General features: G+C 59.7%; 50 protein-coding genes and 1 pseudogene (1 of these 51 only partly in view). 34 read left to right on the forward strand and 17 right to left on the reverse strand.

Annotated elements, in window-relative coordinates:
* The 6 genes from DTP52_RS10660 to DTP52_RS10685 all read right to left on the reverse strand — a co-directional run.
* Positions 1 to 463, reverse strand: the beginning of a protein-coding gene (locus tag DTP52_RS10660; protein ID WP_109753325.1) for an OprD family porin. Its footprint begins 818 nt before the window's first position; 463 of the gene's 1,281 nt are visible here — the first part of the coding sequence; its start codon is at positions 461 to 463; its stop codon lies off the left edge, out of view.
* A 285-nt stretch (positions 464 to 748) separates the two neighbouring features.
* Positions 749 to 1,444 (reverse strand): DUF4286 family protein, encoded by a 696-nt coding sequence (locus DTP52_RS10665; protein WP_109753326.1) that lies wholly within the window; start codon positions 1,442 to 1,444, stop codon positions 749 to 751.
* A 21-nt stretch (positions 1,445 to 1,465) separates the two neighbouring features.
* On the reverse strand, positions 1,466 to 2,359 hold the full coding sequence (locus tag DTP52_RS10670; RefSeq protein WP_109753327.1) for a fumarylacetoacetate hydrolase family protein: 894 nt from the start codon (positions 2,357 to 2,359) through the stop codon (positions 1,466 to 1,468).
* A 3-nt stretch (positions 2,360 to 2,362) separates the two neighbouring features.
* Positions 2,363 to 3,163, reverse strand: a complete 801-nt coding sequence (locus tag DTP52_RS10675) for a 2-keto-4-pentenoate hydratase (RefSeq protein WP_109753328.1) — start codon at positions 3,161 to 3,163, stop codon at positions 2,363 to 2,365.
* Positions 3,160 to 3,966, reverse strand: a complete 807-nt coding sequence (locus tag DTP52_RS10680) for an IclR family transcriptional regulator (protein WP_109753329.1) — start codon at positions 3,964 to 3,966, stop codon at positions 3,160 to 3,162. The genes DTP52_RS10675 and DTP52_RS10680 overlap by 4 nt, the downstream gene beginning before the upstream one ends.
* Before the next feature lie 278 nt (positions 3,967 to 4,244).
* On the reverse strand, positions 4,245 to 5,423 hold the full coding sequence (locus DTP52_RS10685; RefSeq protein WP_109753330.1) for a fumarylacetoacetate hydrolase family protein: 1,179 nt from the start codon (positions 5,421 to 5,423) through the stop codon (positions 4,245 to 4,247).
* Positions 5,424 to 5,543: 120 nt separating this feature from the next.
* Here DTP52_RS10685 and DTP52_RS10690 point away from each other — a divergent pair, with 120 nt between their 5' ends.
* From DTP52_RS10690 to DTP52_RS10715, 6 genes are all read left to right on the forward strand, one after another.
* Positions 5,544 to 6,530, forward strand: a complete 987-nt coding sequence (locus DTP52_RS10690) for a LysR family transcriptional regulator (RefSeq protein WP_109753331.1) — start codon at positions 5,544 to 5,546, stop codon at positions 6,528 to 6,530.
* Between the two features lie 123 nt (positions 6,531 to 6,653).
* On the forward strand, positions 6,654 to 8,201 hold the full coding sequence (locus DTP52_RS10695) for a UxaA family hydrolase (protein WP_109753332.1): 1,548 nt from the start codon (positions 6,654 to 6,656) through the stop codon (positions 8,199 to 8,201).
* A gap of 60 nt (positions 8,202 to 8,261) precedes the next feature.
* Positions 8,262 to 9,842 carry an aldehyde dehydrogenase (NADP(+)) gene (locus tag DTP52_RS10700; protein WP_109753333.1) on the forward strand — a complete coding sequence of 527 codons (1,581 nt, stop codon included), beginning with the start codon at positions 8,262 to 8,264 and terminating at the stop codon, positions 9,840 to 9,842.
* A 412-nt stretch (positions 9,843 to 10,254) separates the two neighbouring features.
* On the forward strand, positions 10,255 to 11,691 hold the full coding sequence (locus tag DTP52_RS10705; protein WP_109753334.1) for an MFS transporter: 1,437 nt from the start codon (positions 10,255 to 10,257) through the stop codon (positions 11,689 to 11,691).
* A 73-nt stretch (positions 11,692 to 11,764) separates the two neighbouring features.
* Positions 11,765 to 12,694, forward strand: a complete 930-nt coding sequence (locus tag DTP52_RS10710; protein ID WP_256594252.1) for a shikimate dehydrogenase — start codon at positions 11,765 to 11,767, stop codon at positions 12,692 to 12,694.
* A gap of 6 nt (positions 12,695 to 12,700) precedes the next feature.
* On the forward strand, positions 12,701 to 13,720 hold the full coding sequence (locus tag DTP52_RS10715) for a Gfo/Idh/MocA family protein (protein WP_109753335.1): 1,020 nt from the start codon (positions 12,701 to 12,703) through the stop codon (positions 13,718 to 13,720).
* A 92-nt stretch (positions 13,721 to 13,812) separates the two neighbouring features.
* Here DTP52_RS10715 and DTP52_RS10720 read toward each other — a convergent pair whose 3' ends face one another.
* A complete protein-coding gene (locus DTP52_RS10720) occupies positions 13,813 to 14,793 on the reverse strand; it encodes an AraC family transcriptional regulator (protein ID WP_178082475.1) in 981 nt (326 codons plus the stop codon).
* A 190-nt stretch (positions 14,794 to 14,983) separates the two neighbouring features.
* Between DTP52_RS10720 and DTP52_RS10725 the strand changes: the two genes are divergently transcribed.
* The 7 genes and pseudogenes from DTP52_RS10725 to DTP52_RS10755 form a co-directional block, all read left to right on the forward strand.
* The gene (locus DTP52_RS10725) at positions 14,984 to 16,168 is read left to right on the forward strand and encodes an aldo/keto reductase (protein WP_109753336.1); all 1,185 of its coding nucleotides are present in this window, start codon (positions 14,984 to 14,986) and stop codon (positions 16,166 to 16,168) included.
* A 58-nt stretch (positions 16,169 to 16,226) separates the two neighbouring features.
* Positions 16,227 to 16,937, forward strand: a complete 711-nt coding sequence (locus DTP52_RS10730) for a hypothetical protein (RefSeq protein ID WP_178082476.1) — start codon at positions 16,227 to 16,229, stop codon at positions 16,935 to 16,937.
* A gap of 93 nt (positions 16,938 to 17,030) precedes the next feature.
* Positions 17,031 to 18,047 carry an AraC family transcriptional regulator gene (locus DTP52_RS10735; RefSeq protein WP_109753337.1) on the forward strand — a complete coding sequence of 339 codons (1,017 nt, stop codon included), beginning with the start codon at positions 17,031 to 17,033 and terminating at the stop codon, positions 18,045 to 18,047.
* Positions 18,048 to 18,222: 175 nt separating this feature from the next.
* Positions 18,223 to 19,569 (forward strand): MFS transporter, encoded by a 1,347-nt coding sequence (locus DTP52_RS10740; protein WP_109753338.1) that lies wholly within the window; start codon positions 18,223 to 18,225, stop codon positions 19,567 to 19,569.
* 31 nt (positions 19,570 to 19,600) lie between these two features.
* Positions 19,601 to 20,350, forward strand: coding sequence for a nitroreductase (locus DTP52_RS10745; protein WP_178082477.1), 750 nt, complete (start codon positions 19,601 to 19,603; stop codon positions 20,348 to 20,350).
* Positions 20,347 to 21,999, forward strand: a complete 1,653-nt coding sequence (locus DTP52_RS10750; protein WP_109753339.1) for an AMP-binding protein — start codon at positions 20,347 to 20,349, stop codon at positions 21,997 to 21,999. The genes DTP52_RS10745 and DTP52_RS10750 overlap by 4 nt, the downstream gene beginning before the upstream one ends.
* 118 nt (positions 22,000 to 22,117) lie before the next feature.
* Positions 22,118 to 22,339 (forward strand): annotated as a pseudogene (locus DTP52_RS10755) (OprD family outer membrane porin); the annotation flags it as partial.
* A 238-nt stretch (positions 22,340 to 22,577) separates the two neighbouring features.
* On the opposite strand, the gene DTP52_RS10760 reads toward DTP52_RS10755, so the two are convergent.
* The 6 genes from DTP52_RS10760 to DTP52_RS10785 all read right to left on the reverse strand — a co-directional run bounded on the left by DTP52_RS10760 (position 22,578) and on the right by DTP52_RS10785 (position 27,404).
* A complete protein-coding gene (locus DTP52_RS10760; protein ID WP_046061820.1) occupies positions 22,578 to 22,979 on the reverse strand; it encodes a biopolymer transporter ExbD in 402 nt (133 codons plus the stop codon).
* A gap of 1 nt (position 22,980) precedes the next feature.
* Positions 22,981 to 23,706: a MotA/TolQ/ExbB proton channel family protein gene (locus tag DTP52_RS10765; RefSeq protein ID WP_109753340.1), complete on the reverse strand. Its 726-nt coding sequence runs from the start codon at positions 23,704 to 23,706 to the stop codon at positions 22,981 to 22,983.
* Between the two features lie 99 nt (positions 23,707 to 23,805).
* Entirely contained in the window at positions 23,806 to 24,609 is an 804-nt protein-coding gene (locus DTP52_RS10770; RefSeq protein WP_109753341.1) for an energy transducer TonB, read from the reverse strand.
* Positions 24,610 to 24,657: 48 nt separating this feature from the next.
* The gene (locus tag DTP52_RS10775; protein ID WP_109753395.1) at positions 24,658 to 25,683 is read right to left on the reverse strand and encodes an ABC transporter substrate-binding protein; all 1,026 of its coding nucleotides are present in this window, start codon (positions 25,681 to 25,683) and stop codon (positions 24,658 to 24,660) included.
* A 22-nt stretch (positions 25,684 to 25,705) separates the two neighbouring features.
* A complete protein-coding gene (locus DTP52_RS10780) occupies positions 25,706 to 26,518 on the reverse strand; it encodes an ABC transporter ATP-binding protein (protein ID WP_109753342.1) in 813 nt (270 codons plus the stop codon).
* A gap of 1 nt (position 26,519) precedes the next feature.
* On the reverse strand, positions 26,520 to 27,404 hold the full coding sequence (locus DTP52_RS10785; RefSeq protein ID WP_109753343.1) for an ABC transporter permease: 885 nt from the start codon (positions 27,402 to 27,404) through the stop codon (positions 26,520 to 26,522).
* Between the two features lie 385 nt (positions 27,405 to 27,789).
* Here DTP52_RS10785 and DTP52_RS10790 point away from each other — a divergent pair, with 385 nt between their 5' ends.
* Positions 27,790 to 28,878 (forward strand): LLM class flavin-dependent oxidoreductase, encoded by a 1,089-nt coding sequence (locus tag DTP52_RS10790; protein ID WP_109753344.1) that lies wholly within the window; start codon positions 27,790 to 27,792, stop codon positions 28,876 to 28,878.
* Positions 28,879 to 29,113: 235 nt separating this feature from the next.
* Here DTP52_RS10790 and DTP52_RS10795 read toward each other — a convergent pair whose 3' ends face one another.
* Both DTP52_RS10795 and DTP52_RS10800 read right to left on the reverse strand, forming a co-directional pair.
* Positions 29,114 to 29,908 (reverse strand): class II aldolase/adducin family protein, encoded by a 795-nt coding sequence (locus tag DTP52_RS10795; RefSeq protein ID WP_109753345.1) that lies wholly within the window; start codon positions 29,906 to 29,908, stop codon positions 29,114 to 29,116.
* A 126-nt stretch (positions 29,909 to 30,034) separates the two neighbouring features.
* On the reverse strand, positions 30,035 to 30,940 hold the full coding sequence (locus DTP52_RS10800; RefSeq protein ID WP_162893845.1) for a LysR family transcriptional regulator: 906 nt from the start codon (positions 30,938 to 30,940) through the stop codon (positions 30,035 to 30,037).
* Between the two features lie 241 nt (positions 30,941 to 31,181).
* Between DTP52_RS10800 and DTP52_RS10805 the strand changes: the two genes are divergently transcribed.
* The 12 genes from DTP52_RS10805 (at position 31,182) to DTP52_RS10865 (ending at position 47,308) form a co-directional block, all read left to right on the forward strand.
* Positions 31,182 to 31,790 carry a cysteine dioxygenase gene (locus DTP52_RS10805; protein ID WP_109753347.1) on the forward strand — a complete coding sequence of 203 codons (609 nt, stop codon included), beginning with the start codon at positions 31,182 to 31,184 and terminating at the stop codon, positions 31,788 to 31,790.
* Positions 31,787 to 33,370, forward strand: coding sequence for a rhodanese-related sulfurtransferase (locus DTP52_RS10810; RefSeq protein WP_109753348.1), 1,584 nt, complete (start codon positions 31,787 to 31,789; stop codon positions 33,368 to 33,370). The genes DTP52_RS10805 and DTP52_RS10810 overlap by 4 nt, the downstream gene beginning before the upstream one ends.
* 101 nt (positions 33,371 to 33,471) lie before the next feature.
* On the forward strand, positions 33,472 to 34,425 hold the full coding sequence (locus DTP52_RS10815; RefSeq protein WP_109753349.1) for an ABC transporter substrate-binding protein: 954 nt from the start codon (positions 33,472 to 33,474) through the stop codon (positions 34,423 to 34,425).
* A 12-nt stretch (positions 34,426 to 34,437) separates the two neighbouring features.
* Positions 34,438 to 35,790 (forward strand): LLM class flavin-dependent oxidoreductase, encoded by a 1,353-nt coding sequence (locus DTP52_RS10820; RefSeq protein WP_109753350.1) that lies wholly within the window; start codon positions 34,438 to 34,440, stop codon positions 35,788 to 35,790.
* Positions 35,787 to 36,779: an ABC transporter substrate-binding protein gene (locus DTP52_RS10825; protein WP_109753351.1), complete on the forward strand. Its 993-nt coding sequence runs from the start codon at positions 35,787 to 35,789 to the stop codon at positions 36,777 to 36,779. Before DTP52_RS10820 ends, DTP52_RS10825 begins: the two co-directional genes overlap by 4 nt.
* 58 nt (positions 36,780 to 36,837) lie before the next feature.
* On the forward strand, positions 36,838 to 38,025 hold the full coding sequence (locus tag DTP52_RS10830) for an acyl-CoA dehydrogenase family protein (RefSeq protein ID WP_109753352.1): 1,188 nt from the start codon (positions 36,838 to 36,840) through the stop codon (positions 38,023 to 38,025).
* Positions 38,022 to 38,981: a D-isomer specific 2-hydroxyacid dehydrogenase family protein gene (locus tag DTP52_RS10835; protein ID WP_109753353.1), complete on the forward strand. Its 960-nt coding sequence runs from the start codon at positions 38,022 to 38,024 to the stop codon at positions 38,979 to 38,981. The genes DTP52_RS10830 and DTP52_RS10835 overlap by 4 nt, the downstream gene beginning before the upstream one ends.
* Positions 38,982 to 39,439: 458 nt before the next feature.
* Positions 39,440 to 41,569, forward strand: coding sequence for a TonB-dependent receptor (locus DTP52_RS10845; protein WP_109753355.1), 2,130 nt, complete (start codon positions 39,440 to 39,442; stop codon positions 41,567 to 41,569).
* Positions 41,570 to 41,603: 34 nt separating this feature from the next.
* Positions 41,604 to 43,178, forward strand: coding sequence for an FAD-dependent oxidoreductase (locus DTP52_RS10850; RefSeq protein ID WP_109753356.1), 1,575 nt, complete (start codon positions 41,604 to 41,606; stop codon positions 43,176 to 43,178).
* A gap of 24 nt (positions 43,179 to 43,202) precedes the next feature.
* Positions 43,203 to 43,700, forward strand: coding sequence for a RidA family protein (locus DTP52_RS10855; RefSeq protein WP_109753357.1), 498 nt, complete (start codon positions 43,203 to 43,205; stop codon positions 43,698 to 43,700).
* Positions 43,701 to 43,736: 36 nt separating this feature from the next.
* Positions 43,737 to 46,220, forward strand: a complete 2,484-nt coding sequence (locus DTP52_RS10860; RefSeq protein WP_109753358.1) for a TonB-dependent siderophore receptor — start codon at positions 43,737 to 43,739, stop codon at positions 46,218 to 46,220.
* A gap of 110 nt (positions 46,221 to 46,330) precedes the next feature.
* Positions 46,331 to 47,308, forward strand: a complete 978-nt coding sequence (locus DTP52_RS10865) for an aliphatic sulfonate ABC transporter substrate-binding protein (RefSeq protein ID WP_109753359.1) — start codon at positions 46,331 to 46,333, stop codon at positions 47,306 to 47,308.
* Positions 47,309 to 47,317: 9 nt separating this feature from the next.
* On the opposite strand, the gene DTP52_RS10870 is transcribed toward DTP52_RS10865, so the two are convergent.
* Positions 47,318 to 49,309: a sigma-54-dependent Fis family transcriptional regulator gene (locus DTP52_RS10870; RefSeq protein ID WP_109753360.1), complete on the reverse strand. Its 1,992-nt coding sequence runs from the start codon at positions 49,307 to 49,309 to the stop codon at positions 47,318 to 47,320.
* Positions 49,310 to 49,506: 197 nt separating this feature from the next.
* Here DTP52_RS10870 and DTP52_RS10875 point away from each other — a divergent pair, with 197 nt between their 5' ends.
* From DTP52_RS10875 to DTP52_RS10885, 3 genes are all read left to right on the forward strand, one after another.
* Entirely contained in the window at positions 49,507 to 50,529 is a 1,023-nt protein-coding gene (locus tag DTP52_RS10875; protein WP_109753396.1) for a Gfo/Idh/MocA family oxidoreductase, read from the forward strand.
* Positions 50,526 to 51,317, forward strand: a complete 792-nt coding sequence (locus DTP52_RS10880) for a TIM barrel protein (RefSeq protein WP_109753361.1) — start codon at positions 50,526 to 50,528, stop codon at positions 51,315 to 51,317. Before DTP52_RS10875 ends, DTP52_RS10880 begins: the two co-directional genes overlap by 4 nt.
* Before the next feature lie 93 nt (positions 51,318 to 51,410).
* On the forward strand, positions 51,411 to 52,337 hold the full coding sequence (locus DTP52_RS10885) for a sugar ABC transporter substrate-binding protein (protein WP_109753362.1): 927 nt from the start codon (positions 51,411 to 51,413) through the stop codon (positions 52,335 to 52,337).
* A 93-nt stretch (positions 52,338 to 52,430) separates the two neighbouring features.
* Here DTP52_RS10885 and DTP52_RS10890 read toward each other — a convergent pair whose 3' ends face one another.
* A complete protein-coding gene (locus tag DTP52_RS10890; RefSeq protein WP_109753363.1) occupies positions 52,431 to 53,222 on the reverse strand; it encodes a GntR family transcriptional regulator in 792 nt (263 codons plus the stop codon).
* Positions 53,223 to 53,473: 251 nt separating this feature from the next.
* Here DTP52_RS10890 and DTP52_RS10895 point away from each other — a divergent pair, with 251 nt between their 5' ends.
* The 5 genes from DTP52_RS10895 (at position 53,474) to hisM (ending at position 57,590) form a co-directional block, all read left to right on the forward strand.
* The gene (locus DTP52_RS10895; RefSeq protein ID WP_109753364.1) at positions 53,474 to 54,487 is read left to right on the forward strand and encodes an SIS domain-containing protein; all 1,014 of its coding nucleotides are present in this window, start codon (positions 53,474 to 53,476) and stop codon (positions 54,485 to 54,487) included.
* A gap of 2 nt (positions 54,488 to 54,489) precedes the next feature.
* Complete coding sequence (locus tag DTP52_RS10900) at positions 54,490 to 55,344, forward strand: PfkB family carbohydrate kinase (RefSeq protein WP_109753365.1); 855 nt, start codon at positions 54,490 to 54,492, stop codon at positions 55,342 to 55,344.
* Positions 55,345 to 55,407: 63 nt separating this feature from the next.
* Complete coding sequence (locus DTP52_RS10905) at positions 55,408 to 56,178, forward strand: ABC transporter substrate-binding protein (RefSeq protein WP_109753366.1); 771 nt, start codon at positions 55,408 to 55,410, stop codon at positions 56,176 to 56,178.
* Positions 56,179 to 56,202: 24 nt separating this feature from the next.
* Positions 56,203 to 56,892 (forward strand): ABC transporter permease, encoded by a 690-nt coding sequence (locus DTP52_RS10910; protein ID WP_109753367.1) that lies wholly within the window; start codon positions 56,203 to 56,205, stop codon positions 56,890 to 56,892.
* Positions 56,889 to 57,590 (forward strand): histidine ABC transporter permease HisM, encoded by a 702-nt coding sequence (gene hisM, locus DTP52_RS10915; protein ID WP_109753368.1) that lies wholly within the window; start codon positions 56,889 to 56,891, stop codon positions 57,588 to 57,590. The genes DTP52_RS10910 and hisM overlap by 4 nt, the downstream gene beginning before the upstream one ends.
* The last annotated feature ends 81 nt before the right edge of the window (positions 57,591 to 57,671 follow it).

The following is a 57,671-nucleotide window of genomic DNA, read 5'->3' on the forward strand; positions in this document are numbered from 1 at the left end:
GCAGGATTGGCAGCACCGGCATCCATTCACCGACCTTCAGCTCGGTCTTCGACACCTTGGCCTTGAGGGCGACGCCGAGGCGACCGAAATCGTCGGCCGGACGACCGTCATCATGCACGGGCAGCAATTGTGTGCCCGCAGTGCCGCGGCCGCCGTCGAGCTTGACCGAGTACGTGCCCAGCACATCCACACCAAAACCGACCACGCCCTGGGTGAAACCGGACTTGGCGTCGAGAATGAAGTTCTGGGTCCATTCCTCGGCTTTACCTTGGGCAGCGTTCGGGTTGGTGAAGTTACGATTGATGTAAGCATTGCGCAAATTGAGGGTGGCCTTGGCGCCATCGACAAAACCGCTATTCTGATCGGCTTGAACAGCCGCTGACGAACCCGCGCAGACCGCAAGAGTTAGACGGATCAGAGAGTGATGTGCAGGCACGCCGCGGGAAATAACAGGGTAGCGCATGATAATTTCTCACAATGAATTATTATTGTTTTTGTTGCGATTTTTAGCTCTTCATTCAACCTATGCACAGGCCGCTCGAAGAACTACTTCCGAGCCACTGCTGGGAACACTATCTGTCTTGTACTAGCCCTTTATTGAGTAACTTGATAATGGGTTGATATTCACCTCAAACAAAATCCGAGCGTGCGCAGACGCGAGCCGAACTCAATGCCTGTAATGACACGCTCGTGGGAAACTGCCTGAGAATTACGACTGAAAGTTAAAACGTACTCGAGCGCTCGGCGATCAACCCGCACTTCCCGGCGTTTTGCAACGTGTGTATTCCAATTGATAAAGCGTGGTTTCCGGCCCCACTGATTGCCCTTCCAACAGCCGTTGCAACTCCGCCACAAAAGACTCGCCGGCGACACGAACATAGTCGGGCGCACAACCTTCGATCATGACGATCCAGGCCGGTATTTGCGTCCCCTCGGCGCGGGCCTTTTTCTCTGCGGTTTCAACCTTGCTCACGGCTTCATCAGCCACACACAAGTGCACGCCGGTAATTCCCTGTTTATCTGCGAGGGGAGGAAGTACGCGTTGGCGCAATGCGTCTGATACCGATTTATGTTGCCCTTCGACAACATCGAAACGGACCGTTAACAAATACGCGCCCTGCCCCACACCGCTGGTGTAAGTGACCTCGCAAATGGATCGCGCGACGTTGCGATAGGACTTCACCGACTGTTGGGTCCACGCCGTCGGACTGTTGAGACGCGATAGATAATCCTGCCCGCCCAGCACCTGCACCGTATCCGCCTCATAGAGGTTGAAGTAGGTAGGCCCTGCATCCAAAGCGATGTATCGACGCCCCCGCAAAAAACCCGGAATCCCGGCCCGCTCAGGCATGTGTTCACGGTTATGCCACTCATAGAACTCGTCCCGCGCTTCGGGCAAAAGATCGTGCCAGATCGCGACTACTCCTGTTCCTGCAAAGCTCATAGCGTTTTCCTCTAGCGATAGTCAGTCAACGTTGGGATGGCGACCGGCGACCCACGCAGCGCCCATTTCAGCAACGTAAGGAACCACGGTCTGAAATTGCTCACCCAGCCCTTGGCCGCCGACACGCATGGTGTCACCCGCCTTGAGAAATACCGGTGGTTTCTGCCCGAGCCCTACACCGGGTGGCGTACCGGTAATGATGACGTCACCCGGCATTAGCGGCATGAAGCGACTGAGGTACGCGACAATATGTGCAACGCTGAAAATCATCGTACGGGTATTGCCGGTCTGGAGACGTTTGCCATTCACATCGAGCCAGAGGTCAAGTGCCTGCGGATCGGCAATTTCGTCACGGGTGACCAACCAAGGTCCCAGAGGTGCGAAAGAAAAGCCGCTTTTCCCCTTGGTCCACTGGCCTTCGTACTCAAGCTGATAAGCCCGCTCGGAAACATCATTGGCCAGGCAATAACCGGCGATGTGTTCCAAAGCCCGCGACTCATCGATCTGCCAGGCGGGCGTACCGATGACGATGGCCAGCTCGACTTCCCAATCAAGCTTCTGGGCACCCGTCGGTAAAATCACCGGGTCGTTGGGTCCGCTGATGGATGCGGTGTGCTTGTTGAATACCACCGGTTGGCTCGGGATAGGCGTATCCGTTTCAGCTGCGTGATCGGAGTAGTTCAGACCGATGCAAATCAGGTTCGGTACGTTGCCTACGCATGGACCAAGACGTGTGCCAGGCGCCACCACCGGCAGCTTTTCAACGTCAACAGCACGCAGTTTTTCAAGCACTGTGGGGCTCAGGGCCGACGCATCGATGTCATCGACAATGCCCGAAAGGTCTCGAACGATCCCTTGCGAATCCAAAACTCCCGGCTGTTCCTGCCCCGGTAAACCAAAACGAACTAAGCGCATTTGTTACTCCTCCAGCGTTGAGAAATGGACAGACAATGAGCCTGCTTCGCCGAACCGAACATGCAGTGGCTGATTGACGGGCACATCGAGAACACCTGCATAGGACCCGGTGATAACCACCTGCCCTGCTTGCAGCCCTATCCCTTGTGTAGACAGAAAATTGGCCAGCCATACGATCGGCAACAGCGGATCCCCGTCCGGATGGCGGCCCTTGATATTCACAAGCTCTGCCGTTGCATCGCTCAGGGTGATATCCAGTTCAGAGGGCATGCTGGCAGCGTTCGACAGCGTGATTGGCGCCCCAAGTACCAGGCCGTGATTGAATAGACCATCGGCGAGCAGTTGCTCGAACGGCAATGAGTGTGGATCGGTGTAACGGCAGTCGATCACTTCCAGTGCCAAGTGCACGTCACTGATCGCAGCAGCAATCTCTCCAGCTGTATAAGGCTCGGCACGAGCCGGCAAATCATGGGCCAGGACGCACGCCAGTTCAGGCTCGATGCGCGCCTTATCGGCGTCGGCGGCCAGTGAGTAGCGTTCGCCTTTTACAATGCTGTCGCTGTAGATCGGGGCCACGATCCACTTGCCAGCCGGGGGTAATGCACACTTCCATCCCCCGACGGTTTTTCCAGCCAATGGCCCTACGTGCTGCTGAATGGCAAAACCTTGTGCCAGGCTGCCTGGCAGGTTCGGGCCTGGCAAGGATGCCAGCCGGACACCCTCCAGCCGTGCACGGACCAAAGCGGCAGCCGCGACTTCCAGCCCTGCCCCCGCCTCGGTCCATGCAGGTGCGAGCTGGCTCATACGCTCTCCGAATGCACGTTGCTCTGGCGCGGCCAAACCGTACCCAGCTTGTTGGCTGCATCTTCCAGCAGAGCATGCAATTCGTCATAACGTTCAGGCTGCATGCGCAAGACCGGGCCGGCGATACTCATCGTACCGACCACAGCGCCAGACGGAACCAGCTTGACCGGTACGGCAATCGCCCAGACACCCGCCTCGGCTTCTTCAATGACCAAGCCATACCCGCGCTTGCGGGTCAGCGCCAGTTCGGCCAACAAGCCTTCGATGCTGTTGATCGCTTTCGGTCCCTGCCCCATCCCGGCGTCAGCTTTCCCCAATCCGCTACGCAACGCATGCTCAATGGCCAGTTCATCGGGCATTGATGCCAACCAGGCTTTGCCATTGGCGGTGGCGTAGAGATTGATCGGTTTATCCATGGCCGGCGAATACATGAGCCCCGGCGCGGCGCCTTGGGCCGAAGACAGCCAGGACAAGGTGCCCTCGTTGACCACCGTCAGCCGCACCAACTCCTGGCACTGAACAGCCACTTGCTCAAGGATCGGCTGGACCAACTCAGGCAAACCAATTCCATGCAAATAGCGCTGCCCCAACAGCGCTAGCTTCAGCGTCAAGCGGTACTGCGAGGTGGCTTCATCCTGCTCTGCCCATCCTTGCTCGACCAACTGAGCAAGCACTCGATGAGCGGGCCCCTTTTCCAAGCCCAACTCAGCGGCGATATCGGACATCCGCATCCAGCGAGCTTCACGTGCCAGCAGCTCGATAGCCTCCAGGCAGCGGTCAACAGCACCTTTAACGACTCTCATATTTTTCTCGACTTATCTTTGACAATGAGGTGAATGTGAGCAACATTGTTCGTACTGGAACGACGTTCCAATAGTATGCAGGCGCCATCCGATAAGTCAAACCCGCTTGTATCTGGCTGGCCTTATCGAGACAGGGTGGGACCCGCAGGCGTCTCCAGGAAGCAGGGACGCCCGACCGATATGAAACGGGTTCGGCTCTTTTCATCAATAGAAGTGGGCCTGCGTATGTCCAATCTTTTGCGGAAGAACACCCAATGCATCTCCCCCTCCCGCCTTACCTACAGCAGTCCGCGGGCAGCAAGATTGTGCATCATTGCTCGCAAGCCGAAAGTCCAGGGCGCAGCCTCATGGCTGTAGGTGACTGCGTTGCGCAATGTACCCAGCAACGGGCTCCCGATGCTGACCTCATCACCCTGCTTATGCGTAAAGCCGCTTCCCGGCGCCTCACGATCCTGGGTAGGCGCAAACAATGTCCCGAGAAACAGCATGAAGCCATCAGGGTATTGGTGATCGCCGCCGATCGTCTGGGCCACGAGATCCAACGGGTCACGGCTGATCAGCGCCATGGAGCTGCTGCCTTTAAGGATGAAGCCGTCGTCGCCCTGAACCCGCAGATCCACGACGCAATTGCGCACGTCATCGAGCGTAAACGCTTCATCGAACAGACGAATAAATGGGCCGATCGCACAGGACGCATTGTTGTCCTTGGCCTTGCTCAACAGCAGTGCACTGCGGCCTTCGAAATCACGCAAGTTGACGTCATTGCCCAAGGTGACGCCATGCACTTGGCCTCGACTGTTCACCGCCAGCACAATTTCCGGTTCCGGGTTGTTCCATTCAGACTTGTGATGAATGCCGATTTCACTGCCGCTGCCCACTGCGGCCAGAACCGGTGCCTTAGTGAAGATCTCCGCGTCCGGGCCGATACCGACCTCCAGGTATTGCGACCACATGCCTTGCTTGATCAGCACCGCCTTGAGGCTCATCGCTTCTGGCGAGCCCGGCTTGATTGCCCGCAAGTTATCGCCGATTACCTCTTGCACCAAGCGGCGAACACTTTCCGCTTTGGCGGCATCGCCTCGGGCCTGCTCCTCGATGACCCGCTCGATCATGCTGGAGGCGAACGTTACCCCGGCCGCCTTGATGACTTGCAGATCTGCTGGGGGCAACAGCGATGCCTTGCCGGGATCGGCATGGCTGCCAGTGTTTCCAAGCAACGCCTCGACAGTCCCGATATACCTGCCAGACGCCTGACGAACCGCCAACAACGGCGAGGTGTGTTCCAGCAGTTCGCTTATTGTCGAAAAGGTTTCAGAAAGATCAAACACACCATCCTCGCGCAGCACTACCGGCGAGGGTCCTGCAATCGCACCCGGGATCCAGGCACGGCCGATCAGTGTTCCGGCCAAGCCATCCACTGGCAGGGTGTTTTCGCGCGTCAGTTTCAAGTTCGCCATAGAGCTTCCAGATCAGTCAGCCATCAGAGCCGCAAAGCTAATGGACCGCCCGTGCGAATCCCAATGAAAGAATCTCACTAATCAATGCTGTTTCGTTATCGACAGACAAGGCCTTATCCAATGGAAAACGATCAAATTACTTTTGGCAGTGTCACCCGATGGCTGAAGATCAAACATTTGGTACTGGTCAATAGCTTGGCCAAGACCCGCAATATGCACACGACCGCAGAACACATGAATGTTACGCAACCGGCCATCAGTAAATTGCTTCGCGATCTGGAAGTACTCTTGGGTTTCCCACTGTTCGAGCGCCAGACGCGCAACCTGGTGCTGACTGAACTAGGGGAGTTCGTGGCTCGTTATGCGCGTATTACCCTGGAAGACACCGAATCGTTCGTCGACCAAGTCAACAAGCTGCGAAGAGGCGGGCATGGTCATTTGAAAATCGGCACCATTTTCGCCGCGACATCAGTGGTGTTGCCTGAAGCCATCGCCAGCATAAAGCGGGAGCGCCCTCTGCTTTCTATCGAGGTGATCGAACAAACCAGCAACCATCTGCTGGAAATGCTCGAACAAAAAAAACTCGATTTGATCATCGCCCGCGTCACGGATGAGGATTGTCAGCCTTTCGAATTTACGCCGCTGGGGCCTGAACCCTTTTGTCTCGTCGCGAACAGCGCACATCCGCTGTGCCAACTTGAAGTGGTGCCCACTGAAGCACTCAGCGAATGGCCATGGGTCATGTATCCCTTCAATACGCCGATCCGACAACGCATGGAGCGTGCTTTCACGAAGTTCAAGATCGTTCCGCCCACCAACACGGTGGAGACAATTTCCATGCAAACCTTCCTGCAGTTGCTGCAGTCTGGACCAATGCTCGCCATGCTCCCCGAGTCCATGGTCCAGTCGCACCTGCAAAATGGCCAACTGCAAATCCTCGACACCCCCTTCAAAGTTGAATCTCAGGATTACGGGGTTATCACTCGCAAGGATGAACCCCTGTCAGAGCCGACGCGGACGTTTATTGCGACCTTATTGGAATTCGCCAGACAGCGGCAGACAGCGACAGAGAAGAAACACCGCAGCCATCCCAGACAAAGCCGATGAGGCAAAGTTATCGAGCAATCGAAAGCTCTCATTAGGCAGCCATTTCCATGAATCCTATAGTGCCGGCACAAAAGTGCGGCGCTACCAGCGACCGCGCACTACCCAGCAGCCCGTGAGGATGCGATGGAACTGATCATGAAAACCGGCGCAGCAGCTGTGCTGCGCTTGAACCCGCTGGACGATGTGCTTATCGCACGCCGACCGCTGCTTGCTGGCGAATTTCTTGAGCAAGAAGGCGTGACTGTCCGGCAAGCGATTGTACCGGGTCATAAAGTAGCCTCCCGGCGTATCGAAGCCGGTCAACCGGTGAGGCGCTATGGGCAAATCATTGGTTTTGCGGTTGTCGACATAGCAGCAGGCGAGCATATCCATGTGCACAATCTGGCCATGGGGGAATTCACTCGAGACTATGCCTTCAGCGTCGATGCGAAACCCAACGCCAAACCGAGTGAAGCCCCGTCGTTCATGGGTATCGTGCGCCCGGATGGACGCGTCGCGACACGCAACTACATCGGCATTCTCACGTCAGTGAATTGCTCTGCCACAGTCGCCCGGGCCATCGCAGACCATTTTCGTCGGGACATCAATCCGGCTGCACTGCAAGCGTATCCAAACGTCGACGGTGTTGTTGCTCTCACGCATTCCGCCGGCTGCGCCGTTGATCCCGCGGGCGACGGTTTGAGCATGTTGCGCCGGACATTGGCCGGGTATGCGACCCACGCCAACTTTGCGGCCGTGCTGGTCATCGGGTTGGGCTGCGAGACGAACCAAATCGACTCATTACTCACGACGCAAGGACTGACCCGTAGTAATACCCTGCGTACGTTCAACATCCAGGACAGTGGCGGTACGTCCAAGGCCATCGCCAGTGGCATTGACCACGTGAAGCAATTGCTTGGCGAGGCCAATCAGATCCAGCGTGAACCGGTCAGCGCTCGCCATCTGACCGTCGGGCTTCAGTGCGGTGGCTCGGATGGCTATTCCGGTATTACCGCCAACCCCGCACTGGGCAATGCGGTGGATCGCCTGGTCGCCTGCGGCGGTACCGCGATTCTTTCCGAAACCCCAGAAATCTACGGGGCCGAACACTTGCTGACGCGGCGGGCTGTCAGCCGTGAAGTCGGCGAAAAACTCATCGCTCGAATTCACTGGTGGGAACGCTACTGCGAGCGCATGGGGGCCGAGTTGAACAATAACCCCTCTGCCGGCAACAAGGCCGGTGGCTTGACCACCATTCTGGAAAAGTCCCTGGGCGCTGTGGCGAAGGCCGGCTCGAGCAACCTGATGGATGTCTACGAATATGCCCAGGCCGTCACTGCCAACGGGCTGGTTTTCATGGACACCCCTGGCTATGACCCGGTCTCGGCAACCGGTCAGGTCGCCGGTGGCGCCAACCTGATTGCGTTTACCACCGGTCGCGGATCGGCCTATGGCTGCGCCCCTGCCCCATCAATCAAGCTGGCGACTAATAGCGCCTTGTGGGCTCGTCAGCGAGAAGACATGGACATCAACTGCGGCGAAATAGCCGAAGACACTCTGACCATCGAAGAGTGCGGTGCCGCGATCTTTGAAACCATGCTGCGCATTGCCTCGGGCGAGCGCAGCATGAGCGAACAGCACGGATACGGACAAAATGAGTTCGTGCCTTGGCAGATCGGCGCCGTCACCTGATTTTCAGTCCTGGGAATGCCTTGCCCAGCTATCTCTTGCCCATTCAACCTGGAGACAACGATGCCCCTCATCACCGGCCAGAATTTTATCGGCGGTCAGCGCATCGCCGCCGGCAGTATCATCGTCAAGAGTGTCGATGCCAGCACGGGGGAGACCTTGCCCTATGCCTTCCACCAGGCGACCTTGCAAGAAGTCGAGGACGCGGCTCATGCAGCCAACAACGCCTTTTCCAGCTACCGCTGCCTGAGCGCGAGCAAACGGGCTGAATTTCTCGATGCCATTGCCCAAGAGCTGGAGGCTTTGGACGATGAGTTTATTGCCCTGGTTTGCCGTGAAACAGCATTGCCTGTAGCTCGCATCCAGGGCGAACGCGCGCGTACCAGCGGTCAGATGCGCCTGTTTGCAAACGTACTGCGCCGTGGTGACTTCTATGGCGCGCGCATCGACCAGGCGTTACCACTTCGCAAGCCGTTGCCGCGCCCTGACCTTCGCCAGTACCGCACCGCCATCGGTCCGGTTGCGGTGTTTGGCGCCAGTAATTTTCCGTTGGCCTTCTCCACGGCCGGCGGTGATACCGCCTCGGCGCTCGCGGCGGGTTGTCCGGTGGTATTCAAAGCCCACAGCGGCCACATGGCGACTGCAGAACAGGTCGCCAATGCGATTATCCGGGCGGCCGAGCGCAGCGGCATGCCCGCCGGTGTCTTCAACATGATTTATGGCAGTGGCGTAGGTGAAGCCTTGGTCAAACACCCGCTCATCAAGGGTGTTGGTTTTACCGGCTCGCTCAAAGGCGGTCGAGCATTGTGCGACATGGCCGCCGCTCGCCCCGAGCCCATTCCGGTCTTCGCCGAGATGTCGAGCATCAACCCGGTCGTGATCCTGCCTCAGGCGCTCTCGCGTCGAGCCGACAGTATCGCTCACGATCTTGTCGCCTCGGTGGTTCAAGGTTGTGGGCAGTTTTGCACCAATCCCGGGCTGGTGGTTGGCATTCGCTCGGATGCTTTCAGTGCTTTTCAGAATAGAGTGGCAGCGTTGATAAGCGACCAACCGGCACAGACAATGCTCAACGCAGGCACGCTGCGTAGCTATGCGGCTGGCTTGCAGAACCTGCACGCGCACCCCGGCATCGTGCACCTGGCCGGCAGCAATCAACAGGGTCACCAGGCCCAGCCACAGTTGTTCAAGGCCGACGTAGAGTTACTGCTTAACGGCGACAAGGTTCTTCAAGAAGAAGTCTTCGGCCCCACGTCCATCTTCATCGAGGTCACTGACCAGGCGCAACTCAACGCTGCCATCAATGCCCTTCACGGACAATTGACCGCAACCCTGATTGGCGAGCCAGAAGACCTGACGCAATTCGCAGAGTTGACTGCTCTGTTGGAGATGAAGGTTGGCCGCATCCTCATCAACGGCTACCCAACGGGTGTCGAGGTCTGCGATTCAATGGTGCACGGCGGCCCTTACCCTGCGACTTCCGATAGTCGTGGCACCTCGGTTGGCACCTTGTCCATCGACCGCTTTCTGAGACCCGTCTGCTTCCAAAACTACCCGGATGCATTGCTTCCCGATGCGCTCAAGAACGCGAATCCGTTGAACATTTCGAGGCTTGTCGACGGTTATCCCTCGCGAGATAGCTTGTAGGTTGGCAAACGTGCAAGGCGGCGCAGGTGTTCTCCCAAGGCGCACGGGGCTCGTGCGCCTTGGGGTCATCCTGCACCGCTGACACGTCCAATTTTGCAGAGAGCCACGCATCACAACGTTAAAACCTGTCGTTGGAGTCATTGCCCTCGGTAGGAAGCAACAGTGCTGGCAGCTGGCGCTAGGGAGCCTGTTCATCCGCTTACACCCTATTCGCTCAATTGCATGAGCGGGCTTTAGCGTGCGCGCTCGGCTCGGCGACGGTGCCTGGCGTATGCATTCAGCACCTCACGAATACCAGCGTCACGCCTTGATCACCAAGGAAAGACTTCCTTGACAATGCGGCGATTCCAGTAACAGAATTACTAATGGAACGCCGTTACAATAAAAACAATTGAAAAACCGGAGACACGTCATGAATCAGAGCATACCGATCGACGCTCATTCCAAAGGCCAGTCAAAGAAAGCCGCCGCCAGCGGTTGGATCGGCTCGGCATTGGAGTATTACGACTTCTTTATCTATGCGACCGCAGCGGCGTTGCTGTTCCCACAGCTCTTTTTCCCATCTGATAACCCAGCGGTCGGCATCATCGCCTCCCTGGCCAGCTTTGGTGTGGGTTACATCGCCCGGCCGATAGGCGCCGTCGTCCTGGGGCATTTAGGCGATCGTCATGGCCGTAAAACGGTTCTGGTCTACTGCATGTTCCTGATGGGCTTCTCGACGATGTGCATCGGACTTCTGCCAACGTACCAGCAGATCGGGATCTGGGCGCCGCTGCTGCTGGTGACGATGCGTCTGATTCAGGGTTTTGCGGTGGCCGGGGAGATCTCCTGCGCCAGTTCCATGATTCTCGAACACGCTCCGTCCGGTCGCCGTGGTTACTTCGCGAGTTTTACTCTCCAAGGGGTCCAGGCCGGACAGCTCCTCGCGGCAGCCGTTTTCCTGCCTCTGGCTCACTTCATGCCTGCGGATCAGTTCGCTTCCTGGGGCTGGCGGATTCCGTTCCTGCTCAGCGTCGTTGTCGTCATCATGGGCTATATCATTCGCCGCCAGGTCGATGAGACACCCGCATTTGCCGAGCAAAAAAAGCACGGCGAAGAAGCTACTGTTCTGCCAGTCGTCGAAGTCATCCGCCAGAGCTGGGGTGATCTCTTGCGCGTGATCTGCATGGCACTTGCCGCTGTGATCGCCATTGTCGCCTCGGTATTCGGCGCCACCTATGCGGTCCAACCGGCCTATGGAATCGGTTTCCCTGCTGGCGTCTATTTGTGGATTCCTTTGCTGGGTAACATGTGCGCGGTGATCCTGATCCCCTTCGTCGGCAACCTCTCAGACAAGATCGGCCGCAGGCCCCCAGTCATTGTTGGCGTGCTCTGCGCGGGACTGCTTTCGTACGCGTACCTGTACGCGATCAGCATCCACAATCTGTGGCTTTCGCTGATTCTCTCTGTACTCATGTGGGGCGTCGCCTACCAGGGTTTCAACGGCGTCTTCCCAAGCCTCTTTCCCGAACTGTTCCGCACGCGGGTGCGTGTGACCGGCATGGCCATCGGACAGAATATCGGGACCGCGATGACTGCGTTTCTACCGGCAATCTTCGTCACTGTCGCGCCGCCCGGCTCCGAGAATATCCCTCTGAAAATCGGTTCCCTTACATTAGGTATCTGTGTGGTCGCTGCGATCGCGGCGTTCACTACGCGTGAAACGTACCGGATTCGCCTTGAAGATCTCGGCAAGCGCAACGCGGTGCCTATCGCCAAAGGAGAATACGATCGTCTGCGGGCCGAAGCGATGCAGGGCACAGCCCGGACAGCCGTCCCAAACGACCTGGCTAGCCAACTGCGCTCGTAACCACCTTCGAATTACACTGGTGCGACCCTCAGGTTTTCGCGCCCCACACAGGCCCGACGGGCAGAGCAGCATCATGCGGTTGGCATTTGCCTATGCAGAGCCATCCACGCTGTTCATGCCCCCAAAGGCAATCAGGGCGCCTCTTCCCGTCAACATCGAATATCAGGCAACCATGGCCTCACATATCACAGGAACAACTCGGCTTTATGGATTGGTCGGCCATCCGCTGGCGGCCGCCAAGTCTCCACAATTATTCAATAGACTCTTTATAGAACAGCAGGCAGACGCGGTTTGTATTCCTTTGGAGGTCAAGGCCGATGACCTGTCCTCGTTCGTGGCGGGTGCCAGAGCGCTGAACAATCTCGCCGGCATCCTGGTCACCATGCCTCACAAACAAAGGATGCTGGCGGTTGTCGACGAACTTCATCCGACTGCGCGGCAAGTCGGCGCAATCAATGTCATTCGTTGCGAGACCGACGGACGCTGGGTCGGCGCCGTATTCGATGGCCTCGGCTGTGTCCTTGGCATGCAATGGGAAGGCTACTATCCCGCGGACAAAAACGTTCTTTTGGTCGGCGCTGGAGGCGCAGGCAGAGCGATCGCATTTGCCGTCGCGTCGGCGGGCGCTCGATCGCTGACTATTTCCGATGTCGACGAACAGCGAGCCGAGGAGCTGGCGAAAGCCGTTGCTGCCGAAACAGGTTGCATCACGCATCCCGGCCCTCCCGACCCACAGGGCCATGAAATCGTGATCAATGCAACGCCGCTTGGCATGAGCAAGAATGATCCTATGCCTGTGGACCCCGACCGGCTCGAGCCCGGCACCCTCGTCGTGGATATCATCAACTCGCCGGACCCGACACCGCTTTGCAGTGCTGCACGTAAACGAGGTTGTCCTACCCAGGACGGTGGCCCCATGCACAAAGGTCAGGCGTTGCTTGCACTGCGCTTCCTTGGGTTCGATTACCACCCCGATAACGTAACAGCACCGCGCCAGGAGTGAGTACACATGAAAGTTGCGTTACTGGAAGTCAGCCATTGGCATGTCCCGCTGTATCTGAATGCGCTTGAGACCCATGGGATCCAAGTGGTGGCCGTGTCGGATTCGGAGCACGTGAAGGGTGAGGCGATTGCCGAGCGATTCAAATGCGCTTTGTATAGCTCATCCTTCGAATTGCTTGAGCGCGAGGAGGTCGATTTTGCTTTCGTGTTCGGCAGGCACTCGCAAATGCCGTCGCTGGCAGAGGCCGTGATCGCACGAAACATCCCCTTTGCCCTGGAAAAGCCCTGCGGCATCAACATGGCACAAGTCACACGGCTACGTGAGCTGGCCGAGCAAGCCAATCTCTACTGTGCTGTACCGCTGATCTTCCGCATGAGTGAACTGCTCAGTGCCCTGCAAGATGCCGAGGGACACTTGGCCACGGACTTCAACTACATGTCTTTCCGTTTCATCGTAGGTCCGCCCTCTCGTTATGAAACGGCAGGCTCAGGCTGGGTCATCGATCCTGCTTTTTCAGGAGGCGGATCGACGATCAACGTGGCGACGCATTTCATAGATCTCTTCAGACTGCTGACCGGCAAGGAAGTCTCGCGAGTCTCAGCCGTCATGAATTCACTCACGCATCGGGGTAACGTCGAAGACTATTCGTTATTGACCCTGCAGACCGAAGATGGCGTGATCGGGGTTGTGGAAACGGGATACAGTTTCCCCAGTACCTTTGATGAGCAGCGCGAGTTCTCCTTCACCCTTTCATCCGATCGCATGTATGCCAAATCCGGTCCCGACCGCATCGAAATAAGGGATCGGCAGAACCTTGCGGCCGGCACTCGAAGCCGCCGACTGCAACTGGACACTGACGTCTATTACCCACTGTTCGTCAAACAAGTGCTTGCTGAATGCCGTAACGGGGCCAAGCCCATTGCATCATTACGCGACGCCGAGGCCATCATGCAGGTCATGGACGCGGCCTACGTTTCAGCTCGGCAAGGAGGTACGCTTCTGACACTTGCGCCGACGCCTGAATGATCCGAGCCGCCGAGCTGAATCCGACACCTGGACAGCTAACAATTGCGACTTGCACCGGTCTCCGTCTGGATTGAGGGGATTGGGTCGCTTAATCAGTCGAGCCGTCCACCATTCTCCCGTGCGTGCTTGATGTCTCTCGAGGGTGGGGCTCCGAAACGCCGGGCATATTCGCGACTGAATTGAGCGACGCTTTCATAGCCGACCCGCAACGCGGCGGTGTTCACATCGACCCTATCGGTCAACATCAGGCTGCGCGCGGCTTGCAGCCGTAACGATTTTTGATACTGGATGGGGCTGGTGCCTGTCAGCTTGCGAAACCGGTGATGCAGAGTAGAGCTGGCCATTCCTGATCGTTCGGCGAGGTCGGCTACGTGCAGCGGCTTGTCGTAGTGATATTTCAGCCATTCAATGGCTCTCACGATGCCCTTGTCTCGGTAACCCTCGCGAGTGACGCTGCGCAACAAATTCCCCGCTTCACTGAGCAGCAACCTACCGTATATTTCCCGCTTGATAAGGCCGGACATCAAGCCTGCTTCAAGCGGCCGGTCGATCAGCGTGGAGAGTCGAGCGAACGCATCGAGCATCTCACTCGTCGCCACACCGGATACGAAGCCCCGCGCCTCAGTAGCCATTTCCTGCTTTGGCGTTTCCAGGGTCAGGATCACCTCGTTGAGCATGGCAAAATCGAGCTTCAACACAATTGATAAATAAGGGATTTGCTCGGTAGCCGCGGTAACGCGAGCCAGTGTGGGTATATCGACCGAAGTGACAAAAAACGCCCCTTGCTCGAACTCACAGGCTTGCTCGCCGAACGCGATCTCCTTCGCGCCCTGCAGAATGATGGCCACGCAAGGCTCATAAATGCAGTACTTGGGCGTACCTAGTTCGGCCACTCGATAAAAGGCCAAGCCTGGAATCGACGTTGTGCAAACCTCGTTCAACCCAATCTGCAGAGTGACTTTTTCGATAAGCCGCCTGAGTGCCTGGAGGCGTTCGTTGGGCTGAGCGGGTTCGTGCACGCTCGGGGAATGCACATGGCTGAAACGGAACTGCGAGAAGGAACCGCTCGTCATCACATGCGCCCCTATATACGGAATGCTCGAGTTTGCTGAGAGTTCGTGACCAGCACAAGTGCATCGGCAGGATTGTGCAAAAGATATGGCGTATTAGGGTCACCCGACCAACCCTCGTTGCTCTAACTTCCAGTACGAATATCGGCTTCGATGAGCCCGTAAAACCTCAGTCGCGAAAGGAAAGTTTTGGATGGACAGACGAGATTTTCTTACCTATTCGGCGGCGGGTGCTGTTGCAGCCGCTTTGCTGCCAGCATCGAGTGTCGCAAGTTCGCTGGCTACAGCCCCAGCGCCCTCTTCGCTGACAGAACGCGGAAGCGTGATGCCTACGCAAGGGCGGCTCGTGCGCACAGACCTGCCCCTCAATTTGCCCTCGCTTGCCATGAGATACGTGACGCCTCAACGCTTTGGTATGGGCGGGACGCAGATTGGCAATATCTTTGCGCCAATCAGCGACGAGCAGGCGGCTTTGGTTCTGCAAGCTGCTTGGGGTGCCGGTGTAAGGCTTTACGACACGTCGCCGTTCTACGGGTTTGGCTTGAGTGAATATCGTCTGGGCCGCTTCCTGCACGACAAAAATCCAGACGATTATGTGGTCTCTACCAAGGTCGGCCGCGTATTGACGGCCGCTGGCGGCCTACGTGCGGACCATGCCATCTGGAAGTCGCCGGCGCCCTTCAACTATCGATATGACTACACCGCAGCAGGCACCCGTCGCTCCGTGGAAGACAGTCTGCAGCGCCTGGGGTTGCCCCGTATCGATATCGTTTTTATCCATGACCTCTCGCCAGATAACACCGAGCTGGAAGGTGGATGGGAAGCGGCGTATCGAATTGCCCGCACAGGGGCGATGGTTGAGCTTGAAAAGATGCGTAATGAAGGGCTCATCAAGGCATGGGGCTTCGGCGTCAATACACCGAACGCCGTGGTTCAGGCCCTGACCAGTAATGACCCGACGCCCGACATCGTGTTGCTTGCCTGCCAGTATTCCCTCCTCGACCACAGCGATGCGTTGCGCAATACCTTTCCGGCATTGAGCAGCAAGGGCACCAGTGTCGTGGTTGGAACACCCCTGAATGATGGATTTCTGGGAGGCCGCAGTCGATATAACTTCAGCCTGGATCTACCTGCCGGAGCGGTAGAAAAGCGCGGGCGAATCATGGCGGTTGCCAGCCGACATGGCATCGATATTCATACTGCCGCCCTGCAGTTCGCGGCGGCACATCCGCAAGTGTCCGCGATCATCCCGGGGGCGCGTTCGCCGGGGCAGGTAGTTTCCAATGTACAAGCGATGAAGGTCGGTATTCCGGCAGCCTTCTGGGAGGAGCTCAAGAGCCAGAGCTTGATCGATGCGCAAGCACCGGTTCCTTCCTGAGGAGGGGCCACGCCCGTGCTACCTGCTGAATAAGAACACTAGCCTAAGGTCGTAATAAATGAAGATGCGAACGTCTCTTACGTTTTTCGGCGGCCTGCTTGCGCTCTCCAGCAGTGGTCATTTACTCGCGGACACACCTGCGCTTAGCGTTCCATTGCCTGATCCACTCCCACAGTTGAACGTTCTGACACTCCTGGTAGGTATACACCTGCTCGGTATGTGCTTCGGTCTCGGCGGGGCGACGATGCTGGACCTCTGGATTTTGCGGTGGATGCGCAGAGGCAGCCTCCCCGTTGAAATCGGCCGCACCTTTCACTTCATCAGCGACGCGGTCACTGCCGGACTATGCCTCCTGTGGCTTTCAGGCCTTGGTTTCCTGACCCTTTACGCGATGGAGTCGCCGGAAAAGTTGGAAAATCCTAAACTCTGGGCCAAGGTAATCGTGGTGATCGTCCTGACCATCAATGGAATAATCATCCACGCGTTTGTGTTGCCAGCAGCCCTACGCGACTTGAGTCGTCCGCTGCTCTTTGGAGTCTCCCGCAGGAGAGCCGCCTTATTTCTCGCATCCGGTGCAGTTTCGGGTGTGTCTTGGTACACCGCTTTTGCCTTCGGCCTTTTTCGTGAGTTAAACAATAGCGTCACATTCAACGTGTTGGTCATCATGTGGCTCACGCTGATAGTAGCCGCCGCTCTCGCTGCCATTCTGCTCTGGTTAAACTCTGCAGCAGGCGCAAGAAAACTTCCTTCGCTCAGCCCTCCGACTTAAAAATAAAGCGTCGTCCGAGAAGCAGCTCGTCGCGCTGGCGGTGGATGTGCGTTAGCCCTACATTAGGGCCAACCACACCTGCGCGGAACAACCATGACGCCCCTCCAGGACAAAGGCACCACGTCAATTTCCTTGGTGCATGAGGCATTGTATAGCGCCAGACAGCGGAGCCTGGACCTGACGAGTGCGTTAGCCCATGCCGACATCGACCCTCAACTGCTCGATGCCCCAAAAGCCAGGGTCTCAGCGACCTCCTTTGCCCGACTTTGGGTGGAGATAGCCGACCTGCTGGACGACGAATTTTTTGGCATCGACAGCCATCCCATGCGTCGCGGCAGCTTCAAACTGATGTGTCATGCGCTCCTGGATTGCAGCACCTTGGGCCAGGCGTTGCAGCGAATGCTGTCATTCCTGCGGCTTGTACTGGATGACATTCATGGCGAGTTGCAGATCAAGGACGATCAGGCCTTTATCGTGGTCCAGGACCGAGGTGTCTTGCGTCGCCTGTTTGCCTATGGCACCTGGTTTATCCTCGTACACGGGCTGTCATGCTGGCTGGTCAATCAGCGTATCCCCTTGCACAAGCTCAGTTTTCGAGCGTCCAGGCCTGAGGATCAGAGCGACTACCGCATGCGCTTCTGTGAGGACATCGAGTACGACGCGCCCACGACCGAGATCAGTTTCGACAAAAAATTCCTCGACATGAAAATCGCGCAGTCGCCGGCCACGGTGGGTGCCTTTCTCAAGGAATCCCCCGGCAGCCTGCTGGTGAAATACCGCAATGACGACAGCCTTAGCGCGCAGATAAGACGTTACTTGCGAGGATCAAGCCCGGAACAATGGCCCGAACGTGATGACCTGGCTGTGGCACTGCACATGTCCAACTCGACGTTGCAACGCCGCTTGCAAGCAGAGGGCACGCATTATCAAAGCCTCAGGGACGACCTTCGCCGCGACATGGCGATTGACCTGCTGTCGCGCGGCGAGATGACCGTGACGCAAGTGGCCGCCGCCACCGGTTTCCAGGAGACCAGTGCGTTTCATCGGGCCTTCAAAAAATGGACCGGCGTCAGCCCCGGTGCCTATCGACGCGGGCACCTGGAAGAATAAGCCTCCCCCCCCCCCTACGCCCCCCCCCCCAACTCCGTTCAGTGCACTGCGTTGCACGCATGCCCAAACAGCTCACACAAATTGGTTCCACCCGACATGGGCGGCGCCTGATCGCCTTCCTAGAATGTCGCGAAGTGCACTTCACCAACAACAATAAGACTGAAGGAGACACGCCATGCAATCAGTGAACGTCTATACGCTCGCAGGCGAATCAACATTCAACCGGTTTCACCGGCTGATTCTGTTCTGGTGCGTGCTTATCCTTATCATCGACGGTTATGACCTTGCCGTGGTCGGCGCGGCCCTGCCCGCCATCATGCAAGACATGGGCATCGATGCAACAAGTGCTGGCGTGATGGCTGGGTCGGCCCTGCTGGGAACAATGCTCGGCGCCATTTTCCTCGGCACACTGGCCGACCGCATCGGCCGCCCGAAAATGATCGCGATCTGTGTTGCGCTGTTCAGCCTGTTTACTGCCGCTGCCGGGCTTACCAGTGATCCCATCAGCTTCAGCCTTTCGCGTTTTATCGCCGGCCTTGGAATCGGCGGCGTCTTGCCAATAGTCACTGCACAAATGGGTGAGTTCTCACCGGCCAAGCTGCGCACGCGGTTGGTCACCCTGGTATTTGCGGGCTACTCCGTGGGCGGCATTCTCGTTGCACTGACGGGAAAGCAACTGATCGAGAGCCATGGCTGGCAGTCGGTGTTCTTTGTCGCAGGGCTGCCTGTGCTGCTGATCCCCCTGATATTGAAAACCATGCCGGAGTCCATGGCGTATCTGCTCAAACAAGGCCGTCAGGATGAATTGCGCACCATCGTTCAGAGGATCAGCCCCAATCTCGAACTGGCCGATGACACGGTATTTGCGGGCAACCCAACCGAAACCAAAGCCGCACTCGACAGCCCGATCAAAGGTCTCTTCAGCGAAGGTCGGGGGTTCAGCACGGTGATGATTTGGGCGGCTTTTGTGACAGGGCTTTTCATGGTCTATGCGCTCAATTCCTGGCTGACCAAATTGATGGCGATGTCGGGTCATAGCCTCGGATCGGCCCTGAACTTTGTCATCGTGTTCAACGTGGGCGCGATTGTGGGTGCGATCGGTGGGGGATGGTTGAGCGATAAGCTCAATATCAAACATGTGCTGATTGCGTTCTACATCGTCGGTGCATTGGCGCTCACAGCGATGGCCTACACCCGCTCGACCGAGCTACTGTTTGTCGTGGTGTTCATCGTCGGCGCGTCGACCCTGGGTACTCAGTTGATCGCCTATGCCTATGCCGGGGATTTCTATCCCACGCCCATTCGCTCCACCGGTGTGGGGTTCGCGTCAGGCGTTGGTCGGATCGGCGCAATCATCGCACCGGTGCTGATCGGCTGGCTCGTTTCATTGGCTTTGCCTCTCGAACAAAACTTCATGGTGATCGCATTGGCGGGCCTGATCGGGGCGCTGGCGGTCACATTTGTCAATCAGTCTCGGGCAGATTCCCATCAGGTCAGCAAATTACCGGCCCTGTCCCGCTGACGACTCACCCTGAACGGAGCCCGCTAAAAGGATGCGTATCTTGAATCGCTTGTCACCACCGCCGCTGTCTGCGCAAGAAACCCAGCGCACTGTCGACTGGGCAATCATGTCACGGCGCAGCGTCAGGGCCTTTTTGCCGACAGCCGTGCCCCATGAGGAAGTCGAAGCGATTCTGGATGTCGCACGCTTCAGTGCCTCGGGCGTGAACATGCAGCCCTGGCAAGTGCACGTTGTAACCGGTGAAGCGAAAGAGCGTCTGTCGATGGCCATCAGCGCCATCGACAACGACCCACGGCTCAGCAGCGACATGCAGGATCCCTACACCTACTACCCGAACGAATGGGTCACGCCTTACATCGATCGCCGGCGCAAGGTGGGTTGGGACCTCTATGGATTGCTCGGCATCGCCAAAGGTGAAAAGCAGCAAATGCACGCGCAGCATGGGCGCAATTATCGTTTCTTCGATGCACCGGTGGGCCTGCTGTTCACCGTGGACAACGTCTTGGAACAGGGCAGCCTGCTGGACTACGGCATGTTTTTGCAAAGCATCATGCTCGCGGCACGCGGGCGGGGTTTGCACACCTGCCCGCAGGCCGCATTTCTCAAATACCACAACGTCATTTCAGAGATGTTGAGCATTCCCGCCGACCAGATGCTGGTGTGTGGCATGAGCCTTGGCTATGCCGACCCCAAGGCCATTGAAAACACTCTAGTGACAGCTCGGGAACCGGTCAGCGCTTTCGCCATTTTTCATCATAATAATAAGGAGACCTGCCCATGATCAGTGCAGCGTACGCAAGTGGACTTGATCAAACCCCAGCCAACCATGTTCCGTTAACGCCCTTGGGATTTCTGGACCGCGCCGCGTTGGTTCATCCTGAGCGTGTCGCGATTATTCACGGAGAACTGCAGCGTACTTGGGTACAAACACGTGAGCGCTGTTATAGCCTCGCCTCAGCGCTGGTGGGCCGGGGCGTGCAACCAGGGGAGACGGTTTCGATTATCTCCCCGAACACCCCGGCAATGATCGAAGCCCACTTCGGCATTCCTTTATCCGGCGCCATCCTCAATACCATCAACCATCGCCTGGATGCCGAAGGCATTGCATTTATCCTGCGGCACAGTGAGTGCAGCTTACTGCTGGTGGATTGCGAGTTCATGGCCGTAGCCTGTGCCGCGCTGCAGAAGCTCGAACGTCCCCCGGCAATCGTGATAATCCGAGATCACTTGGCCCTGGCAGTTGGCGAAATTGATGTTATCGACTATGAAGCCCTGCTTGCCGAAGGAGACCCGAATTTCCAGGGAGTATGGCCCGGCACGGAATGGCAGCCGATAGCCCTCAACTACACCTCCGGCACCACCGGCGATCCCAAAGGCGTCGTGGTCAGCCATAGGGGCACCTACCTGATGAGTTTGCTGCAGATGACCAATTGGCCGCTTGCCCAGGCGCCACGGTATTTATGGACGCTGCCCATGTTCCATGCCAACGGTTGGTGCTTCACATGGGCGATCACTGCTGCGGCAGGCACCCATATTTGCCTACGCAAAGTGACAGCGGACGCTGTCTTCGGCGCCATTGGCGAACATAAAGCCAATCACTTCTGTGCAGCACCGACGGTGATGGCCATGCTTGCCAATACCCCAACCCCCCTCAAGCTCCCGCACCCGGTGCGTGTATTGACGGCCGGTTCCCCTCCCCCGGCCACAGTCTTGGACGCGGTGGTTTCAATGGGCTTTCAGGTAGACCACGTGTACGGCATTACCGAAGTCGCGGGTACTCCGGTCAGTTGCGTCTGGCAGGACACTTGGGATGAATTCAGCCCCTCCGAAAAAGCCAGGATGCGCGTAAGACAGGGCGCGCGGGCGGCAGCTTTCGAAGGTTTGCTGGTTGCCGATGCACAAACACTCGAACCCGTCCCGCATGATGGCCAGACTACAGGTGAACTGTTGTTGCGCGGCAATACCGTCATGATGGGGTATCTGAAAAACCAGTCCGCGACGCAAAAAGCATTTGAAGGCGGCTGGTTCCATACCGGTGATGTCGCGGTGGTTCATCCCAACGGTTACGTGCAAATCACCGACCGCACCAAAGACGTCATCATCTCTGGCGGTGAAAACATTTCATCCGTAGAGATCGAAGACATTCTTCATGGCCACGCATCGGTGTTGCATGCCGCCGTGGTGGCACAGCCAGACAACAAATGGGGTGAAGTGCCCTGCGCCTTCATCGAGCTCAGAAGCCAGGTTCAGCCACCCACCGAAGCTGAACTGATCGCGTATTGCCAGGCGCGCCTAGCCCGCTACAAGTGCCCGAGCCGCGTGATATTCATGGAGCTGCCGAAAACCGCCACGGGGAAAATCCAGAAGTTCATCCTGCGCCAACAAGTCGGAAGCCAAGAGGCAATCGTACGGCTGGCCTCAACGGGCTGACGCCTCACCCTTTTTACTAGACCTCAAGACTGTCGGCATGCGGAGCGCGCAAGCGCCTCCCTCTGAGGGGGCGTGCACGCCGCAAACACCAAAAACAACAACAAAAGGTGCATTCGAGATGGCAATAAAACGTACGACGTCGGTGACGATCCTGCTGTTTTCCTCTGCGGCGCCAAACGCCTTTGCAGACTTTGTCGGTGACACACAGACAAGCCTGGAATTACGCAACTTCTACTACAATCGAGACTTTCGTAACGAAGGGGCCAGCCAATCCAAACGCGATGAGTGGGCTCAGGGCTTTATTTTGAATCTACAGTCCGGATTCACCGAGGGCCCAGTCGCGACTTGCCCCGGTCACCAGGCCAGATGGAGGTGATTGGGGCGCATATTTTTCCGTTCTCCACGTCGAGATGATGTCAAAGAACGTTGGACTCCCTCCACATCACCTAGCCAATACCAGGTGAGAGGACCGCATGCCCCTCGCCTGCCTGGACAGGAATCGGCATCCTGATGGCTGCCTTGATGCTGGTGTAGTGATCGCTACAAAACACAGCCCCGGAAATGCTCGCACCACACCTCTACTTCGCGGTAATCACCGACAGCTTGCTGATCCCCGCCCGCTCGATGGACGCCATGGCCCGGGCCACCTCGCCATAATTCACGCCGTTGTCCGCCTGCAGTTGCACCCGTACATCAGGGTTCTTCGCCTTGGCGGCTTGCAGGTTCGACTCCAGCAGATCCGCCTGGATCTCATCCTTGTTGATGAACACCTTGCCCTTGTCGTCGATGCTCACCACCAGCGGGTCTTTCTGTTCCACTGGCGCCACTGACTCGGTCTTTGGCAGGTTGATGGGAATGGCGTTGGTCAGCAGCGGCGCGGTGACGATAAACACCACGAGCAGCACCAACATGACATCCACCAGTGGCGTGACGTTGATCTCACTGAGCACTTCGTCGCTGTCTTGTGTGGAGAAGGCCATGTCAGGACGCCTCCTTCACTTTCTGTCCGGCGACGGTCGCACCAGGCTTGTTCAATACCGGGTGCAGCAACACGCGGAACGCATTCTTCTGGGCCAGGCTGTAGAAGTCATGGGCAAAGTCGTCGAGGTCGGCGGCGGTCAGCTTCAGGCGGCGCAGGAAGTAGTTGTAGACCAGCACCGCCGGCACCGCGACGGCGATACCGACGCCGGTGGCGACCAGCGCGGCACCGATCGGGCCGGCAACGGTTTCAAGGCTGGCCGAGCCCGCGGCACTGATACCTTTGAGAGCCGACATGATGCCCCAGACGGTGCCGAACAAACCGATAAAGGGCGACGTGCTGCCAATGCTCGCCAGGATTGCCAAGCCACTTTCCAATGACCGGCGTTCCCGCACGATCTGCTGGCGCAAGGCGCGCTCGAGCCGGTCCTGGTGATTGATCGACTGGCTCAGGTCGGTGGCTTGCAGGCCTTCCGGCACCTGGATCGCAGCATAGCCGGCCAGTGCCACTCGGGCTGCCGCACCCGGTTGGCTTTGGGCCAACTCGGCGGCGGAATCGAGACTGGAGGCGGCCCAGAAGCGCTTATGGAATTTGCGGTCCTGGGTCTTGAGACGAGTGAATTGCACGCCCTTGAGCAAGGCAAGGCCCCAGGTCGTGACGGAAAAAAGGATCAACAGCCAGATGACGGCGTGTTCGATGGATTCAAAAGGCGATGCAATCAGGTTCATGGTCAGGCTCTCCAACAAGGCGCTAAGTCAGTTGTAGCGGTATCGGTTGTAGCGATGCGCCTTTTGTCAGGTGGCCCGCGGTCTGTCGGTTGCGTTGAGTTACTTGATCTTGAAGTCAATGGGCACGCTGACCCACCCGTCCACGGCGACGTCCCCCTGCTTGGCCGGAACAAAACTCCAGCGCTTGACCGCCGCCAGCGCAGCGTCGTCGAGTTGATCGCGGCCGCTGCTTTTCTGGAGCTGGACCTCACCGGGTTTGCCGCTGGCCAGGACATGCACCCGCAACAGCACCGTGCCTTCCCAGCCGCGACGCATTGCCAGCGACGGATATTCCGGCGCCGGATTTTTCAGGTAACCGGCGCTGGCCGAAGGTGGCGTCACCGGTTTCGGCGCGGGCGGCGCCGGGGCCACGACCGGTTGCGGCGGTGCCGGAGCTACCGGTGGCTGCTCCACCGGCTTGGCTACGGGTTTTGGCACCGGCTTGACCACCGGTTTGGGTTTGGGAATCGGTTTAGGCGGCGGTGGCTTGATGGCCAATTCATCCTCAACCGGCGGCGGTGGCTCGACCACAGGTTGCGGAATCGGTGCGGGTGGTGGAGGCTCCACCACCGGCGGCGCGGGCTGGGAAAACTCGATGGTCATCGGCGGAATCTCCGGCGGTACCACGGGCAATACCGGCGCAGGCGCCTGGTTGACCCAGACAATCACCGCGCCATGCAGCACCAGGACGAATACCCCCAGCAAGAGCCCTTCGCGACGACTCGATACGCGTTTGGGCGTGGTGTGCAACCGCGACAGCGCCAAAGGTTCGCGGAACACCCGGCCAAGATCCAACAGCTCGCCACTCGGCAGCGGGCGTCGGAATACCTCCAGGGCACGGGTGGCGCTCTGAACATTGCCCATTGCTTGACTCCTATAAATGTCCAAATTGAACACGCACCAGTTCCTGGGCTAACGCGCCGATTCCGATTGCGTCAGCGTCAAAGGCGTCGGGGAAAACACCTGCTGATCCGTCAGCGCCTTAACGTCGACTCGATGGGGAAAAATCTTCTTTGCCACGAACAAATCGTCAACCTGTTGCAGGGCCTGGACGTCTTGCGCCTCGACCGGAACCAGCGACTCGTCGCCCCAACTGCGCAAGGTCTGCGAGACTTCAAGGGGAATGTCGTTAACCTTGGCAAAGACCCGGGCGTACTCGTCGCGATTGTCCTGCGCCCATTCGAAAGCCTTGGCAAAACGTCCGAGGACATCACTCAACGCCTTGCGCTTGAGCGGGTCATTCAGGACTTCATCTGAGGCCGTGATAAACGTCAGCCCCGAGTTGATGCCCTCGCCGCTGAGCAATACCCGGGCGCCCTTCTGCTCAGCGAAAGCCTGGTACACACCAAACGTCGCCCAGGCTTCGATTTTTCCGGCGTTGAACGCTGGCAACGCATCGGTCGGCAGGACAAACCCCACGTTGACGTCTTTCTCATCGACCCCGGCGTTGGCCAGTGCACGGATCAGCAGGTACTGGGAAATGCTGCCTCGGGCCGACGAAACCACGACGTTGCGGCCTTTCAGATCGGCGACGCTGCGGATCGTTGAATCCGGCGGGACCAGAATCGCGATGCCTCGTGACTGGCCGCGCCGCACCGCGACAATCCGTAACGGCGTGCCTCCCGTTGCCGCCGCAAGCACCGGCGTGTCACCCGCCGGCGCCAGGTCGACAGCGCCGGCCCGCAGGGCTTCGAACAACGGCGCGGCGCCCTGGAAGTTCGCCCACTGCACCTTGTACTCGATCCCTTCCAATGCGTTCGACGCTTCCACCACCGTACGCAAACCCTTGGCCTGATCGCCCAGCACCAGCGTCACGCTGGACAAGTCGGGAGCCTTGGCCGTAGGTGATTGGCTGTCGCTGTTATCTTTGCACCCTGCAAGCACGAATGCGGCACCGACCAATAGCACGGCCGTGGTCTTCCAGGTGCGCCTGGGCATGGCGAACGCCTTCATCGACAGATCATCCATGGGCAAAACGCCGGACGCTGCTGGCCGTAGCCTGACGTGCAGCGCCATTTGCCTGGGCCGCGGGTTCCAGCGTTTCAACACCCAACAGTTTCAGCAAGCGCGCACGGATATTCTGGAAGCCTTCCTGGCCGGTGTCCCGTGCCCTGGGCAGATCGATCGTCAATTGTTCAGCGATCTTGCCGTTGGCCAGCACGATGACCCGATCGGCCAGCAGGATCGCTTCGTCCACATCGTGGGTCACCAGCAACACAGCAGGTGTGTGTTTGCGCCATAAGTCGATGATCAGCCGATGCATGCGGATCCGGGTCAGCGCATCGAGCGCGGCGAACGGCTCGTCAAGCAGCAACAACTTTGGCTCGCGCACCAGCCCGCGAGCCAGCGCCACCCGCTGGGCTTCGCCACCAGACAGCGTCGCCGGGTAGGCCTCCAGCCGATGGGCCAGGCCCACCTCGGTCAGGGCTTCTACCGCACGAGTCTTGGCATCGGGAACGCGCAGACCAAGAATCACGTTCTTCCAGGCCCGTTTCCAGGGCATCAGCCGGGGTTCCTGGAACACTGCCGCCCGCGCCCTGGGCACGCGCAGTTGACCGCTGTCGATGCTGTCGAGTCCTGCCAGGCTGCGCAGCAAGGTGGTCTTGCCCGAACCGCTGGCGCCGAGCAGCGCGACGAACTCCCCCGGGGCGATGTCCAGGTCCAGGCCATCGATGACCCGTTGCTGGCCAAATTGACGCACCACATTGCGCAGTTGCACAGGCGCTACAGCATCCGTGGTTTTGGATGCCTCCACGAGATCAATGCTCGACATATCAGTTCCTCACAAAAGTTGGGCGCCAGGCCAGGGCAAATCGCTCCAGCGTGCGGATCAATCCGTCGATCAACAGGCCGAGGACGCTGTAGATCAGCAGGCAAATCACGATCACGTCGGTGCGCATGAAATCTCGCGCATCACTGGCCAGGTAGCCGATGCCGGCGGTGGTGTTGATTTGCTCGACGAAAACCAGGGCCAGCCAGGAAATTCCCAGGGAGTAGCGCAGGCCGACGAAAAACGAGGGCAAGGAACCGGGCAGGATCACGTGCCAGATCAGCTCTCGACGGCTCAGGCCCAAGGTGTTGGCGGCCTCGATCAGCTTGGGGTCGATATTGCGAATGCCGGCAAACAGATTCAGGTACACCGGGAAAGTGGTGCCGATGACGATCAGCGCGATCTTGGTGAACTCGCCAATGCCGAACCAGAGGATGAACAGCGGCACGAGGGCCAGCGAAGGGATGGTGCGCAGCATCTGCATCGGCGAATCGAGGACCACCTCGCCGCGTTTCGACAGGCCGCTGATCAGCGCCGCGATCACACCGATCGTTACGCCGATGCTCAGCCCCACGAGCGCCCGTTGCAGCGAAACCAGCAGATGCCTGCCAAGCTCACCCGAGACGATCATGGCCCATAGCGTTCCGCCGATCTGCGACGGCGCGGCAATGACCCGCGGCGGGATCAGGCCCCAGCGCGACGCCAGCTCCCACAGCAGCAGGAGCACAAGCGGACTGATCAAGCGCAACAACGCCTCTGGCGTGCGCCAATGACGCAACCAGTCGGGAGCCAGTCTCGACGCACCTTGCCGCGCTGCGTTGAGACGCACGGTCTTCTCGACGAAAAAAGAGCTGCTGGTGCCCCGTGTCTCGAAAATCTTGTCGCTCATCAGGCTTCCTTCCTCATATAGAACATGGCCAGAGGCGCCATGCATCAGCTTCGGACTCATGCTATTCGCATAAAAAAACCCAGTGAAATTCTTTTTAGGAATAACCTAATATGTTTAAAAATCAGATGTAGCAAACTCCAAATGAATTATTTGCATAATAATTCGCTACGGGCAGCGTCGATGGAGGGCACACGGACCATTCGCTATAAAATGCAAATATCTGATAACAAGATAAATAATTGATTAAAATATTTGATAATTACCATAGAACAAATCGGCATTTCACAGGCCTGCCCCTCTACGCCTACTTTGCTGTCACGGACCGACCCCTCGCCCGGTGGAGGCTCAATCACGCCAATTCAGTGAAAATGAAAAGGAATCCACCATGAGTGTTGAATTTATCGGTTTCATCGGCGGCCACCACGCCTCGGAGATCCATCCACGCAGTGGCCCAGTCCTGCAACCCGAGTACGTGGAGAAAGTGGCCCGGGCCCACGAGGAGGCCGGTTTCGACCGGGCGTTGGTCGCGTTTCATTCCAATAGCCCGGACAGCACACTGATCGCCTCACACGCCGCCAGCGTGACGAAAAACCTGAAGTTCCTCATCGCCCATCGACCGGGGTTCGTTGCACCGACCCTGGCCGCTCGCCAGTTCAATACGCTGGACGTATTCAATGGCGGGCGCACCGCCGTCCACATCATCACCGGTGGCGATGATCGCGAGCTGCGTGCCGACGGTAGCTACATCGGCAAGGACGAGCGCTATGCCCGCACGGATGAATACCTCGACGTGCTGCGCCAGGAATGGACCCGCGAAAAGCCTTTCGACTATCAAGGCAAGTATTACCAATTCGAAGGCGCACACTCGGACGTGAAATCGCCGCAGCAACCGCATATCCCGCTGTACTTCGGCGGGTCGTCAGCGGCCGCCATCGCGGTGGCGGGCAAGCATGCGGACGTCTATGCATTGTGGGGAGAAACCTACGAGCAAGTGCGCGAGGTGGTACATCAGGTGCGTGCCGAAGCCGCCAGGCATGGTCGTAGCATCCGCTTCAGCCTGTCGTTGCGACCGATTCTGGCAGACACCGAAGAGCAAGCCTGGGAGCGCGCCGAGCGCATCCTGCAACAGGCAAGCGCACTGGCCAGACAGAATGGATTCGTGCGCCGGGAACCACCGAACGAAGGCTCGCGACGCCTGCTGGCAGCGGCAGCCCAAGGCTCGCGCCTGGACAAGCGGCTGTGGACCGGCATTGCTGGCCTGCTCGGCGCACAGGGTAACTCGACATCCCTGGTGGGCACTCCGGAACAAGTGGCAGAAGCGCTGCTCGACTACTACGACCTGGGCATCACCACCTTCCTGATCCGCGGCTTCGACCCACTGGAGGACGCCATCGATTACGGCAAGCGCCTGATCCCCCTGACCCGGCAATTGGTTGCCGAACGCGAGCGCCAGGCGGCGGAAAAGGTGGCCTGAAAGCGCCATACAGGCATTGCGGGGAGCGAGCTTGCTCCCACAATGTTTCCGGCTGCCGCCGGATCAACATTCACACATCGATATTCTGTGGGAGCGAGCCTGCTCGCGATGGCGTCGGATCAGTCGGTATTGATGTTGACTGGTCCGCAGCCATCGCGAGCAGGCTCGCTCCCACAAAAAGCTCCCCACAATAGGAATGTGCCGGTTGCAACTTCCAGCACATTCGCCCATAGGCTCAGTTCTTGTAGTCCAGATCGGTCCTTTCCAACTGCCGGATCAGCGCATTCCAATGCCGCGCAACCCCCGGTCCATCGCCTCTCTTGAGCGCCTCGGCCTGGGTTTCGACCTTGGCTACGACGTCGGCCGGCGGGAAGACCAGCTCGGCGTTGCCAGCGGCCTGCGCCGCGATCTGGATGTTGCAGGCGCGCTCCAGGCCTTGCAGTTGCTGGAACGCATGTTCGACGCTGACGCCCGCGGTCAGTAGCCCATGGTTACGCAGGATCAGCACGCTCTTGTCCCCCAGGTCCGCCACCAGTCGCTCACGCTCGTCGAGGTCCAGCGCAATGCCTTCATATCCGTGGTAGGCCACCCGCCCGGAAAAGGCGATGGAATGCTGGGAGATCGGCAGTAAACCGTCCCGCTGGGCGGACACCGCGATGCCATCGCGGGTGTGGGTGTGCAGAACGGCTTGCAGATCAGGCCGTGCACCATGGATCGCGCTATGGATCACATAGCCGGCGTGGTTGATGCCAAGTCCTGTCGGGTCGTCGACGAGGGTACCGTCGACGTCGACCTTGACCAGGTTGGAAGCGGTAATTTCATCGAACAACAACCCGAACGCGTTGATCAGGAAATGCTCTTCAGGCCCGGGCACTCGCGCGGAAAAATGCGTGTAGATGTGATCGGTCCACTTGAACAAGGCCGCCAGCCGGTAGGCTGCGGCCAGCTTCACGCGCACTTCCCACTCTTCGGGAGTGACGCGTTGGCGGACATTTTTCGAGGCGCTGGATAGCGGGCTGACGCTGCTCATGACAAGACTTCCTGGATGGACTAGGGATCTCCAGCAAGCCTAGGGGAAGGTAAAAAATAATAAAAAGCACATTTTAATCTAAGCTAATTATTATTTTTTTTTATTATAGATCATCGTCCGTATTCCTTACGCAGCACTCTTGATCTTCTGCAATGATCCGGCCACCAGCTTGCCGAAGGCATCCACTGGCCCTTGCAGGTTGCCGAGGAAGTGCGGATAGATCAACCACAGGTCCATCACTGGCTTGAAGTCCTTGAGGGGCATCGCGGCCAGCTGATCACGGTGGGCGCTGCGCTCCAGCAACGGACGCGGCACCAGGCCAAGGCCCAGGCCATCGGCGACCAGGCCCAATTGCAATTCAGTGCCGAAGGTCTCCAGGTTGACCCGCAGGGCCAAGCCCTGGTCCGACAAGGTCCGCTGCAGCCCGGCGCGAAAACCGCAGCCGTCGGGATTGAGTACCCAGCCATTCTGATAGACATCAGCCAACTTGCAGGGGCGCTTGGGCAGTTGCGCCTTGGCACAGACCACGACCAACTCCATCTTGCCGATCGACTCGCCAACAATGTTGTCGGGAAAAATCTTGCCAGCGGGAAATAATGCAGCCGCCGCATCCAACTCGCCGCGCTCGATCTTGCCGACCAACTGACTGCCCCAGCCCGTGGCCACCTGGGCGCGCAGTTCGGGATACTCGACGCGCAAATGCTTGAGGGCATCGAGCAACACCACATCACCGATCGTTTGCGGAACGCCCAGGCGCAACAACCCGGTAGGCGGCGCGTCGGTGGCGACCAGTTCGCGCAGCGCATCCATCTCCCGCAGGATCAAACGACATTGCTCATAGACCCGCGTACCGATCAAGGTCGGCTTGAGCGGCTTGGTATTGCGGTCGAACAACTCCACCCCCAAGGCCTGCTCGAAGTTCTGCACGCGCCGCGTGATCGCCGGTTGCGTCAGTTGCAACGTCTCGGCGGCATGGCTGATGGACTGGCAACGAATCACTTCGACAAAGGCGTCAATATCGTCAATTTTCATTTGGCCCGCACATAGAGAACAGTCAATAAGATGTTTGAAAAGCATAAAGCCCTGCGAAAAAGCATAGTGCCATTGCGCCAATCTGGATAGCCCGGCCGACCTATCGATAACATCTAACACTAGTCAAACGGATTCTAAATTCTTTTCAGCTATAACCTAATCATAAAAAAATAGCATATTAAGAAAAATCATTATGCTTAAATCCTGATATCGAATTTTCACCACGACGATGGAATCCGCCATGACCCAGGCCCGACACCCGGAGAGACTCAGAGCATTCATAGGCGCCCTGGCAGAGCTGATCGACGGCAATCCCCGCGAGGGTGATCTGCTGCATCGCGGCGGCAAGTTGCTTGCACAACTGGTCAGCCATGACGACTGGCTGCCCGAAGCGTTCGCCAAGCCAGACCCAGAGCGCTATCAGCAATACCTGCTGCACGCCGATTCGCGGCAGCGTTTCAGTGTCGTCAGTTTTGTCTGGGGGCCAGGGCAACGCACGCCGATCCATGACCATCGGGTCTGGGGCCTGATCGGCATGTTGCGCGGTGCAGAGCATTCACAAGGCTTTGCTCGCCATCCCGATGGCAGCCTGGCACCCGAGGGTTCGCCGATTCATCTGCTGCCCGGCCAGGTCGAAGCCGTCTCTCCCCGGATCGGCGACATCCATCAGGTCAGCAACGCCTTCGACGACCAGGTTTCCATCAGCATCCATGTCTATGGTGCCAACATCGGCGCCGTACACCGCGCGGTGTACCAGCCCGACGGCAGCGAGAAACTGTTCATCTCCGGTTATTCCAACGCCTTCCTCCCCAATATCTGGGACCTGTCCAAAGAGAGCCAAGCCCTATGAGCACCGTACGTACCCGCTCCTACTCGCAGATTCGCCAGGCGTTGCTGAACCGTGAAGAGCTGGCCCTCATCGATGTGCGCGAAGAGGCCCCCTTCGCCCAGGGCCATCCATTGTTCGCAGCCAACATTACCCTGTCGAAGCTGGAACTCGAGGTCTACTCGCGCATCCCGAGGCGCGATACCCCGGTGACGGTCTATGACAATGGTGAAGGCCTGGCCGACATTGCGCGCCAACGCTTGCAAGGCCTGGGTTACGTCAATGTGAGCGTGCTCGAAGGCGGCCTGGAAGGCTGGCGCAAGGCCGGCGGCGAGCTGTTCATCGACGTCAATGTGCCGAGCAAGGCCTTTGGTGAACTGGTGGAAAACCAGCGCCATACACCGTCGCTGGCGGCGGAAGAGGTCAAGGCGCTGCTCGACAACGAGGCCGACGTGGTGGTGCTCGATGCCCGGCGCTTCGACGAATACCAGACCATGAGCATTCCCGGCGGCATCAGTGTACCGGGGGCGGAACTGGTGTTGCGTGCCCGGGCGCTGGCTCCGGATCCGTCAACCCGAATCATCGTCAACTGCGCCGGGCGCACCCGCAGCATCATCGGCACCCAGTCACTGATCAATGCGGGCATCGCCAACCCGGTGTCCGCCCTGCGCAACGGCACCATCGGCTGGACCCTGGCCGGCCAAACGCTGGAGCACGGCCAGTCACGTCGATTCGCCGACAGTGGCGAGGAACATCGAGACATTGCCGCCGGCGATGCTCGCCGCGTTGCCGACAAGGCGCTGGTGGGTCGTGCCAGCCTTGCCGACTTGCACCGCTGGCAACAGGAGCCGACACGCAGCACCTACCTGTTCGACGTACGCACCCCGGAGGAATTCGAGGCCGGTCACCTGCCCGCTTCCCGCTCCACCCCCGGCGGGCAACTGGTGCAGGAAACCGATCACTTCGCCAGTGTTCGCGGCGCGCGCCTGGTACTGGTCGATGACGACGGCGTACGGGCCAATATGACCGGCTCCTGGCTCGCGCAATTGGGTTGGGACGTGTACGTACTGGATGATTTGCAACCCGCGCACTTCAGTGAACAGGGCTCGTGGAAAGCTCCCGTTCCTGTGCCGCCACAGGCCGAGGAGATCAGCCCTGACACCCTTGCCCAGTGGCTGGCCGAGGGTGACACGGTGGTGCTGGATTTCACCAGCAGCGCCAACTACGTCAAGCGCCACATCCCGGGTGCCTGGTGGGTATTGCGCGCGCAACTGAGCGAAGCCTTGAGCAAGGTTTCGCCCGCTCAACGCTACGTCCTGACCTGCGGCAGCAGCCAGTTGGCACGACTGGCGGTCGCCGAGGTCGAGGCCATTACCGGCAAAGCCGTTTTCCTGCTGCGCGACGGCACCGCTGCCTGGATTGCTGCGCAATTGCCGCTGGAACATGGCGAAACCCGCCTCGCCTCGCCGCGCATCGACCGTTACCGCCGGCCTTACGAGGGCACCGACAGCCCACGGGAAGCCATGCAGGCGTACCTGGATTGGGAGTATGGCCTCGTCGACCAACTGGCCCGCGACGGCACTCATGGTTTTTACGTCATCTGAATGCACAGGGGGGGGCGCAATGATCGCCCCCTTCTACACCAGCCGACCCCTTCTCCAGGCGGAGGCGACTGAACGCAACACTTTTAGCCTGGAGCCCCGCGATGCGCCTGACCCTGCCCCTGCTGTTAATCACCCTTGCCTTTGGCTCGGTCCACGCCACCGACTTGCAACCGCTGCGAGTTGCCAATCAGAAGTCCACCATCAAGGCCCTGCTGGAAGTGTCCGGCGAGCTCAAGGACGTGCCTTACGATATCCAGTTTTCCGAGTTCCCCGCCGCCGCGCCACTGGGCGAGGCGCTGAATGCCGGTGCCGTGGATATCGGCGCCCTGGGCGATGCTCCCTACGTGTTCGCCCTGGGCGCCGGAGCGTCGCTCAAGGTCGTCAGCATCATCCACGCCGAAGGACGCAACACGACTGCCATTCTTGTTCCCAAGGACTCCCCTATCAAGGCTGTCGCCGATCTCAAGGGCAAGCGCATCGTCACCACACGAGGCTCCATCGGGCACTACTTGGCTATCAAGGCCCTGCGCAGCGCAGGCCTGAGTACCGCAGACGTGGAGTTCGTTTTCCTGCTGCCCAGCGAATCCCGGCTGGTGCTGGATAACGGCACCGCGGACGCCTGGTCGACCTGGGACCCCTTCACCACCGTCGTCACCGCGCAAAGCCAGGCCAAGGTCCTGGTCAGCGGCAGCAACCTGCTGAGCAATCATCTCTATCTCGCCGCCACCAGCCAGGCCATCGCCGATAAACGCCAGCAATTGGACGACTTTGTCGCCCGGGTCGACCGGGCCTATCGCTGGAGCAACGACCACCCCAACGAGTATGCCGCTGCGCAGGCCAAAATCACTGGCTTGCCCCTGGAGGTGCACCTGACGGTAGCCAACGCGACCCACATGCAGCCGGTGGTCATTGACGACGCGGTAGTCAGTGGCCTGCAGACAACCGCTGACATTTATCAGGAGGAAGGCCTGCTGACTCGACACATCGATGTCTCCCAGGGCTTCGACAAGAGCTTCAACACCCTGCGTGCCCCCCTCACCCAGGCTTCGCGCTAAAGGAGCAGAACCATGAGCAAACAACGCCCACTCAAACTCGGAGCAATGGTCCACGGCGTCGGCCACGGCTGGGGCGAATGGCGCCATCCGCAGGCACAACCCAACGCCAGTACCGACTTCGGTTTCTACAAGCAACAGACACTCCTGGCCGAAGGCGCCAAGTTCGATTTCGTGTTCATCGCCGACAGCCTGCACATCCATGAAAAATCCAGTCCGCACTACCTCAACCGCTTCGAGCCGCTGACCATCCTCTCGGCCCTGGCGGCGCTGACATCCAACATCGGCCTGGTGGCCACCGTCACCGTCAGCTACACGGAGCCCTACCAGGTGGCGCGCCAGTTCGCCTCGCTGGACCATATCAGCGGCGGGCGCGCCGGCTGGAACGTGGTGACGTCGTGGCTCAGCGGTACCGCTGATAATTTCGGCAAGAGCGAGCACCCGCCCCATGCCGTGCGCTACCGGATCGCCAAGGAACACGTGGCGGTGGTCAAGGGGCTGTGGGATTCCTGGGAAGACGACGCTTTCACCTACGACAAAAAAACCGGCGAGTTCTTCGCCCCCGGCAAGCTGCACGCGCTGGAGCACAAGGGCGAATTTTTCTCGGTGAAGGGCCCGCTCAACATCGCCCGCTCCCGGCAAGGCCAACCGGTGATTTTCCAGGCTGGTACTTCCGAGGACGGGCGTAACTTCGCCGCCGAGAATTCCGATGCGATTTTCGTCGGAGCCGAAAATTTCGAAGAAGCGCGCGCCTATTACCAGGACCTCAAACGCCGCGCCAACGGCTTTGGTCGCGATGCGGCACAACTGTCGATCCTGCCCGGAATCCGTCCGATCGTGGGTCGCGATGAAGCCGAAGTCGAAGACCGCTACCAGCAAGCGGTGTCACTGGTGAGCATCGAAGACGCAATCGTCGCCCTCGGCCGCCCCTTCAATGACCATGATTTCAGCCAATACCCGTTGGACGCCCCGTTTCCCGACCTGGGCGACCTGGGTGCCAACAGCCAGAAAGGCGGCTCGGAGCGGATCAAACAGCTGGCCCGCGACGAAGGCCTGACCTTGCGCGAAGTCGCCCTGCGCTTCTCCCAGCCACGGCGCGATTTTGTCGGCACCCCCGAACAGGTGGCCGACGCCATTCAAGCCTGGTTCGAGAAGGGCGCAGCCGACGGCTTCATCATCAATTCCCTGCTGCCGGACGGCCTGCAATATTTCACTGAACTGGTCGTGCCGATCCTGCAACAACGTGGTTTGTTTCGCAGCGAATACAGCGGCAATACCCTGCGGGACAACCTGGGCTTACCGGTGCCCACCAATCGCTATGCACCGACGGCCCGAGCGAATGATGCAACCCGCGAGGCCGTGGCATGAAACAGATCAATCGTCGCGACTTCCTCACTGCCAGTTCCTTCGCCCTGGGCGCGCTGGGGCTGTCCTCGCTGAGCCTCGCCCCGCGAGTTTTCGCGCAAGGCAAGAGCCTTGCGGACCTGACCCTGGAGGTCGCCACCTACCGTGGACAGGACTCTTACTTCGTCGAAGACGCCGGCACCGGCAACACACCCTACAAAGTCGCATATTCCGAGTTCGCCGGCGGCAACCTGATCGTCGAAGCGCTGGCCTCCGGTAGTCTGGATGTCGGTGGCATGAGCGAAATCCCGCCCATCTTTTCCATCCAGAGCCATCGCCAACCCCGCCTGATCGCCGTCTTGCAAAGTGACGTGAACAACCAGGTATTCCTCATCCCCAAGGATTCGCCTATCGAATCGATCGGACAGTTGCGCGGCAAGCGGGTCGGCTATGTGCGCTCGACCACCTCCCACTATTTCCTGATCAAGGCCCTGAAGGAACAAGGCCTGACCATGAACGACATCACCGCGGTGGCGCTCACGCCCCAGGACGGTTTCAGCGCATTCCAGAGTGGCCAGCTGGATGCCTGGGTGATCTATGGCGTGTTCATCCAACTGGCGAAGTTCCGCAGTGGCGCCCGGGTACTCAAGACAGCCTTGGGCTACCTGTCCGGCAACTACCTGATCGCCGCACGACCCGCAGCCCTGGAAGACCCGCTACGCAAGCAGGCGATCCAGGACTACATCCAGCGCCAGGCACGCACCTGGGAGTGGATCAACAATAATCCCGAGCCTTGGGCGACCAAGTCGGCGCAATTGCTGGGCGTCGACAAAGCAGTGTTCCTCGACATGTACAACAACCGTAGCCAGCCCACGAAAATCATTGAAGTGAACGACCAGGCCATCGCCTCGCAACAGGAAGTCGCCGATCTGTTCTTCGCTGCCGGCGTGTTGAACGAACGGCTCGACGTGAGTCCGCTGTGGGACCGCAACTTCCGCCTGCTGCCACTGTGAGCCCTCTCGCCACGGGAGTTACAGCTGGCTCTTACCTTTTTGATCGAGTGAACCCGCCATGAGTCTTTCTTCCCTACGTCCACCCTTGTTGCAATCGGTTAATGTCACCGACTTCGACACAGTGCTCGAACGCCTCAGTCAACAATTGGCCGCGACCGCCCACGTCTATGACGAGAGCGGCGACTTCCCCCAGGACAACTTCAAGCTGCTGCACGAGCACGGCCTGCTGGCCCTGACGGTACCGAAGGCGCTCGGCGGTGGCGGCGCCAGCCTGGTGCAGGCGCGCAAGGTCATCGCTGCGGTCGCCAAGGGCGAACCCTCCACGGCCTTGATCCTGGTGATGCAATACCTCCAGCACTCGCGCCTGCAGGACAGCCGGACCTGGCCCGAAGCATTGCGCTTGCGCGTCGCCCAGGATGCCGTGCGCGACGGTGCGTTGATCAACGCCTTGCGCGTCGAACCTGACCTGGGCACGCCGGCCCGTGGCGGGCTGCCAGCGACTGTCGCCAGGCGCACCTCGGAAGGCTGGCGAATCAGCGGCCGCAAGATCTACTCCACCGGCAGCCATGGCCTGACATGGTTCAACGTCTGGGCCCGCAGCACCGATGAAGATCCACTGGTGGGCGCCTGGCTGGTCCACCGGGATACCCCAGGCATCAGCATCATCGAGGACTGGGACCACTTGGGTATGCGCGCCACCTGCAGTCACGAAGTGCTGTTCGACAACGTGCTGGTGCCGCTGGATCACGCGGTCAGCGTCAGCCCCTGGAGCGCGCCGCAGCCCGAACTCGATAGCGACGGCTTCCTGTGGATGGCGGTGTTGCTCGCGGCGGTCTACGACGGCGTCGCGCAAGCCGCCCGTGACTGGTTCGTGAGCTGGCTGGAACAGCGCAAGCCGTCCAACCTCGGTGCCACGCTGTCGACCCTGCCGCGCTTCCAGGAAACCGTCGGGCACATCGACACCTTGCTGTTCGCCAACCGCAGCCTGCTCGATGCTGCCGCCGAAGGGCGCACCCCCGCCCACCATGCCGCGCAATTGAAGTACCTGGTGACAGGCAACGCGATCCGTGCGGTCGAGCTCGCCATCGAAGCCTCCGGCAACCCGGGTCTGTCGCGGCACAATCCGCTGCAACGGCATTACCGCGACGTACTGTGCAGTCGCATCCACACCCCGCAAAACGATGCCGTGCTGCAGGGCGTCGGCAAAGCGGTGTTCGCTCAACGTCAGAAAAAGGACCTCCCATGAGCACCCTCGTGATCGCCAGCCAATTGGATGAAGACTTCAACCAGGTGATTCGCCAGCGCCTCGCGCTCACACATCCTGGCACCGAGGTCCTCGAGGTACCGGCCGGCGTCCCCAGTGACCTCCCGGCCACCGCCAGCGTGTTGCTGGCACGACCCATCAATGTGCGCGGCTACCTGGCGCCGGACACGCCGCCTCCGGGTTGGCCTTACGGTTTGAAATGGGTCCAGGTGGTGTCTTCGGGGATCGACTTCTACCCCAGGTGGCTGTTCGACGGCCCTGTGGTGAGTACGTCCAGGGGCAGTGCCGCCGAAAACATCGCCGAATTCGCCCTGGCGGCGATCTTCGCGGCAGCCAAGCGACTGCCGGACATCTGGGTGCACGATGCGCAATGGAATTTCACCGCCCTGACGCCTCTCAAGGGCAGTACGTTGGGGATCCTGGGTTTTGGTGCGATTGGCCGTAGCCTGGCGACCAAGGCCCACGCCCTGGGCATCAACGTGCTGGCGCTGCGTCAGAGCCAGACTCCCTTCGAAATCGAGGGAGTCGAGGCCGCGCGGGATATCCATGAGCTGTTTTCCCGAGCCGATCACCTCGTGCTGGCCGCGCCACTGACCGAGGCAACACGACATATCGTCAACAGCACGGTGCTCGCCAGCGCCAAGCCGGGCCTGCACCTGATCAACATCGCCCGTGGCGGTTTGCTTGACCAGGAGGCGTTGCTTGCAGCCCTGGACAGCGGACTCATTGGCCTGGCTTCTCTGGATGTCACCGAGCCCGAACCACTGCCCGACGGCCACCCGCTCTACACCCATCCTGGGGTACGTCTGTCACCCCACACTTCAGCGATCTCCAGCAACATTCGCTACGAAATCGCTGACAGCTTCCTGGCCAACCTCGAGCGTTTCCTGGCCGGACTGGCGCCAGAGAACCTGGCGAATGTACAGCGCGGGTACTGACCCCGGGCAATCCTGGCGGGAGACGTACATCCCATGTGGGAGCGAGCCTGCTCGCGATAGCGGTCGTTCAGTTTGTATCAATGCTGAATGTGCCAACGCCATCGCGAGCAGGCTCGCTCCCACAGGATTTGGGTACATTCGCATCGGCACAACATCAGAATTACGCATCTTAATAACAATATTGATGTCAATTTTTTATAATTAACTTATAACAAATCGGACTTTTACAGCGCCTTATTATACAAATACTGTTACAACCATCACCGACCCCTGACCAGGTGGAGGCTTTCGGAACTGCACGTTTTTCCGGCCGACACCACTCCACGGTCAATTGCCATACCCAAAACCTGAACCGGCCCAAGCCACCTCCGCCATGACTTTCAAGCCATGACTGCGGCAACGCTTTGCCCAAAAAAAAATGAAACACCAACGCCACACCTACGCACCTGGGGCTCACCATGCACGACATCACCAAAAACCGTCTGACGCTGGCCGTATCGCTGACCTTGCTCGGGTTGTCAGCGCACGCCGAAGAAAACACCAAGGATGGTGCCCTCCCCGTTGTCACCGTTACAGCAGAACACCGCAGCGAGGACTTGCAAAAAGCCCCGCTGGCGATCTCCGCGTTCGACGAAAACGCCTTGGAAGACAAGCAGATCAAGAGCATCCGCGATCTCTCCGGGCAAGTGCCCAACCTGACCCTCAGCCGCCAGTCGATCTCCTACAGCGCGCAGACCTACGGGATTCGTGGTATCGGCGAAACCGACCCGATCCAGGAAGCCGCCGTGGCGGTCTACGCCGATGACCTGTACATCCCACGGGCGATTTCCTCGATGCTCGACTTCAACGATGTCGAACGCGTCGAGGTCCTGCGCGGCCCCCAGGGTACGCTTTACGGGCGCAACAGCAGCGCCGGCGCGATCCGCGTGATCACCCGTGACCCGACCCAGGAAACCCGGGGGTTCTTCGAACTCGGCGCCGGCAACTACAACGCCCAGAACGCTCGCCTGCTGATCAGTGGCCCACTGGTGGACAACACCTTGTTCGGCAGCTTCTCGGCGATTCGCCTGAGCCGCGACGGCACCGTGTCCAATCCCACCCGCGGTAAGGATGTGAACAATGTCGACCTGCAGTCCTACCGCGGCAAGCTGCGCTTCAATCCCATTGATTCGCCCTGGGACGTGCAACTGACCCTGGCCGGAACCTTCGACCGTGGCGATACGACCAGCTACACCCCATTCGATGCCGACGGGCACTTCGACAAGTTCAAGAGCTACAGCAGCCTCAATCCGAAAAACCGTCTCGACCAGGGCAGCTCGGTGCTGCGGGCGATCTACGCCATCGACGACCATCTGAACTTCAAATCGGTCACCGCCTATTCCGCGTTCAACCAACCGGTGGACTATGACAACTCGGGCCAGGCCGCCCTGATTCAGAACAGCCTGATCACCTACAAGCAGGACTACGCCACCCAAGAGTTCCAGCTCAACGGCGATTACGACGATTTCAGTTTCAGCACCGGCCTGTACCTGTATCGGGAAAAGTTCGATGCCGAGCGCGACAGCCTGACCTACTCGATCGCGCGCAACCGGGTGATCGGCCAGGGTCAATACAGCACGACCAATACCGAAAGCTATGCGTTGTATGGTCAGGGCAGTTACAAAGTCACGCAGCAACTGTCGCTGATCGCGGGGCTACGCTTCACTCGCGAACACAAGAACTTCGACTACACCAACTACGCCGTCACCACCGACCGCCAGATCACCGGCACCAACTTCACCGCCGACTCGAGCAAATCCTGGCAGTCCACCAGCCCGAAACTCGGCTTCGAATACGCCTGGACACCTCACCTCAACCAGTACGCCTATGTCGCCAAAGGCTTCAAGGCCGGCGGCTACGACAACCGCGCGCCAACCCAGGCTGCCGCCGAGCAGGCGTTCTCCCCTGAAGACGTGACCACTTGGGAAACCGGCTTCAAAGGCGACTTCTTCAACCGCCGCCTGCGCGCCAACCTTGCGCTGTTCTACAACGACTACAAGGACCTGCAGACCAACGCCTACGACCCGGCGCTGGGGGTCAGCCTGCGGACCAACGTCGGCCAGGCGCACACCTACGGCGTCGAACTGGAAACCCTCAGCGCGCTGACCAACGACCTGCAACTGACCTTCAATCTCGGCTACCTGCAAAGCCAGTACGACGATTTCGAAAACGCCAGCGGCGCCGGGGTCGATGCCAATGGCAAGCAACTGGTGTACTCGCCGCGCTGGAACACCAGTGTCGGTCTCAACTACACCATCCCGGCCGGATTGCCCGGCACCTGGCTGGCCGGCACCGATGCGCAGTTCCAGACCAAATCCTACGCCAACGCGTTGAACGACGACGTCCAGGAAATTCCCCAGCAGACCTTCTGGAACGCCAACACCCGCTACATCTCCGGCGACGGCCACTGGACCACCACGCTGTCAGTGAAAAACCTGCTCGACCGCGCATACCCGCAGGCAGTCGGCTACGTGCCCTCCAGTGGCGCCCGCTACTACTCGATCAACGATCCGCGAACCCTCTTGCTGACTGTGCGCTACGACCTCTGACCCCCTGATCGGCAACCATGCCAAGGAGCACTTCATGGCTTTCACTCGCAGGCAAATGATTTCCCGCATTGCCGCCGTCGGTGGTTATTCCGCCGCCCTCGGCGCCCTCGGTGCGCTAGGCCTGACACCTCAGGCGGTGGCGGCGAGTTTCACCCCGCTACAGCTGGGCAACAGTGGCAAGGGCAAACACGTGGTGGTGGTCGGTGCCGGCATTTCCGGCCTGGTCAGCGCCTACGAACTGCGCAAGGCCGGCTTCACCGTGACGATTCTCGAAGCCCGTGAACGGGTTGGCGGACGCAACTGGACCTTGCGGCGTGGCACCAAGGTCGATTTCGACGACGGCATCAGCCAGACCGTGGAGTTCGATGACGGGCAGTTTTTCAACGCCGGCCCGGCGCGCATCCCCAGCCATCACCAGACGATCCTCGGCTACTGCCGCGAACTGGGCGTCGAACTGCAAGTGCTGGTCAACAGCAGCCGTAATGCGCTGGCCTTGCCGGACGCCCGACAGCCGGCGTTCCAGCTGCGCCAGGCAGTCAACGACACTCGAGGACAATTGTCCGAACTGCTGGCGCGCACCGTCAGCCGCAAGGCCCTGGACCAGGACCTGAGTGCCGACGACCGTCAGGCGCTGCTGAACTTCCTGAAGGTCTATGGCGACCTCAACGCCGACTTCAAATACAAGGGGTCGGTGCGCTCGGGCTATACCCGCATCCCCGGTGCAGGCGATCAAACCGGCCTTACCCGCACACCGCTGGAGTTGCAGACACTGCTCAATCCCAAGCTCTGGGGGGCATTGGTGTTCGATGAAATCCCCGAGTTTTCCTCGACCATGTTCCAGCCGGTCGGCGGTATGGATCGGATCCCTTTCGCGTTTTACGAGAAGCTCAAGGACGCGATTCGGTTCCATGCCGAAGTCAGTGACATCCAGACCGCAGAGCTTGGCAGCCGCATCACCTATCGGGATCGCCAGACCGGCAAGACTCAGACCCTGAGCGCCGACTACGCCATCGTCACCGTGCCCCTGCCGCTGCTGGCCAGGCTACCGAGCAACTTCAGCACGCCCTTCAAGCAAGCGATCCTCAGCGCGCAAAGCGACCAGGCGAACAAAGTGGCCTGGCAGTCGCCGCGATTCTGGGAGACCGACTTCAACATCTTCGGCGGGCTGTCTTACCTGGATCATGAGGTCAAGGGGCTGTGGTATCCCAGCGATCGCCTGAACAGTGACCAGGGCATCCTGGTCGCGGCCTACAACACCAGCGAAGCCGCCCAGTCCTTCGCCAGGAAGTCCCTCGCCGAACAGTTCGCCTCTTCCCGGCAAGCCGTCGAACTGCTGCATCCCGGCCACAGCGCCAAGCTGCAGAAACCGGTGGCCATCAACTGGTCCAAGGTGCCGTTCAGCAAAGGCCCGTGGATCGTCAACGACGAAGTCGGCGAGCAGGCCTACCAGATCCTCAACCAACCCCAAGGCCGCACCTACCTGGCCAGCGACGCCCTCGCCCATGGCGGTGTCGGTATCTGGCAGAACACCGCCGCTGATTCAGCGCGGCGCATCGTCTCTCTGATCGGCCGCCATGCCGAGCGCCAGCAACCGGGCGTTGCCGCCTGATTCATTTCGATAAAGGACTGACCGATGAAAACCATGACCTTGCTCACAGGACTTCTCATGACTGTCACCGCCTTCACCAGCCACGCCGACGAGATCAAACGCATCGCCCTGCCCAACTCCAATTTTCCAATCTCCCTGGCGGTGTCGGTGCCCGCACAAACTGACTTGCTGTTCGTCAGCGGCCTGCTCGCTGACCTGCACGACCCGCAAGCGCCGAAAGACTCTTTTGCCGCCTACGGCGATACCGCGACCCAGACCACCTCGATCCTCAACAAACTCAAGGGCGTACTGCAAAGCCAGGGCCTGGACCTGGGGGATGTGGTGCAACTGCGGGTGTTCCTGGTGGGCGACCCAGCCAAGGGCGGCAAGCTCGATTTCGCCGGGCTGCAGGAAGGCTATACGCCGTTCTTCGGCAGCGTCGAACAGCCAAACAAACCCGCACGCACCGCCGTCCAGGTGGTCGCCTTGCCGCTACCCGGCGGCCTGGTGGAAATCGAAGCCGTCGCCGCTCGCAAGAAGTGACACGGACCTCAGCCGACATTCAGGAGCTTCACGCTTATGTTCAACTGCCAAACGCGCCGTGCCAAGCCCTATCGTCCGTTACTGCTGCCGCTGTCGATTGCCTGCGGCCTCGCTTCATTCAACCTTGAGGCCGCCGAAAACGGCTCGCCAACCCTCGACACCGTGGTGGTCACCGGTAACCGTGGCGCCACCGAGCGCACGGTAACCACCAGCCCGACGCCCATCGATGTGGTGACGGGTGAACAATTGCGCGCCGTGGGCAAGCCGAGCCTGCTGGAGGCGCTGAGCAAGTTCATCCCGTCCTTCAACCTGCCCGACCGCGCCGGCTGGGATGCCAGCGGCGTGGTGCGCTCGGCCACCCTGCGCGGGCTGACCGCGTCCCATGTGCTGGTGCTGGTCAACGGCAAGCGCCGGCACACCAGCGCCACGTTGAACATCAACGGCATCAATAGCGGCGCAGCCCCCAGCGACCTCGACCTGATCCCGGTGGCGTCCATCGATCACATCGAGGTGTTGCGCGACGGCGCGGCGGCGCAGTACGGCTCGGACGCCATTTCCGGGGTGATCAATATCATCCTCAAGCAGACCACGGGAGGCAGCTCCGACACCACCCTGGGCCAGGGCTACGACGGTAAACGCGGGACTGCCCAGGAGGCGCTCAATTATGGTTTCCAGATCGGTGAAGCCGGGGTGCTCAATGTCTCGTTCGACACCCGCTATCAAGAGCGTGACAACAAGGCCGGCAGCAACGGCTACACCTCCCATTACTACCCGCAGGCCGACGGCTCGCCCGACCCGCGTGAGGCCGATGCCAGCCATCACACGTACAAAGGCTACGGGCTGCCGCGCAGCCAACTGGCCGATGTCGGCTACAACCTCGACCTGCCGCTGAACGACGCCGTCACGCTCTACTCGTTCTCCACATTGGCCACCCGGGAGAACAACGACGGGCAGAATTTCCGCCTGCCCAATGGCCGTAACACCATTACCACCGGCCCCAACGGCTATCCTGACGGCTACAGCCCTTATTGGCTGGTCAACGAAACCGACTTCCAGTCAGCGTTCGGCGCCAAGGGCGAGGACTTCGGCGGCTGGGCATGGGACCTGAGCAGCACGTACGGGCGCAACTACGCCAAGCAACGCACCTACAACAACCAGAACCCGTCACTGGGGGAAAACACGCCGAACAAGTTCACTTCCGGCATCTACATCGCCGATCAGTTGACCAGCAACCTCGACCTGAAAAACAGCTACGAAATCGGCCTGGCAAAACCCCTGGACGTGGCCTTCGGTTTCGAGCACCGACGTGAAAGCTACGAAACCCGCGCCGGCTCCGAGGCCTCCTACATCGATGGCGGCTATGTGTTCCCGGTCGGCCATCCACGGGCCGGCGAACGCCCCGATCCCGGAGCCCAGGTCACCAACGGCATTACCCCCGAAGACGCGCAGAAAGTCAGCCGCAACAGCGTTGCCAGCTACATCGACCTGGGCTTTTACCCCGTCGAGCAGTGGTACCTCGGCGTTGCCGCACGCTACGAGCATTACAACGAAGGCGTTGGCGGCACCCGCAGTGGCAAGCTCAGCACCCGCTACGAATTCAACCCGGTGTTCTCGGTACGCGGCACCCTCAGTAATGGCTTTCGCGCACCGTCGCTGGCCAACCAGATCTTCACCGCGCGCTCGACCGGATTCGACACCATCAATGGTGTCTATCAGTCATACAACTACGTGATTCTGCCGGTGGATTCGGCCGGCGCCCAGGCGCTCGGAGCTGAGTCGTTGAAACCCGAACGCTCGACCAACTTCAGCCTTGGTTTCGCCCTGACGCCCAGCGAAGACTTGAGCCTGACCGTGGACGGCTACGTCATCAACCTGCGCGACCGTCTGGTGCTCAGCGAACGTTTTCAGGGACCGGGCGTCGCCGCCCTGCTCGACAGCATTGGCGTGCCAGCCACCGCCGGTGCGCAGTACTTCACCAACGGCGCCAACACCCGGACGTCCGGGGTCGATGTGGTGGGTAATTATCGGCAGAACCTGGACCGTTATGGCTCAGTGAGGTGGACCGCGGCCCTGAACTACAACCACACGAAAATCCTCAGCGTCAACGACACCCCTTCGCAATTGAGCGCCCTGGGCGACTTCCAGTTGCTCGGCCGCCAGTCCCGAGCACTGATTACCAAGACCTCCCCCAGCAGCAAGATGATTTTCTCTGCCGACTGGGCGATCAACGACTTCGACGTCAACCTGCGCCTGACCCGTTATGGCACCTACACCGAGGTCAACAGCTCGAGCGATCCGAGCCTGGATCGCGAGTATTCGGCCAAATGGATCACCGACCTCGACGTGGCTTATGCAATCGACAAACAACTGACCGTGGCCGTCGGCGCGCAGAACCTGTTCGACAAGTACCCCGACCATATCGGTGTCAGCAACTCTTCGTTCGGCGATAACTGGGGCAGCTATTCGCCCTTCGGCTTCACCGGCGGTTACTACTACACCCGTCTGCAATACGCGTTTTGATACCGGCAAAGCCGCCTAAGCTAATACTCAAAAAGTATTTATAAATTGGTTTTTAGAACAATAAGCTTCATCTAGCGGTTACCCATTCCTTAGCCAATATCGAGCATGCCATGTCAAAACTCATCAAGCATTCTGGGGCGCTACTGCGCCGCCCTGCCCTGGCCAGCCTGGTCGCGGTGCTGGTCTTGTCGACTCTCGCCCTGCCGGCCCAGGCACGAGAAACCCTGCGTATCGGCTATCAGAAATCATCGACCCTGATCACGCTGCTGAAAACCCAAGGCAAGCTGGACAAAGCCCTCGCCGAGGCGAATATCGATGTGAGCTGGCACGAGTTTCCCAGCGGTTTGCCATTGCTGGAAGCGTTGAATGTCGGCAATGTCGATGTCAGTGCCGATGTGGCCGATACCGTGCCGATTTTTGCCCAGGCCGCCCAGGCCAGGCTGACTTACTTTGCCCAAGAAGCCCCCTCACCTTCAGCCCAAGCCATCGTCGTGCGCCAGGATTCGCCGTTGCGACAGTTGGCGGACTTGAAAGGCAAGAAAGTCGCCGTCACCAAGGCGGCCGGCGCCCATTATTTGCTGATCGCGGCACTGGACAAGGCCGGCCTGAAGTTCTCCGACATACAACCGGCGTACCTGTCCCCCGCCGATGGCCGGGCAGCGTTCGAAAACCAGAAAGTTGACGCCTGGGTCACCTGGGAACCCTTCCTCAGCGGCGTGCAGCGTCAACTGCCAACGCGGACCCTGGCCGACGGCAGCGGCCTGGCCAGCTACAAGCGCTACTACCTGACCGGCACTGCTTACGCAAAAGCACATCCTGAGGTGCTCAAACTCGTTTACGAGCAACTGCAGGAAGCCGGGACCTGGGTCAAGAACCATCCTCGAGACGCAGCCCAGGTCCTGGGGCCGTTGTGGGGCAACCTCGACGTGGAGACAGTCGAGGCCGCCAACACCCATCGCAGTTATCAGGTACAGCCGGTGACAGCCGATCAGTTGAGCGAACAGCAGAAAATTGCCAACGCCTTTTTTGCCGCAGGTTTGCTACCCAACGCGGTAAATGCCCAGGATGTCGAAATCTGGAGGCCGTGAGGCCGCCTGCTAAACACGGAACGCATCGACCTTGAGTCCAAACCGATTCATTTTGTTGTACAGCCCGCCACGCGACACATTCAACCGCTGAGCCGCCAGACGGATGTTTCCGCGGGTTTCGGTGAGGGCGGCGATGATTGCATTCATTTCATGGGTGCCGAGGTCGGGGGCCATCCGAGGCTCAGGGGTACTTCCCCACGTCGAGGGTCGCCCTCGCTGCCTGATCTCCAACGCAAGATCGTTCGGTTGGATCAGTTCGCTCATCGCCAGGTTGGTCGCCCGCTCAATGACGTTTTCCAGCTCGCGAACGTTACCCGGCCAGTGATAAGCGCTAAGGATATCCAACGCCGCCGGGGAAAGGTCGTGCATGGTCTTGCGGAGCGACCGGGCACAACGTGCGAGAAAATGCCGCGCCAGCAACGGCACGTCCTCGCGACGCATCCGCAGGGGCGGCACCGTCAGGTTCAGCACGTTGAGCCGGTAGTAAAGATCCTCACGAAAGGCCCCCTCGGCCACCGCCTGACTCAGATTGCGGTGAGTGGCGGCGATGATACGAACGTTGACCCGCAGCGATTTTTTCGCCCCTACTCGCGTCACCTCACCCTCCTGCAGGACGCGCAGCAAGCTGACCTGTGCATCAAAGGACATGTCACCGATTTCGTCGAGGAAGATCGTCCCGCCATCGGCCAATTCGAACTTGCCTGCCGAGCCACCGCGAGCCGATCCGGTGAAAGCGCCTTCGACATGACCGAACAGTTCGCTCTGCACCAGGTCACGGGGAATGGCTCCGCAGTTGACTGCCACAAAAGGACCACCACAACGGTCGCTGGCATTATGGATCGCCTGGGCGAACAGTTCCTTGCCCGTGCCGCTCTCGCCGAGGATCAGCGTGGTCGAATCACTGCGACTGGCAATCCGGGCCAGGTGCATTGCATCCTGAATCGCCTGTGAGCGGCCCTGGATGGTTTCAAAGGTGTAGCTGGCCTGGGTGCCAATGATCCGCCGGGTGATTTCCCGGATGCGGCGGTTCTCGCGCAGCGAAACAATCCGCCCGCCCTGCTCCAGCGGGCAGACCGACACCAGGCACGCCAGATGGCTGCGGTCGTGCAGTTCAAAGGTGCAATCCAGGTCCCGCACGCCCTCCCCGCTGGCAAGCAGGACGGCCTCGGTCAATTCGCTCTGCCCCAGGCTCTTGAACGGCTTGCCGAGCAGGTCATGGCCCACGCGGAACAATTGTCGGGCGTAATGGTTGAGCGCCTTGATGCAGCCCTGTTCATCCAATACCACCAAGCCCTCGTTGAGCACCTCGAGGACTGTTTGCTGCTCTTGCAGCAAGGCTTGCAGCGCCATCTGCCTCGAGACCGCCTCGGCCGCGGCCTGGACAGTGCCCAGCGTATGGAAATGAAACCAGCCTGGCTCCGCCGTCAGGGTCAACATACCCAGCGTCCGGCCGTGGGCATCCCGGATTGGCGCGGCGGCGCAATGCATGCGGCGCTGGCGCAGGCCAAGCCCGAAGTTCTCCTCGGCCAGCACATAGACCAAACGGTCTTCGACGATCGCCAGCCCGGTGCAATTGGTGCCTTGGACCGACTCCAGCAGTCGACTGCCTATGGGGGTGAGGTCCAGGCCACAGAAATGCAAAGTCGTGCCTTCGGCATCGGTCAGGTTGATATGGCCCCGGGGGTTATAGGCGAGCAAACCGCGCATGACCTGCGCCGCAGCGGCGATCAGCACCCGGTTGGCGGCCAGTGTCGCGGTCAGGTCGGCGGGCGCGACAAAACGGTACTCGCCATCTTCCGGATCGAGGCCGGCATGGACGCTGCGCAACCAGGACTGCCAAATCACCCGCCTGACTCCGACAGGGCGATCGATAGCTCCCTGCAAGCACGCTCGCCAGGCCTCATCCAGCACGGTGCTTGGCCCTTCGTTCAACGACGCAGGGCCGAGCGTGGTGAGGTAATCGCGGTCTTCTTCGCTCAATGCCGCCGGTTGCTCATTCATTATTGTCCGACCACGTGTTTATATTTTTGACATGCCAGTATAGACATGTAATCAAAATGAACACATATTCGAACCACGCAGAATAAAGCACCTTAAATATCAATAGGTTAATTTTTGGCACAGCGCTTGCTCCCCACCTATCCAGACGAGGACGTTCTTATCGCCGAGTCGTAAAAACAATAAAGGGAGTCATGTTCATGAGCACATCCAAGATCATCCGCCTTGGCCTCATCGGCGCCGGCCGCATGGGCAGTTTTCACGGCCTGAGCGCTGCCCGGCACATCCCTGGCGCATGCCTCGCCGCCATCGCCGACCCTACCCCCGGCCAAGCCGCGCGCCTGGCGGCAGAACTGGACGTGCAGAAGGTCTATACCGATCCACAGCAATTGCTCGATGATCCGGATATCGACGCTGTGCTGATTGCCGCCCCGGCACGCAGCCATGCCGAGCTGGTGATCAGTGCGGCCCGGGCCGGCAAAGGCGTGTTCTGTGAAAAACCGATGGCGATCACCCTGGACGAAGCTGACCGCGCCATCGCCGCGGCTGCCGATGCACGGGTGACCCTCCAGGTCGGCTTCAACCGCCGCTTTGCCAAAAGCTTCCGCACAGCTCATCTGGACGTGGTTGCCGGCCGGATCGGTACGCCACAACTGCTGCGCTCATTGACCCGCGACCCGGCGCTGAACAACCCGGCCGCCTCACCACAATGGGTGATCTTCCTGGAAACCCTGATCCATGACTTCGATACCCTGCGCTACCTGAACCCCGGCGCCGAGGCGATTGAAGTTTTTGTGATGGCCGATGCGCTGATCGCACCGGCCTACAAGGACAAAGGTTTTCTCGACACGGCGGTGGTCACGATCCGTTTCGACAATGGCGCCATCGCCACGGCCGAGGCCAATTTCCAGGCAGTCTATGGCTACGATGTCCGGGGCGAAGTGTTCGGCAGCGCGGGCATGCTGACCATGGGCAACGTCAACGACTCGGACCTGCTGCGCTACCTGGCCAATGGGGTCCAGGCCGACACCCAGCGCATGGACACCGACTTGCTGCGTGATGCTTATGTGGCCGAGCTCAACCATTTTGTCAGTTGCGTGCGCAGCGGCGAAAAACCCCTGGCCAGCGGCGAAGATGCCCGAGCGGCACTGGCCATCGCCCGCGCTTGCATCGAGTCCTTCCAACAGGGCACACCGGTGCGCGTGCAAGGAGCCCGTTCATGAGTTTCATACCGTTCAAACTGGCGGTCAGCGCCGAGATGGTCTTTCTCGACCTGCCCTTTGCCGAGCGGGTCAAACGCATCCACGCGCTGGGCTTCAGCGTCGAGATATGGAACTGGACGACCAAAGACATCCAGGCCCTCGTAGCGACTGGCGCGGATTTCACCTCCATGACCGGCTATATCTCGGGCAACCTGACCGATCCCGAGGGTATCCAGCAACTGCTCGGCAGCGCCCAGGAATCCTTGGCCGTCGCCGCTCGATTGGGTTGCCCAAGCTTGAACCTGCATGGCACAGGCCTGGGGGATCAGGGCTTGCCGGTCAAGCCCGTTGCCCAGACTACCGGTCGCATGTGGCTGAGTGCCTGCAAGACGCTGGAAAAAATCGCTCGCCTGGGCGAAGACGCGGGTCGGGTATTCCTGCTGGAAAACCTCAACACCGAAGTCGATCACCCCGGTACGCCGTTCGCCCGCGCTGAAGATACCCTGGCGCTGATCGAGGCCGTGGGCAGCCCGCACCTGAAGATGAACCTGGACCTCTATCACGCACAGATCGGCGAAGGAAACCTGATCGAACTGATCCAGCGCGCCGCCAGCGCCATCGGCGAAATCCAGGTCGCCGACGTGCCTGGCCGCATGGAACCCGGCACCGGTGAAATCCACTATCGCGCCATTGCCAGGGCTTTGTTCGGCATAGGATACAGCGGTGTCGTCGGCCTCGAAGGCTGGGCCAGCGGTGACGGCGAAGTCGCCCTCGAGCGTTTCAAGCAGGCCTTCACGCTTGATGGATGACGTCAGCGCGTTGCACGGATATCACTCGGAACGCGATGCACATTTTTACCTATTGATGACGTTTCAACTCATAACAACAAAAGGAAAACCATCATGCGTCGTTGCAAACTGCTTTTCGCCACCCTGCTGTTGCTCTTGAGCCAGTGGGCCGTCGCCGACTATCGCATCGGCGTCAGCATCGCCAGGGTCGACGACAACTTCATGACCTACGTGCGTAACGGCCTGGACGCGGCCGCGAAAAAGGAAAACGTGCAGATCCAGTTCGAGGACGCCCAGGGCGATGTGGTGCGCCAACTCAACCAGGTCCAGGGCTTTATCAACCAGAAAGTGGATGCGGTCATTGTCCTGCCGGTGGACACCTCCGCCACGGCCAACATCACCCGCGCGGCGGTCGAAGCGAAGACGCCGCTGGTCTACGTCAACCGTCACCCGGACGAGCGCACCCTGCCCAAAGGCGTCGTCACGGTGGCGTCCAATGACATAGAGGCCGGACAGCTGCAAATGCGCTACCTGGCCGAAAAACTCGGAGGCAAGGGCAACCTGGCGATCATCATGGGCGACCTGGCGCAGAACGCCACCCACGACCGCACCGAAGGCGTCAAACAGGTGCTCAAGGATTATCCCGGGATCAAGATTGTCGAGCAGCAGAGTGCCGAGTGGCAGCGCAACAAAGGGATGGACCTGACCAGTAACTGGCTATTGGCGGGCAGCCGTTTCGACGCCATCGTCGCCAACAACGACGAGATGGCCATCGGTGCGGCCATGGCCTTGCAGCAGGCCGGCAAAGCCAAGGGCGAGATTGCGATCGTCGGCATCGACGGCTTGCCTGACGGCCTGGCGGCAATCAAGCGCGGGATGCTGGTCGCCTCGGTATTCCAGGATCCCAAGGCCCAGGCGAACAGCGCGGTACAAGCAGCGCTCAAGATGATCAAGGGAGAACCGGTGGAAACGGACGTCTGGGTGCCCTTTCAGTTGATCAAGCCTGAGCAGTTGGCGGTGTTCGAACAACATTACAAGTAGCGCCAAGACTAAACATTTCGCCGCGAGCCTGATCAGGGGTCAGCGGCGATTCGCTGCACAAATAAGCGAACAGATCGACCGTCCGGTCCTGGACTAAAGATCCGTATGGAAACTATTGACCCGACTGTCCGCCAGCTTGAATACCACACGTTGGGGGTGGTTGATCGAGACCAGGTATTCCACCGGCTGCCCTTGACGATCAAAGATCACACCCCGGTAGACCAGCGCCGCCGTCCCGGGCTCGACCTCGAGCAAGCGCGCCTCCTGGTCGTTCATCGTAGCGATGCTCAGCGTGCCCTCGTCGCTCTCCATTTCTATCTGGTAGCGCGATAACAACAACGCATACAACGAGGCCCCCTCGACCAGGTCTCCCGCCACCAGTTCCGGTGCACGGGCGGCCGGGATGTAGCTGGTCTCGATGCAGAACGGCTTTTGATCCACAGTGCGCAGGCGCCTGATGGTCAGCAACGTGTCGCCTTCCTGGATCTTCAGCAGTTTCGCCACGCGGGCACTGGCCTGGGTTTGTTCGAAGTAGAGCAATTTACTGCCAGGCCTGGCCCCAGCTTGCTCCACCACTTCGGCGATACCTTTGCGGGCCACGGTATTGAGGGGCCGCTCGACGCCTGGCGCGGTCACAAAGGTGCCGCGATTGCCCCGGCGCTCCAGGACTCCACGGTCGATCAACGTTTGCAGAGCCTTTCGCAGTGTCATCCGGCTGATGCCCAAGTGCTCGGCCAGGTCCCGTTCCGCCGGAATTCGCTCAGTCGGTCCGAACTCCGGACGCTCCAGCATTTCCAGCAGCGCCTGGACGGCCTGCCAGGCGACCTGCTTGCGTTCAGGCGCCAGGAGGGCCACATCGGAGGACTTGGAAGGAAGAACTTTCATGGTCTACATCCTGGATTATTTTTTCTGCCGCGGCATTGCAACAATGACCACCGGAAAACCGTCGCAAACCCGCCAGCTTGATCATGAGAACAAAAAAACGGCCCGGTGCATACCTTGAAAACCGCTCAGGCAGCCCATTAGACCATGGAGAAAAAGCCTTGTATTGGTATTTTTCATGGTATAGCTTTTGGTCTAAACGGTGATCATGAACAGTCACATGAGCCACCGCAACAAAGCCTCCAGGAGCTCACATGGCGATCCAGTTCAATCGGGAAGGATTCATCACTTCCTTGCAGCAATCCGTGCAAATCGTCGACGACGCCCAGCAGTTTGGCCAAGAACTGGCCACGCGGATCGACCGCATCTACTTCGTCAGCTGCGGTGCTCCCAACCGCATCATGCTCGGCTTGCAATACTGGCTTGAGCGCTACAGCCATACACTGGAAGTGCGCCGTTACTTCCCGGCCGAGTTCATGGATATCGACCCGCCGCGCCTGGATGAACGCACCTTGGTGGTCCTCGCCTCCAAGTCCGGGACCACCCAGGAGACCATCGCCGCCGCCCATTTCCTGCGAGACAAACCCTGCCTCACCGTAGGCGTGACACAAACCGCCGAGCTGCCGCTGGCCCAGGCTGTTCAACATTGCTTCCTGCTGGGACGTACCGATGAGGCGTACTTCGGCTGCTTCATGATCCTCCAGGCATTGGTCGGCGGGATCCTGGCCAAGCGCGAAGGCTGGCCGTTGCTGGACAAGCTCACTCGCTCGCTCAAGGCACTGCCACAGGCACTCGCCGATGCGGCGATCAATAACGACCGGCGCGCCATCGAAGAGGCAAGCTTGTATAAAGATGATCGCGTGATGTACTTCCTCGCCTCGGGTCCGATGTTCACCACCGCCTACGTATTCGGCGTCTGCGTGGTGATGGAAAGCCAGTGGCTGCATTGCCTGCCAGTGGAAGCTGCCGAGTTTTTCCATGGCCCGTTCGAAGCCATCGACGCGACCACTCCCCTGCTCCTGCTGCTAGGCGAAGACCCCAGTCGCGCACAAATGGAGCGCGTCGTGCGCTTCTGCCAGCGGTACACCGGACGGGTCATGGTCTATGACGCCAAGGACTTCCCGATGGAAGGCATCGATCCAGAGATCCGCGCCATTGTCGCGCCGTACATCGTCGGCATCGCCGTGGAGCGCATTGCCGCGCATCTCGCCGTCTGGCACCAGCAGCCGCTGACAACGCGCCGCTACATGTGGAAAACGGAGTACTGAGCATGGCCAGCCTGATCGCGGTCGGCGACAACACCCTGGATGTGTACCTGGACCGGAACATCGAATACCCCGGTGGCAACGCACTCAACGTCTCGGTATTTGCCGCCCGGCTGGGTGCTCGCAGTGCCTACCTGGGCTGCGTTGGTGATGACCGGCACGGCCAGTACCTGCTCGATTGCCTGCAACAGGAAGGCGTCGATGCATCGCGCTGCAGAACGCTGATGGGGGCCAATGGCTGGGCGTGTGTCGACAGTATCGCGGGCGAACGGGTGTTTCTTGGCAGCGATCCGGGCGTGTGTCGTCAACTGCGACTCGATGCTGACGACCTGACCTATCTCGCGCAATTCCCGCTGGCACACAGCAGTCTCTACAGCGGTCTTGAAAGCCAACTGGCGAAGATTCGCCAGGCCAGTGGCTGCCTGTCATTCGACTTCTCGGACAACTGGGTCGAGTTCGATTGGCAGGCGCTGATCCAGCAAGTGGACATCGCTTTTTTTTCGTCGGCCGATCTGTCGTCAAGCGAAGCGCGTGAACTGGCGGATTCGATGCGGGCGATGGGCCCGGCGACGGTAGTCATCACCCGTGGCGCCCAAGGCGCTCTCGCAGTCGATGCACAGGGTGTGTATGAACAGGCCGCGAGGCCCTGCGCGTTCGTCGACAGCATGGGCGCCGGCGACGGCTTTATCGCCGCGTTCCTGTTGGCATGGCAAGCCCGGCACAGCCTCGCCGGGTGCCTTGCACGGGGCGTCGATCATGCCGGCCAGGTGTGCGGCTGGGACGGTGGCTTTGGCCATGGACGAACCGTAGACACCCAACGCGCCGAAGAACTGAAACACGCCTTGAACAATCAAGGCTGATGCGTGCTGCCCCGCCCCCCCTTTCCGGGACGGTTCTACCAACCTATCGTGGATACCCTGTCGATGAAAAAATGTCTGATCGGTTTGTTGCTTGTGGCCAGCCCGCTGATGACCTGGGGCGCCAGCGAAGAGCTGCGTTTCGGGGTCGACCCCACCTACCCGCCCTTTGAGTCCAAGCGACCGGACGGCTCGCTGACAGGTTTCGATATCGAGCTGGGCGAAAGCCTGTGCAGCGAGTTGCAACGCCGTTGCGTCTGGGTCGAAAACGCCTTCGATGGCATGATCTCGGCCCTCAAGGGCAGGAAATTCGACGGGATACTCTCCGCCCTCTCGATCACTGAAGCCCGCAAAGCCGAAATCGCCTTCTCCAACACCCTGTACGACACCCCGGCACGCCTGGTGGCCCCGCAAGGCAGCCAGTTGCAACCCACGGCCGAATCCTTGCGCGGCAAGCGCATCGGCGTGCAACAAGGCAGCGTGTTCGAAACCTATGCCAAGCGGATGTGGGGCCTTAAGGGTGTGGAAGTGGTGCCTTATCAAAGCAGTGACCTGACCTATTCGGACTTGATCAACGGTCGGCTGGATGCGGCGTTCGACGATGCCATCGCCGTCTCCGAAGGCCTACTGAAAAAGCCGATGGGCAAGGGCTTCGGCTATGCCGGCGAGGTGGTCAAGTCACCGGAGATCTTCGGTCCGGGCACCGGCATCGGTTTGCGTAAAAACGATACCGCGCTGGCCGGAGAAATCAATCAGGCGCTCGAACGGCTGCACCGCAACGGCACCTATGAGCGCATCGCCAGAAAGTACTTCGACTTCGACATTTCGCCGAAATAAACCACCCGCGCGGAGCCCGAAAGCATGTTTCTCGAAGGGTACGGCTATCTCATTTTCCAGGGTGCGTGGTTGACCGTCCAAGTGGCCACGTGGGCCGCCTGCGTCGCCATCGTGCTTGGCCTGCTCGGGGCCTTGGCGAAACTCTCGCCAGTGGCGCCGCTACGGCTGGTCGCAACGGTCTACACCACGCTGGTGCGCAGCGTGCCGGACCTGGTCCTGATGCTGCTGATCTATTACAGCGCGCAGATCGGACTCAACCAGGTGGCAGAAGCGTTCGGTCGCGAGTCGTGGCAGTTGAACCCTTACGGCACTGCGATCGGCACCTTAGGCTTCATTTACGGTGCCTATTGCGCCGAAACCTTTCGTGGCGCCTTCCAGGCGATTCCGTTCGGCCAACTGGAAGCGGCCCGGGCTTATGGCATGAGTCATTGGCAGGTACTGCGGCGCATCCGCCTGCCGCAGATGATGCGGTTCGCATTGCCTGGCATCGGCAACATCTGGCAAGTGCTCCTGAAAAGTGCCGGCCTGATATCGCTGCTGGGCCTCAATGACATGGTTCAGGTCGCCAAACAAGCGGGCAACGCGACCTCAAGGCAGATGTTCTTCTATCTGGTGATTGCAACGATCTTCCTGGCCTTTGCGATCCTCTCCAGCCTGGCCCTCAAGCACCTTGAACGGCGCTACAGCATCGAACCGCGGCGGAGCGTGTCATGATCGAGATACTCAAAGAGTTCGGGCCGAACTTCCTCTGGTCCGACGGTTATCGCTGGAGTGGTTTGTCCGTCACCTTGTGGCTGTTAGTGACGTCCGCCGTTATCGGCCTGGCCGCGGCGATCCCCCTGGCGCTGGTTCGCACCTACGGCAATCGTTGGCTGGCGCTGCCTGTACAGCTTTACACCCTGGTGTTTCGCGGCACGCCGCTGTTCGTGCAACTGCTGATCATCTACAGCGGCCTGGCAAGCCTGAGCCTGATCAGGGAGTCGCCGAGCCTGTGGTGGTTTTTTCGTGACGGCATGCATTGCGTGATCCTGGCGCTGGCCTTGAACACCTGCGCCTACACCATCGAGATTCTCGCCGGCGTACTGCGCACCACCCCACGCGGTGAGATCGAGGCGGCGCTGGCCCTGGGCATGACCCGCAGCCAATTGTTCATTCTGGTGTTGATACCGAGCATGCTGCGCCGGGCACTTCCGGCCTACAGCAACGAAGTGATCTTCGTCCTGCACGCCACGGCCATCGCCTTTACCGCGACCGTTCCTGACATCCTTAAAATCGCGGCAGATGTTAACGCCGCCACCTTCAAGACCTTCCAGGCCTATGGCATCGCCGCCCTGCTCTACATGTCGCTGGCGTGCGCGTTGGTGGGTGTATTCCGATTGGCTGAGCGCCGGCTTTTGGCTTATCAGCGTTAAGCTGGTTGCTACACGGAGAGGGCTCGCCGCAGCCCCAAATGAAATATCCACCCGAGACCTCAATGGTTTGAGCCTGATCCA

The sequence above is a fragment of the Pseudomonas sp. 43mfcvi1.1 genome (genome assembly GCF_900115935.1).
In the GTDB taxonomy this organism is placed as follows: domain Bacteria; phylum Pseudomonadota; class Gammaproteobacteria; order Pseudomonadales; family Pseudomonadaceae; genus Aquipseudomonas; species Aquipseudomonas bijieensis.

Excerpts from the sequence above, each read along its gene's own strand:
- DTP52_RS10665 (WP_109753326.1), bottom strand. The coding sequence starts at position 1,444 with ATGAGCTTTGCAGGAACAGGAGTAGTCGCGATCTGGCACGATCTTTTG.
- DTP52_RS10670 (WP_109753327.1), bottom strand. The coding sequence starts at position 2,359 with ATGCGCTTAGTTCGTTTTGGTTTACCGGGGCAGGAACAGCCGGGAGTT.
- DTP52_RS10675 (WP_109753328.1), bottom strand. The coding sequence starts at position 3,163 with ATGAGCCAGCTCGCACCTGCATGGACCGAGGCGGGGGCAGGGCTGGAA.
- DTP52_RS10680 (WP_109753329.1), bottom strand. The coding sequence starts at position 3,966 with ATGAGAGTCGTTAAAGGTGCTGTTGACCGCTGCCTGGAGGCTATCGAG.
- DTP52_RS10685 (WP_109753330.1), bottom strand. The coding sequence starts at position 5,423 with ATGGCGAACTTGAAACTGACGCGCGAAAACACCCTGCCAGTGGATGGC.
- DTP52_RS10690 (WP_109753331.1), top strand. The coding sequence starts at position 5,544 with ATGGAAAACGATCAAATTACTTTTGGCAGTGTCACCCGATGGCTGAAG.
- DTP52_RS10695 (WP_109753332.1), top strand. The coding sequence starts at position 6,654 with ATGGAACTGATCATGAAAACCGGCGCAGCAGCTGTGCTGCGCTTGAAC.
- DTP52_RS10700 (WP_109753333.1), top strand. The coding sequence starts at position 8,262 with ATGCCCCTCATCACCGGCCAGAATTTTATCGGCGGTCAGCGCATCGCC.
- DTP52_RS10705 (WP_109753334.1), top strand. The coding sequence starts at position 10,255 with ATGAATCAGAGCATACCGATCGACGCTCATTCCAAAGGCCAGTCAAAG.
- DTP52_RS10710 (WP_256594252.1), top strand. The coding sequence starts at position 11,765 with ATGCGGTTGGCATTTGCCTATGCAGAGCCATCCACGCTGTTCATGCCC.
- DTP52_RS10715 (WP_109753335.1), top strand. The coding sequence starts at position 12,701 with ATGAAAGTTGCGTTACTGGAAGTCAGCCATTGGCATGTCCCGCTGTAT.
- DTP52_RS10720 (WP_178082475.1), bottom strand. The coding sequence starts at position 14,793 with ATGACGAGCGGTTCCTTCTCGCAGTTCCGTTTCAGCCATGTGCATTCC.
- DTP52_RS10725 (WP_109753336.1), top strand. The coding sequence starts at position 14,984 with ATGGACAGACGAGATTTTCTTACCTATTCGGCGGCGGGTGCTGTTGCA.
- DTP52_RS10730 (WP_178082476.1), top strand. The coding sequence starts at position 16,227 with ATGAAGATGCGAACGTCTCTTACGTTTTTCGGCGGCCTGCTTGCGCTC.
- DTP52_RS10735 (WP_109753337.1), top strand. The coding sequence starts at position 17,031 with ATGACGCCCCTCCAGGACAAAGGCACCACGTCAATTTCCTTGGTGCAT.
- DTP52_RS10740 (WP_109753338.1), top strand. The coding sequence starts at position 18,223 with ATGCAATCAGTGAACGTCTATACGCTCGCAGGCGAATCAACATTCAAC.
- DTP52_RS10745 (WP_178082477.1), top strand. The coding sequence starts at position 19,601 with ATGCGTATCTTGAATCGCTTGTCACCACCGCCGCTGTCTGCGCAAGAA.
- DTP52_RS10750 (WP_109753339.1), top strand. The coding sequence starts at position 20,347 with ATGATCAGTGCAGCGTACGCAAGTGGACTTGATCAAACCCCAGCCAAC.
- DTP52_RS10760 (WP_046061820.1), bottom strand. The coding sequence starts at position 22,979 with ATGGCCTTCTCCACACAAGACAGCGACGAAGTGCTCAGTGAGATCAAC.
- DTP52_RS10765 (WP_109753340.1), bottom strand. The coding sequence starts at position 23,706 with ATGAACCTGATTGCATCGCCTTTTGAATCCATCGAACACGCCGTCATC.
- DTP52_RS10770 (WP_109753341.1), bottom strand. The coding sequence starts at position 24,609 with ATGGGCAATGTTCAGAGCGCCACCCGTGCCCTGGAGGTATTCCGACGC.
- DTP52_RS10775 (WP_109753395.1), bottom strand. The coding sequence starts at position 25,683 with ATGCCCAGGCGCACCTGGAAGACCACGGCCGTGCTATTGGTCGGTGCC.
- DTP52_RS10780 (WP_109753342.1), bottom strand. The coding sequence starts at position 26,518 with ATGTCGAGCATTGATCTCGTGGAGGCATCCAAAACCACGGATGCTGTA.
- DTP52_RS10785 (WP_109753343.1), bottom strand. The coding sequence starts at position 27,404 with ATGAGCGACAAGATTTTCGAGACACGGGGCACCAGCAGCTCTTTTTTC.
- DTP52_RS10790 (WP_109753344.1), top strand. The coding sequence starts at position 27,790 with ATGAGTGTTGAATTTATCGGTTTCATCGGCGGCCACCACGCCTCGGAG.
- DTP52_RS10795 (WP_109753345.1), bottom strand. The coding sequence starts at position 29,908 with ATGAGCAGCGTCAGCCCGCTATCCAGCGCCTCGAAAAATGTCCGCCAA.
- DTP52_RS10800 (WP_162893845.1), bottom strand. The coding sequence starts at position 30,940 with ATGAAAATTGACGATATTGACGCCTTTGTCGAAGTGATTCGTTGCCAG.
- DTP52_RS10805 (WP_109753347.1), top strand. The coding sequence starts at position 31,182 with ATGACCCAGGCCCGACACCCGGAGAGACTCAGAGCATTCATAGGCGCC.
- DTP52_RS10810 (WP_109753348.1), top strand. The coding sequence starts at position 31,787 with ATGAGCACCGTACGTACCCGCTCCTACTCGCAGATTCGCCAGGCGTTG.
- DTP52_RS10815 (WP_109753349.1), top strand. The coding sequence starts at position 33,472 with ATGCGCCTGACCCTGCCCCTGCTGTTAATCACCCTTGCCTTTGGCTCG.
- DTP52_RS10820 (WP_109753350.1), top strand. The coding sequence starts at position 34,438 with ATGAGCAAACAACGCCCACTCAAACTCGGAGCAATGGTCCACGGCGTC.
- DTP52_RS10825 (WP_109753351.1), top strand. The coding sequence starts at position 35,787 with ATGAAACAGATCAATCGTCGCGACTTCCTCACTGCCAGTTCCTTCGCC.
- DTP52_RS10830 (WP_109753352.1), top strand. The coding sequence starts at position 36,838 with ATGAGTCTTTCTTCCCTACGTCCACCCTTGTTGCAATCGGTTAATGTC.
- DTP52_RS10835 (WP_109753353.1), top strand. The coding sequence starts at position 38,022 with ATGAGCACCCTCGTGATCGCCAGCCAATTGGATGAAGACTTCAACCAG.
- DTP52_RS10845 (WP_109753355.1), top strand. The coding sequence starts at position 39,440 with ATGCACGACATCACCAAAAACCGTCTGACGCTGGCCGTATCGCTGACC.
- DTP52_RS10850 (WP_109753356.1), top strand. The coding sequence starts at position 41,604 with ATGGCTTTCACTCGCAGGCAAATGATTTCCCGCATTGCCGCCGTCGGT.
- DTP52_RS10855 (WP_109753357.1), top strand. The coding sequence starts at position 43,203 with ATGAAAACCATGACCTTGCTCACAGGACTTCTCATGACTGTCACCGCC.
- DTP52_RS10860 (WP_109753358.1), top strand. The coding sequence starts at position 43,737 with ATGTTCAACTGCCAAACGCGCCGTGCCAAGCCCTATCGTCCGTTACTG.
- DTP52_RS10865 (WP_109753359.1), top strand. The coding sequence starts at position 46,331 with ATGTCAAAACTCATCAAGCATTCTGGGGCGCTACTGCGCCGCCCTGCC.
- DTP52_RS10870 (WP_109753360.1), bottom strand. The coding sequence starts at position 49,309 with ATGAATGAGCAACCGGCGGCATTGAGCGAAGAAGACCGCGATTACCTC.
- DTP52_RS10875 (WP_109753396.1), top strand. The coding sequence starts at position 49,507 with ATGAGCACATCCAAGATCATCCGCCTTGGCCTCATCGGCGCCGGCCGC.
- DTP52_RS10880 (WP_109753361.1), top strand. The coding sequence starts at position 50,526 with ATGAGTTTCATACCGTTCAAACTGGCGGTCAGCGCCGAGATGGTCTTT.
- DTP52_RS10885 (WP_109753362.1), top strand. The coding sequence starts at position 51,411 with ATGCGTCGTTGCAAACTGCTTTTCGCCACCCTGCTGTTGCTCTTGAGC.
- DTP52_RS10890 (WP_109753363.1), bottom strand. The coding sequence starts at position 53,222 with ATGAAAGTTCTTCCTTCCAAGTCCTCCGATGTGGCCCTCCTGGCGCCT.
- DTP52_RS10895 (WP_109753364.1), top strand. The coding sequence starts at position 53,474 with ATGGCGATCCAGTTCAATCGGGAAGGATTCATCACTTCCTTGCAGCAA.
- DTP52_RS10900 (WP_109753365.1), top strand. The coding sequence starts at position 54,490 with ATGGCCAGCCTGATCGCGGTCGGCGACAACACCCTGGATGTGTACCTG.
- DTP52_RS10905 (WP_109753366.1), top strand. The coding sequence starts at position 55,408 with ATGAAAAAATGTCTGATCGGTTTGTTGCTTGTGGCCAGCCCGCTGATG.
- DTP52_RS10910 (WP_109753367.1), top strand. The coding sequence starts at position 56,203 with ATGTTTCTCGAAGGGTACGGCTATCTCATTTTCCAGGGTGCGTGGTTG.
- hisM (WP_109753368.1), top strand. The coding sequence starts at position 56,889 with ATGATCGAGATACTCAAAGAGTTCGGGCCGAACTTCCTCTGGTCCGAC.